Raw genomic sequence first — 57,671 nt, 5'->3', positions numbered from 1 at the left:
ACCGGACCGGTGTTCGACATCGCCGTGTTCCGCGGCGCGTCGACCGGCTACGACGTGCTCTCCCCCGGCGGCTACGGCCTGCTCTCGGTGTTCCTCGTCGAGACGATCGCGACCGCGGTGTTCCTGTTCGTCATCCTCGGCGTCACGAGCGCCGGGCGCGCGGCCGCGAACTTCGCCCCCATCGCGATCGGCCTCACCCTGACGGCGATCGCCCTCGTCGCGATCCCCGTCTCGAACGCCTCGTTCAACCCGGCCCGCTCGATCGCGACCGCGATCTACGGCGGCACCGACGCGATCGGCCAGGTCTGGCTCTCGATCGTCGCCCCGATCCTCGGTGCGATCATCGCCGGCGCCATCTACAAGGCCGTCTTCGACCGCGCTGCGAAGCTCTCGGCGTAGTCGCGCTGCGGTTCCGAATGGCGGATGTCTCCCACGAGGCATCCGCCATTCGCATGCCCGGGCGCCCCGGCGGGCCGCTCAGCCGGCGATGATGCGCGTGGCTCCGGCGTCGAACTCGTCGAGATCGCCCGTGGCACCGGCGCGCGTCGCCCGGCCGCCGAGCACGAGCATGTAGGCGAGGAACCCGCCGAACGCGAGCACGCCGATGCCGATCTTCACCGGCCACGGCCAGGGCGCCGGGGTCACGAAGCCCTCGATGAGGCCAGAGACGAAGAGGAAGAACACGAGCCCGATCGCGACCGTGAAGAGCGCCCGCGCGTCTTCGGCGAGGGCGACGCCCCGTGGGCGGGCGCCCGGCGCGACCCAGGCCCAGAAGATGCGGAGCCCCGCGGCCGCGGCGACGAACACGCAGGTGAGCTCGAGCAGGCCGTGCGGGGTGATGTAGAGGAAGAACGTGTCGGCCTCGTCGTAGGCGAACATGACGGCGGCCGTGACGCCGAGGTTCTGCGCGTTCTGCAGGATCACCGCCGGCACCCAGATGCCGGTGATGCCGAACGCGACGCACTGCGCGGCGATCCACGCGTTGTTCGTCCAGACCGACCCGGCGAACGAGGCCGCCGGGTTCTCGGAGTAGTACGAGACGAACCCCTCGTCGGCGAGCTGCTGCAGGTCGGCCTCGCTGCCGAGCGTCGCGAGCACGCGCGGATCGGCGGCGATCCACCACGCGTAGAGCGCCGCGACCACGACCGTCGCGATCGCGACCGCGAGCGTCAGCCACCGCACCCGGTACAGCGCGGCCGGAAGGTCGACCACCACGAACCTCGTGAACAGCTTCAGGGGGTTCTCGGGTGCGCCCGTGAACCGCAGTCGGGCCTTCGCGAGCCCGACCGAGAGCCGGTCGCCCAGCGCCGTCGAGCCGACCGTGGTCTGCACGAGCGAGAGGTCGGACGCGGCGCCCTGATAGCGCTCGATGAGTTCGTCGGCCTCTGGCCCGGACAGCCGGTTCTCGCGGCCGAGCGCGTCGAGCCGCTGCCATGCGTCATGGCGGGCGGTGGCGAGCGCGTCGAGGTCCATCTGCTTGAATACTAGCCATGGTCGACGCGCCCAACGCCCGCACCGCTGCCGCCCGACACGACGACGAGGGCGTGGTCATCGGCGAGGCCGTCGCGCTCGACCTGCGACCGGCCTCCGCCCTCATCCGCGGGGCCGGAACGATGATCGACGTGCTCGTCTCGATCGTGCTCCTCGTCGGCATGGCGCTCATCGCGACCGGCGCCGGACTCACGGTCGACGGGGCCGCGTTCCGCGCCATCGCGATCGGCGGCGTCGTGATCGTGATCATCGTCGTGCCCACGGCCGTCGAGACCGCGTCGCACGGGCGTTCGCTCGGCAAGCTCGCGCTCGGCCTCCGCGTCGTCCGCGACGACGGCGGGGCCATCGGGTTCCGCCACGCATTCATCCGCGCGCTCACGGGCGTGCTCGAGATCTACCTCACGTTCGGCGGCCTCGCCGTGCTCGTCGGGTTCCTGAACCCGTCGTCCAAGCGCCTCGGCGACCTGCTCGCCGGCACCCACGCCCAGGTCGAGCGGGTGCCCGCCGTGCGTTCGAACCCGTTCGGCGTGCCGGCCGAGCTCGTCGGGTGGGCCTCGATCGCCGACGTCGCACGGCTGCCCGACCCGCTCGCCCGCCGCGTCGCCTCGTACTTCGAGAACGTCGCCCAGCTCGCACCCGCGAGCCGTGCCCGCCTGGCCGCCTCGCTCGCCGCCGAGGTCGCGCCCTACGTCGCACCCATTCCGGATGCCGCACCCGAGCCGTTCCTCGCCGGAGTGGTCGCGCTCCGGCGCGCCCGCGACACGCGTGCGCTCGAGCTCGAGCGGGCCCGCCTGAACGCGCTGGAGCCGGTGCTCACCGCGACGGCGACGGGGTTCCCGCAGCGCTGACCTCCGGCGGGCCGAACCGAGCCGGGCGGATGCCGCGAGCAGCCGCCCGCGGCATCCGCCCGCTCGAATCGGGACCCGGTCGATCAGTACCGGTAGTGGTCGACCTTGTACGGGCCCTCGACCGGGACGCCGATGTAGGCGGCCTGCTCGGGGCTGAGCTCGGTGAGCTGCACGCCGAGCGAGTCGAGGTGCAGGCGTGCGACCTTCTCGTCGAGGTGCTTCGGCAGCACGTAGACGCCGATGGGGTACTCCTCGGGGCGGGTCCAGAGCTCGATCTGCGCGAGCACCTGGTTCGTGAACGAGTTCGACATCACGAACGACGGGTGGCCCGTGGCGTTGCCGAGGTTCATCAGGCGGCCCTCGGAGAGCACGAGGATCGACCGGCCGGTGGGCAGGCGCCACTCGTGCACCTGCGGCTTGATCTCGACCTTCTCGGCACCCTCGAGCGACTCGAGGCCGGCCATGTCGATCTCGTTGTCGAAGTGGCCGACGTTGGAGACGATCGCGAGGTGCTTCATGCCGAGCATGTGCGCGAGGCGCAGCACGTCTTTGTTGCCGGTGCAGGTGACGAAGATGTCGACCTCGCCGACGACGTCTTCGACGCGGGCGACCTGGTAGCCGTCCATCGCGGCCTGCAGGGCGCAGATCGGGTCGACCTCGCTGACGATGACGCGCGCGCCCTGGCCGCGCAGGGCCTCGGCGGCACCCTTGCCGACGTCGCCGTAGCCGACGACGAACGCGACCTTGCCGCCCATGAGCACGTCGGTGGCGCGGTTCAGGCCGTCGGGCAGCGAGTGGCGGATGCCGTACTTGTTGTCGAACTTCGACTTCGTGACCGAGTCGTTGACGTTGATCGCCGGGAAGAGCAGCTCGCCCTTCGAGTGCAGCTCGTAGAGACGGTGCACGCCGGTCGTGGTCTCTTCGGTGACGCCCTTGAGCTCCTCGGCGATGCGGGTCCAGCGGTCGCCGCTCACCGCGAGCGAGCCGCGCAGCGTGTCGAGCACCACGCGGTACTCGTGGCTCGCGTCGGCGGGCGTCTCGGGCACGGCGCCCGCGGCCTCGAACGCGCGACCGTCGTGCACGAGCAGCGTCGCGTCACCGCCGTCGTCGAGGATCAGGTTCGGGCCGATCCAGTCGGCGCCCGCTGCTGCCGCCTCGGCGCTCCAGTCGAAGATGCGGTCGGTGCACCACCAGTACTCCTCAAGCGTCTCGCCCTTCCACGCGAACACGGGAACGCCCTTGGGATCGTCGGGCGTGCCGTCGGGGCCCACCGCGATGGCCGCGGCCGCCTCGTTCTGGGTGGAGAAGATGTTGCAGCTCGCCCAGCGCACCTGCGCGCCGAGGGCGACGAGTGTCTCGATGAGCACCGCGGTCTGGACGGTCATGTGCAGGCTGCCCGCGATGCGCGCGCCGGCGAGCGGCTGCGACGCGCCGAACTCCTCGCGGAGCGACATGAGGCCGGGCATCTCGTTCTCGGCGAGGCGCAGCTGGTGGCGGCCGGCCTCGGCGAGCGAGAGGTCGGCGACCTTGAACGGGAGGGCGGATGTCTCGGCGAGCGTCATGCGTCCATTGTCGCAGGCTCGCGAGGTGTTGCCCGATCGTGTTGTGCGCCGAGGCCCGGCCGCGCGGGTCAGGAGCGGATGAGCGCCAGCACCTCGTCGCGCACGACGGTCATAGTCGCGGCATCCGCACCTTCGACGTTCAGGCGGAGCAGCGGCTCGGTGTTCGACGGGCGCACGTTGAACCACCAGAACGGCTCGTCTTCGGCGGTGGTGCCGAAGACCGTGAGTCCGTCGAGCTCGTCGAAGTCGCCGCGGCCGGTGAACGCCTCGACCACCCGCGTGTAGGCGGACGGCACGTCGTCGACGACCGAGTTGATCTCGCCGGAGAGAGCGTAGGGCGTGAACCGGTCGGCCAGCTCGGAGAGCGGCGCCTGCTGCGCGCCGAACTCGGCGAGCACGTGCATGGCGGCGAGCATGCCGTTGTCGGCGCCCCAGAAGTCGCGGAAGTAGTAGTGGGCCGAGTGCTCGCCGCCGAAGACCGCACCGGTCTCCTTCATGCGGTCCTTGATCAGCGAGTGGCCGACGCGCGTGCGGACCGGGTTCGCCCCGGCCGCCTCGATGGTCTCGGGCACGAATCGCGACGTGATCAGGTTGTGGATCACGTTGACGTCGGACTCGCCGAGGGCTGCGACGCGGGCGATCTCGCGCACCGCGACGATCGCGGCGACCGCCGACGGCGTCACCGCGCCGCCGCGCTCGTCGACCACGAAGCAACGGTCGGCGTCGCCGTCGAACGCGAGGCCCAGGTCGGCGCCGTGCTCGACGACGGCCTTCTGGAGGTCGACGAGGTTCGCGGGCTCGAGGGGGTTCGCCTCGTGGTTCGGGAAGGTGCCGTCGAGCTCGAAATACAGCGGCACGATCTCGAGGGGCAGCTCGGGCAGACCGGCGGCGGTGCCGAGCACCGCGGGCACCGTGAGTCCGCCCATGCCGTTGCCCGCGTCGACGACGATCTTCAGCGGGCGGATGCCGGTCAGGTCGACGAGCGACCGGAGGTAGGCCGCGTAGTCGGCCAGGACGTCGAGGGGCTGCACGGTGCCCGGCGCCGCAACCGGGGTCACTCCCTGCTCGAGGTAGTCGCCCGCGCGATCGCGGATCGCCGCGAGGCCGGTGTCGAGCGAGATGCCCTGAGCGCCGGCGCGCGAGAACTTGATGCCGTTGTACGCGGCGGGGTTATGGCTGGCCGTGAACATGGCCGCGGGAGCGTTCAGGATGCCGGAGGCGTAGTAGCTCTCGTCGGTCGAGCACAGCCCGATGGCGACGACGTCGGCTCCGCGGCTGGTCGCGCCACGGGCGAACGCCTCGGCGAACACCGGCGAGGAATCGCGCATGTCGTGGCCGACCACGACCTTGCCGCCTGCGGCGCCGACCTCGTCGACGAAGGCCGCGGCAAGGGCCTCGACGGACTGCTCGGTGAGGGCGTCGCCCACGATTCCACGGACGTCGTAGGCCTTCACGATCGCGCTGAGTCGCTCGCGGTCGACAGGATTCTCGGCGTTAGTCATGCCGTGGAATCTACCCGACCCGGCGTGACATACCGAACGATCTGCCAGCCGACGGGCGCTGAAGTGCGCTCCGCGTGGGTGGAGCAGAGGTCGTAGCCGTGCGGTTCGGGGGCCACCGACAGGGGGCCGAGCACCGCCATCGAGTCGGCGTAGTCGAAGGTCAGCGTCGCGACCGCCTCGGCGGGGCACGCGGTGCGCGAACAACGTCTCTTCATGGCGAGACCACTGTAGCGATCCAGCCGGACATTACGATGGAGGGCATGCCCCGTTCCCGTCGTGTCGCCACCCCGCGTTCGCCGAGGCGACTCGCTCGCGACCGTCACGGCCGCGGCATGCGGTCGGCCGTCACCGGTCCGCACCTCGAACCGCTGTCGACGAGGCTCGAGGACTTCGACGCGACCGTCGCCGGCACCGCCTCGTACCTTCGGGGGCTCTGGCCCGAACTCGAGGGCGTCGTCTTCGAGGTCACCCAGGCGCCCGCAGAGGCGATCCACGTCGATCACATCGACCGGTGGAAGGTCGCGCACGACGAACGCCGCATCACGTTCCACCGGCTGCCGATCGTGCGGTTCCTGCGCCTGCAGGAGGGCGAGGAGCGCGACGAGAAGCTCCTCATCGAGAGCTGCGTGTTCCGCGCGGTCGCCGAGTTCCTCGACAAGGACCCCTGGGAGCTCGCACCGGGGCGCTACCGCCACCTCTGAGGCATCCCACTCGCCTGCGGGGCCCCGGCGCGCCCCGTGAGCACCCGTGAGCGGCGCTCGAGGCCGGCTCGCTGCCCGGCGGCCCGCTCAGCGAGGGTAGACGCGGATCGGCGAGTCCAGCGGCCCCGGCGGCGCGACCGGGAACGACGCGAGTGCGTCGCCACCGCGATACGTCACCGACGCCGTCAGCCCCTCGACGCCCTCCAGCAGCACGGTGCCGCGCGAGAGCGGCACCGACACCGTGCCCAGCGGCGGCACCGAGACCTCCCGCGTCGATCCCCCGACGGTGACGGATGCCGCGTCCGCACCCTCGGGGCCGGCCGCGAGGTGCAGGGTCGGCGACGGCCCCGACGCGACGGCGACCACGGCGGAATCGAGCAGAGGTAGGGCTGCGGTGAACCAGGCCAGATCGGCCGGCGCCGCGGCATCCGTCGCCTCGTCATCGGAACCGTCGCTCGTGCCGGCCACGGTCGAACGGGCCGCGGCGACGACCGGGCCGTCGGCGTCGATCCGCACCGTGTACGTGCCGGCGGGAAGATCGCCGAGCGGGATGTCGCTGACCTTGCCCGGCTGCAGGTCGACGTCGATCGCATCGCCCGTGCCACCGTCGACGGGCACGATGCCGATCGCGACCTCGACCGCCTCGTCGCCGGGGCTGTACAGGCGCAGGGCGGGGAACGCATCGCCATCGGCGTGGTCCTCGTCGGCGTGCACGCCCGCCGCGCCGTCGATGACGAGACCCGGGATGATCTGCGACGGCGCGGGCGGAGCCGTCGGACCGGTCAGCTCGACGCCCGCGGGCGCGAGCCCCTCGACGACGCTCTGCTCGAGCGACGCGGCGATCGCACCGCCCGTGCTCGTGACGTGCACGACGGGCGATGCGAGGTTCGGGGCGAGCCCGGCGAGCGACAGCACCCGCTGCGTCCGAGGCGGCACGGTGATGCCGATGGCGGACCGCGCCTCGACCGGCCCGGCCTCGCCGACGACGCGCACGTCCACCGTCGCCGCGACCGCGGTGGGGTTCGACAGCAGCACGAGACTGCTGCGCCCGACGGTCGTCGCACCCGCGACGAGCCACGACTCCTCGACGGCCTCGGTGCAGGATGCCGCGGCGAACCCGCCGAGCACGTCCGTGCCGACCGTCTGCGACTGGGCGCCCGCGAGCATGCCGGACTCGACCGCACCGGCGGCCGCGTCGATCACGAGCGGCCCGGAGTCCTCCGCGCCGTCGGGGTTCTCGGCCGAGGCGAGCCAGGACAGCTCGAGGTCGACGTCGTCGGGGTCGCTCGCCGTGACGACCGAGGCCGTGCCGACCGACTCGATCGCCGTCGCTTCGGCGGCGTCCGCGCCGATCGCGAGGACCGGCCCCGGACACACGCGCTGCTGGCTCACCGCTTCGGGCTCGACGACGGTCGACGGCGCCTCCGCCCGCGACGACGGCCACGTGCCGAGTGCGGCGGCTCCGACCAAGCCGACGGCCACCGCGGCGGTCGCGAGTGCGGCGAGCGTCCGCACGCCCGTGCGGAGGATCCTGCTGCGGTCAACGGGCATCGGGGGCCTCCCCTGCGTCGGGTCGGTCGGTGTTCGGCTCGGGATCCTCAGTCGGCGCGGCCTTCTTCGTTCGCGGTGCGCGCTTCGGCTTCGGCTCGGATTGCGGCTCCGGCTCGGGTTCCGGCTCCGGCTCCGGCTCCGGCTCCGGCGAAGTTTCGGGCGCTGGCTCGGGTTCCGGCTCCGGCTCCGGTCCCGGTCCCGGTTCCGGCGCCGTTTCGGGCGCGGGCTCAGTGTCCGGCGCGGTCTCGGATTCGGGTTCGGCGGACGGCTCCTGCTCGGGCTCCGACACCGGGTCGGGTTCGGACCCTGGCTCCGGCTCCGGCTCGATGGGCGTCGGTTCGGCCGCCACGCGCTTGGACGCGCGCACCCGCGGCTCGCGCTTCGTGCGCCGATCGACCTCTCGCCCGGCGCCCGTGGGGATGGACAGCAGCAGGGTCACGAGCAGCACGAGCACCTGCACGCCCGTCACCAGGCCGCCGACCCAGCCGGTGTCGGCCGGGATGCGGGTGGCCGCGGCATCCGGAGCGGCGTCGACGAACCGCCAGAGCGTTCCGAAGTCGGTCTCGCCGACCGGGGTGAGGGCCGCGTTGCCGTCGAGCGCGGTCCGCGCGCGTTCGGCGGTCGCGACGCCGGCAGGTGCGTCGGCCGTCGGCGCCGGCTCGAGGAGCACGAACGACACGCCGAACTCGCGCACCGCGGCATCCGCATCGAACCCGCTGCGACTCGCGAGGTTGCCGGCGATGCTCGCGATCTGGCGTTCGTCCTCGGTCAGCTCGGGCCGGGTCTGGGCGAGCGTCGACTGGTCGTCGAGGGTCTCGCCGAGGCCGTGCACGAGGGTCGCACGCAGGCCCCCGTCGTCGAGCGGCTGCATGCGCAGCGTCGCGACGCGCGGGTCGGCATCGGCCTCGGCGACGACGTACGCCGGTACCGAGCGCTCCGCCGCGGGACCGACGATCGCGGTGCCCGTCGCGAGCGAGCCCAGCGTCGGCATCACGGCGATGACCGCGCAGACGGTGAGCACGGCGACGACGGCTCCGCGCAGTCGGCGAAGGGCGTCGCCGCTCACGACGACGGCGACGATCGCCCCGAGCCAGGCGAGGCTGAGGCCGGCGCCGGACCAGACGGCGACCGACGCGTCGCCCGAGACGGCGACGGCGACGAGCGTCGCGGCGAACGCGGTCGCGAACCCGGCCAGCACGGTGAGCGCCGCCAGCACCACGGTGCGGATGCCGCGCGCGAAGAACGCGCCGAGCGCCATGAGCGCGAGCGGCACGAGCAGCGCCGAGAGCACGATCATCGTGGTGAGCGCGTCGATGCCGGACAGGGCCGGGATCGACGCGACGGCCTCGGGCCACCCGCCCCAGCCTGCCTGGGGCAGGCCGAGCGCGAGCTCCCAGGCCGTCGGCGGCGTGCTCCCGAACGGAAGGCCGGGGTCGGCGAGCAGCCCGAGCGGGTTGCCGCCGACGAACTGCTCGACGACGAGCGGCAGCGCCAGCGCGAGGGCGGGCACGGGCAGCCAGGCGAATCTGACGGCCGCGCGTCCGCTCGTGGCGAGCGCGACGATCCAGGCGAGCAGCAGCGCGGGTGCGAGGCTGGGCGCCGCGGCGATGACGGCGGCGAAGAGGAGCGAGGCGGTCGCGGCCGACGACCACGACCTGGCCGCCCCGAGCATCGCGTAGGCGAGCCAGCCGAGCAGCACGTGCGCGATGACCGCGCCGGGGCGTCCGTCGGCGAGCGCCGCGAGGAACATCGGTGCGAACGTCCAGAGCAGGGCCGCGAGCGCGCGCATCGAACCGCGCTCGGTGAGGCGGGATGCGGCGAACCACGCGCCGAGTGCGGCAGCGGGCAGTGCGAGCAGCCAGACGCCCACGAGCGCGAGCGACGGGGCCCAGAACGCGAACGAGCCGAGCACCGCGAGGATGCCGGCGAACGGATCCGCCGCGCCGACGAATCCGGCGCCGACGTCGCGCCAGCCGTACGCCGCGTTGCGCCAGAGCTCGGTGAGGCCGTCCGAGAGCGGCAGCAGTCCGCCGCCGGCGATGCCGCGGGCACCCAGCAGCCACGAGAAGAGGACGACGGAGGTCACGGCGGACACGAGCAGCACCCAGCCGCCGCCCGTGCCGATGAACTGCACGTCGTCGGTTCGCCCTCTGGCGCGGATCCGACGGGCTTCCGACGCCGCTTCGCGTCGTCGGCGCACCTCGTCGGGCTGGAGGCGCAGCGGGGCGACCGCCGACCACTTGGCCGTCCTCGCGGCGGCGAGCACACGGCGCGACCGCGCGACCTTCATGCCGCCGAACATCGTGCCGAGCGCGGCGGCGAACTCGCCGGGGATCGCCCCGGGGCGCTTGCCGAGCAGGTCGACGATCGACCGCAGGAGCGCGAGCGGGAGGAAGCTCAGCCAGTGCAGTGGCACGGCGGCGGCCGGCGCGTAGGCCAGTCGCCGGTGCAGGGCGGCCGAGCGGGCGAGACGGTCGCTGCGGCGGCGTGCGGATCCGCGATCGCCTTCGCGGGGCCCGGCGATGCCGTCGCGCCCGAACCGCAGTCGCGCGGCCGGCACGACGACCACCCGATGTCCGGCGAGCCTCGCGCGGACGCCGAGGTCGAGGCCGTCGTCGACGACCGGCAGCGCCGGGTCGAAGCCGTCGAGCGCCTGCCACACGTGGTGGCGCACGAGGATGCCGGCGGGGTCGGCGCCGAGCACGTCGCTGCGGTCGTCGTGCTGGCCCTGGTCGAGCTCCTCGGGCACGACGGGCACGGCACGGCCGAGGCGCGTCATGGTGCGGCCGAGGCTCACGAGCCGGTCGGGCTCGTCCCACTGCACGAGCTTGGGGGCGGCCACGGCGACGGTTCGCCCGTTCACGAGCGTCGCGAGCAGCGCCTCGAGCGCCTCGGGCTCCGGCGCCGAGTCCTCGGTCAGGAGCCAGAGCGCCTCGGTATCGCCGGTCGGCACCTCGAGGACGCGTTCGCCGGCGCGCACGGCGTCGCCGAAGGAGAGCGGCTCGTTCGACTCGACGAGGTGCGTCGCCCCCGCGGAGGCGGCGATATCTCGGGCATCGCCCTCGGGTCTGGCGAGCACGATGACGAGTGCGTCAGGCTCGCGGGTCTGCGCACGGACGGCGTCCAACGTGTGCCGAAGACGGTCGCCGCCGTGGCGAGCGACGAGGACGGCGGTGACTCTGGGGAACATCGTGGAAAGCCTAGGCGGCCCTCGGCGAGGCATCCGGAACTCCCCGGGCGCGCCTCGAATCCGTTCCGGCCCCGAAACGGAATGCGCGCCGTCACCCTCGACGGGTGACGGCGCGCATTCGCTCGGAACCGCTCAGACCGCGCGTTTGCGGAGCTTGCGACGTTCGCGTTCGGAGAGTCCACCCCAGATTCCGAAGCGCTCGTCGTTGCCCAACGCGTACTCGAGGCACTGCGCGCGGACTTCGCAGCCCGTGCAGATCTTCTTCGCGTCGCGAGTCGAACCGCCCTTCTCAGGGAAGAACGCCTCCGGATCGGTCTGCGCGCACAGTGCGTCGCTCTGCCATGCCAACGGATTCTCGTCGCCGGCTCCCGGACGAACCCCAGGAACGCCGAGCCGAACCGGATCGATGAACCAATCGTCAGGTACTCCAGAACGATATTCAGGATTGCTCATATCGTCTCCCACCCAGTTGTACCGACCACCCAGAGGGTGTGTCTTGAACAATTACACCGGTGTAGTTCGTGAGAGTCAAGTCGCAGATCGTAAACCCTCGATCGGGCGTCGAGGCTTCGACACGCGATCGACACGCCGAGGACGTCACGAGTTGTGATCTGGCACCTCGGGGTCGCGGATGTCGCGGACGGCCGCTCACCCCTCGGTCGCCGTGCGGCGGGCCTCCCAGGCGCTCGTGACCATATCGGGCAGCGTGTGCCGCATGCGCCAGTCGAGGTCGCGGGCGGCGAGCTCTCCCGAGGCGACGATCCGGGCGGGGTCGCCCGTGCGTCGGGGGCCGACCTCCGGCACGAAGTCGATGCCGGTGGCCGACGCGACGGCGGTCATGATCTCGCCGACGGAGACGCCGTCGCCCGATCCGAGGTTGTAGACGGGCTCGACGGGCTCGCCGGCATCGAGGCACTTGGCGGCCACGACGTGCGCCTCGGCGAGGTCGGCCACGTGGATGTAGTCGCGCACGCACGTGCCGTCGGGGGTCGCGTAGTCGGTGCCGTTGATGCGGGGCGTGCGGCCGTCGAGCAGCGCGTCGAAGACCAGCGGGAACAGGTTGTGCGGGCTCGCGTCGTAGACCTCGGGCGTGCCCGACCCGACCACGTTGAAGTAGCGCAGGCTCGTGTGGCGCAGACCGGTCGCCTTCGCCTGGTCGGCGATGAGCCACTCGCCGATGAGCTTGGACTCGCCGTACGGCGACTCGGGGCGCTTCGCCGTGGACTCGGTGACGAGGTCGACGTCGGGCGTGCCGTACACCGCCGCGCTCGACGAGAACACGATGCGGTCGACCCCCGCGCGCTCCATGGCGGCGAGCAGGGTCGCAGTGCCGGTCACGTTCTGCTCGTACGTGTGCAGCGGTCGCGTGACCGAGACGCCCGCGTACTTGAAGCCGGCGAGGTGCACGACCCCCTGCACGGCGTACTTCGTCATGGTCGCCTCGAGCAGGTCGCCGTCGAGGATCGAACCCTGGACGAGCGGGATGCCGGCGGGGACGAACCCCTCCTTGCCGGAGGAGAGGTCGTCGATCACGACCGCGTCGATGCCCTGCGCATGGAATGCACGTACGACGTGCGATCCGATGTATCCGGCGCCTCCGGTGACGAGCCAGCTCATGTCCTGCCTTTCCGGGCGCGCCCGGGCGGCAGGCCTCAGTCGATGCTAACCGGCGTTCGTCGGGCGACGTCGCGCGCGTCGAGGCGGTGATACCCGTCGCGGGCGGTCGAGAAGAAGGCTCCGGCGACCGCCCAGACGGCCAGGGCGGCGATGGCGAGGATCAGGAGAATGGTCATGGCAGAAAGTCTCGTCGTTGCCATATTCTGCCGAAAGTGGCAGCATGGACAACCACCGATCAGTTCCTGCCATGGAGGCCCCGTGCTCAACACCGTCGCGTGCATCGCGCTCCCCCAGATGGCCCCGTTCGAGTTCGGCGTCGTGTGCGAGGTCTTCGGCATCGACCGATCCGCGCAGGGCGGGCCGACCTTCGACTTCCACGTCGTGGCCGCCGACACCGGCCCGATCTCCACGAAGATGGGCTTCGACGTCGTCGTGCACGAGAACCTCGACGTCGCCTACACGGCCGACCTCGTCGCCGTGCCCGCCTCGGTCATCGGCACGCCTCCCGACGAACGCGTGCTCGACGTCATCCGGCACGCCGTCGAGCGGGGCGCGTGGGTGCTCTCGGTGTGCTCCGGAGCCTTCACCCTCGGCCACGCCGGTGTCCTCGCCGGCCGAAAGGCCACCACGCACTGGATGTACACCGACCTCATGGCCGAGATGTTCCCCGACACCCAGGTCGACCCCGACGTGCTCTTCGTCCAGGACGGCAGGATCGTCACGGGCGCAGGCACCGCGGCCGGCATCGACGCCGCACTGCACATCGTGCGCACCGAACTCGGCGCGAGCGCCGCGAACATCGTGGCCCGCCGCATGGTCGTGCCGCCCCAGCGCGACGGCGGGCAGTCCCAGTTCATCCAGGCGCCCGTTCCGGAGTGCCGCAGCGACTCGTTCGCCACCGTCACCGCGTGGATGCTCGAGCACCTCGACGAGGACCTCACCGTCGACCTGCTCGCACGCAAGGCCCTGATGTCGCCGCGCACCTTCGCGCGTCGGTTCCGAGCCGAGACCGGCACGACGCCCAACGCCTGGCTCAACCGCCAGCGCCTCCTGCGAGCGCAGCAGCTCCTCGAGGAGACGAGCCTCTCGCTCGAGGAGATCGCGCGAGAGACGGGGTTCGGCGCGGCCGCCGTGATGCGGCACCACTTCGTCAAGGTGCTGCAGACGACCCCGACCGCCTACCGGCGCCTGTTCGGCATGCGCGCCGAGTCCCTCGACGAGGGCCTGGTCGCGCACACGGCCTGACCGGTCGGCTCCGCCTCGGCGCCAGGTCGTCGACCTCCTGGCCGATGTCAGTGAGCGCTGCTGCGTGCGTGCTCGAACGCCCGGAGCTCGCGGGGCGCCGCCTGGAACCAGGCCAGGGGCAGCGCCGCATCCTGATCGTCCCAGAACGGAAGCGTGACGTAGGTGCGCCCGTCGACGACGACGAGTTCATGCGCGAGCAGGTCCAGTCCGCCCTGCTCGACGTACGCTCGGGCGCGAGCTTCGTCTCCGGCGATCAGCAGGGCGTACAGGACCTTGGACTCGGCCGGGACGCGGTCCCACACGGCGCGGCGCTCGATCGGCGGCGCGAGCGCGAGGAGACCGGCACGCAGCGCACGGCAGGCCTCGTCGCCCATTCCCGGCAACTGCGCGGCGGCGATCGCCACGTCGTTGGAGAGGAACTGGATGAGGCGTTCTTCGGCGACGTCTGCACCCGCCTCGGCCCTGACGATGGCGAGGGCGGCCGCCGCACTGCCGAACCGATCTGACACCTGCCGCGGAGAGACGGTCTGCTGGGTCATCGACGTGCCCTCGAGCCGGATGCGCCAGGCGACGATCCGACGGCTCGCCACGTCGAATCGCGAGGCCCGCGAGTATGCGGAGGCGCTGACGATCTGATCCTGGAAGTGCCCGCCCTCGGGGAAACGCAAGCCCGCTTCATCCCAGAACCGGCGAACGTAGAGCTTGGTCCACTGCACGGCGTTGACCATGATGTCCGGGAACGCCTGCACCGTGGTGCCGGGGCGGTCGACACGATGCGCCTCGTCGATCCAGAAGGCCGCGGGCGTCCGACGGCCGCCCACGAGCCGGTCGTAGGAACCGACCACGAAGTCCGACCCGGTGGCCCGCAGGCTCGCGATGAGATCGCGGTAGGCGCCGGCGAGCAGGACGTCGTCTCCGTCGAGGAACGTCACGTACTCACCTCGGGCCCGTTCGATGCCGAAGTTCCTCGCGGCGTTCGGATCGGAGACATCGACATCGAACACCTGCACGCGAGAGTCCTTCGACACCCACCGCGCGAGCTTGCTGCGCGTCCGGTCGGTCGATGCGTCGTCGACGACGATGACCTCCACGCGCCAGTAGGACTGGCCCAGGACGGACGCCAGGCACGCGTCGATGTAGCGTTCCACGTTCTTCGTGGGGATCACGACGGAGATCCATCCGTCCGTGCGGCGATCGGGCTCGACGCCGCGGGCGTGCGACCTTCCGCGACCGCCCCTGACGGGGACCAGAAGGCGACCCACGACCGATCGACCGAGGTTGGACGCCCACGCGATCGGGTTGGGTCGATCCACGCTTCGAGACGACACCCGAACACGCTACCCCACGGACCGCGGCGGGCGCTGACTCGAAGCGCGGCGGGCGCTGACTCTAAGATGGTCAGAGTGGCGCAAGAGTTCGAAGTGATCGTTGACGGAGTCCGATGCGTGCGATGGGCCCCGGAACCCTCCGCATCCGGAACCGCGAACCCGATGAACTTCGGCGATCTGCTCGGACCGCTCGTCATGCAGCGCATCCTCGCGGAGCGCGTCGGCCGGCGTGACACGGGCCGCGCTCGACGGGTCCTCAGCGTGGGATCGGTGTTGCACCTGAGCCGGCCAGGCGACGTCGTCTGGGGCACCGGTGTCAACGGCAAGATCGACGACCAGCAGTTCACCCCGTCGCTCGACGTCCGCGCCGTCCGCGGGCCGTACACGCGGGCCGTGCTCGCGGCGCGCGGCATCGCCGCCCCCGCGGTCTACGGCGATCCCGCCCTGCTCATCCCCCACCTCTTCCCGGAGTTCGCCGCGGCTTCGCCGTCGAAGCGCCGGTCCGTGCTCGTCGTGCCGAACCTGCACGAGCTCGATCGATTCACTCACGAGGGCACGCTGAGCCCGCTCACCGACCCCTGGACGATGGTCGAGGAGATCGCGGCGAGCGAGTTCGTCGCGGCGAGTTCACTGCACGCGCTCATCATCGCCGACGCACTCGGGATCCCGTCGAGACCGATCACCGCGGTGGCGGAGAACCCGTTCAAGTACCTCGACCACTACGCCGGCACCGGTCGACCCGACGTCCGTTTCGCGAGCTCCATCGACGAGGCGATCGCGCTCGGGCCGGTACCCGCCGCGGTGTGGGATCCTCACGCGCTCCTCGCTGCGTTCCCCTTCGACGTGTGGACCGGGGACGCGTCGCCCGGGTTCCCGGCCGACGCTCCGACCGCGTACCTCGAACTGGCCGCCGACGCCGCCATGCAGCGCGCAGCCCTCCGAAACGAGGCGGGCACGGATCCCGGCAGCGAGACGCTGGAGGCGCTCGAGCGGCTGGACGCCCTCTCCGCGCAGGACGCCCCCGTCTCCGGACTGACCCGCGAGGAGCTCGATTACGCGGGACTCGCGCGGCCGATCGGCGACGCGACGACGGCCCCGCTGCTCTCCGTCGTGATCCCGGCGCACAACACGAGGCCCTGGATCGGCGAGACGCTCTCGTCGGTCCTCGCGCAGGACCTCGACGGCATGGAGGTCATCGTCGTCGACGACCATTCGACCGACGGCACCCGTGCGGCGCTCGAGGAGATCGCGGCGACCGACTCGCGACTCCGCGTCATCGATTCGGTGACGCGCGGCGGCGGAACGGCGCGCAACATCGGCGCAGACCACGCGCGCGGCCGGTATCTCGTGTTCTGCGACGGCGACGATCTCGTCCCCGAAGGGGCGTACCGCTCGCTCGTCGCCAGCCTCGAGGGCTCGGGGTCCGACATCGCGTTCGGCGACTACGTGAAGTTCTCGCCCACGAGCACGTGGCGCCCCACCGCGAACTGGCCCGCATACGCCGCGCCCAGCCGTGGGATCACGATTCACGACGAGCCGACCCTGATCAACGGGCGCCCCTGCTGGAACAAGGCGTTCCGGCGGTCGTTCTGGGAGGCGTCCGACATCCGCTTCCCGGATGTCCCGCGCTCCAACGACATCGTGCCGATGGTGACCGCGTATCTCGCCGCAGAACGCCTCGACGTCGTCGAGAACGTCGTCTATCTCTACCGCGAGCGCCCCGGCGCGTCGTCGATGACGGCGAAGGCCGCTTCGGCCGAGGCCGTCAAGAGCTACCTGACCCAGGAACTGGCGTGCGCTCGGTTGATCCGCGATCACGCCTCCGACGAGCTTCGCGATCGCTACGCGATGCTCTTCCTCGCCCGCGACGGATGGGTGCACCTCGCGAAGTACTTCCGGTCTGAGGACCGCACCCGAGCGCAGGACGACGAGATCGCCGGCCTCGTCGGCGAGATCGTCGAGGTGCTCGACCTCGGCCCCGACGCCGTGCGCGAACCGAACAAGCGAATGCTCCTGCAGCTCATCGACGGCGGGTGGTACGGCCTCGCGACGACGATCGCGACGCTCTTCAGCGGCGCCGAGACCGACCTCGCGGTGCGACTGCACCACTGGCGTCGCGCTGTCGAGCGACCCGATGGCGAACCCGACCCGTTCGAGCAGGAGTACTTCGCAGATGCGCTCCTCCACGACCTGTCGCGCGCCGTCCTCGAATCGGGCGTCGATGGGGCGGCGGTGCTCGACCTGACCCGAACGCTCGAACGGCGCCACCCCGCTCCCCTGACCGCGATCCCCGAGCTCGCATCCCGACCCCTCGAACCAGAGCTTCTCGAGCGCAGGCTCGCGCGAGCCCGCGAGGTGAACGCGGCGCTCCTCAGCGTGGAGACCGGTTCCGCCCTGACCATTCGGTTCGCCGGGTCGATCTCGGCGTACGCACTCGAGCCCGTGCTGTACGACGAGGCGACCGGCGCAGCGCACCCGATGTCGGCGAGCTCGCAGGGCGACGACGAGAACATGCAGTGGACCGGCACGATCGCCCACTCGGCTCTGCCGAAGCACGTCTTCCTGCGCCCCGCACTCCGCGATGTCGCGACCGGCGAGGTCCTAACGACCCGGTTCGACGCGGTGACTCCCGAGTACGACCGGTTCGACCGGTTCCTCATGACGTTCGACCCTCGCGGCATCCGTCTCGCACGACGGTCGAACTGGCTGAAACGCGCCGCAGCGCGCGTCGGGCGCGCCACGAGCCGAAGGATCCGCCGGCCGAGCGATGCCCGGTCGGACGCCGTCTGACCGCCATCTGCGCCTCGGACTGCCGACACCCGAGACCAGAACGTCATCGACGATCGCCCAGGCGCCTTCGGGGCACCCCCCGGTCGATGTCGACGACCTCCTGCTCAGGAGCTGCTGTGCTCCGGTGGCTCCCCCACCAGCTCCTCGAGGAGGCGACTGTACTGCGCTGAGACGAGCCACGGCGAGATGGATCCGTTGAACCGGTCGAACTCCGGTGTGAGATTCGGACCCACCGGGTCGCGGACCACATCCGACAGCAGACGGGCCATGGATTCGACTGGCGCCTCGGTGTCGAAGAACCGCACCCAGGGCTCCGCCCCGAACTGCTCGACGAGGTGCTCCTCGCGCGGCAGGATCGCCGGAACCTCGAACGCCGCGGACAGGTGGAGGCTGCCCGAGTTCAAGATCGCGGAGTACGGGAACACCGCGACATCGGCCGCGGCGAACCACGTTCCGACGTCGCCATCCGGTACGAACCCGAATCGGGTGATCACGCGGGCTCCGGCGGGCAGAGCCCGTTCGATCTCCTCCTGCGCCTCGGGCTTCGCCGAGCCGGCGAGCAGGAGCGTGGGGGTCGGTTCACCCCGTTCGGCAAGGGTCCGAACGGCCGTGAGCAGCGTGGAGAGGCCCTTGTACGGTCGCATCTGGCCCAGGAAGAGCACCGTCGGCTCATCGGCTCCGACGCCGAGCATACGCCGCGCCTCGGCCTTCGACGGAGGCACCCCGTACACGCCGAGGTAGCTCGGGTGGGGCAGCATCCGGACCCGGTCGGCCGGGAGCTCGCAGATGTCCGCGACGAGTCGCGCCGTCGCGGGGGCCATGACGTGGATCACGTCGACGGATTCCGCGAGCAATCGGTAGAGCGCGATCTCGGCATCGCGGTGGGCGAGTTCGTGGGGCAGCTGGTTGTGCACGGTCCAGATCACGCGGACCCCGCGTTCCTGCGCGTCGCGCAGGAGGATCGTGAACTGGGCGAGCGCCGCCCAGGCGTCGGCATCGGTCTCGCAGCGCTGCAGGATCGGCGAAGTCCAGTGCAGGTGGAGCACGTCGCGGGCGCCCAAGTTCGCTGCGGCGCTCCGCAGGGAGTCGTTCGTGGTCGAGCCCGAGAACTCGAAGCCGCCTGTCCTCGGGGCGAGACTCAGCAGGTTCAGATACGGATTGTCGTCCCACGCGGGGAAGACCAGGACCTTGTGAATCGTGCGCACGAGAACCCATCGTATCCGTCCCTCGTGAGGTCGCGATCGGCCCGGCGTCCGAAACGGCCGGCAGGCCGCAAGCTCAGCGCCCGGTCGTCGCGATCCAGGCGATGCCGTCGCCCGTCACGGTGAGGCCCAGCTCGTCGGGCGTGACGTAGAGCGATGCGCCGCGCGCGACGGATGCCGAGCCCAAGGCGCCCGCGACCACGAGGTCGCCGCCCTCGGCGACCACGATCGCCGGGCCGTCGAGCACGATCGGCGAGCTCGCGGCATCCGTCGTCGTACTGCTCGCCTCGACCCGGTAGAGCACGAAGTCGGGCACATCGGGCCGGAAGACCTCGACGCCCTCGCCCAGGCGCTCCGGCGCGAGCCTCGGCGGCGCGATCGGCGTGAAGTCGAGCACGTCGAGCAGTTCGTCGACGTCGATGTGCTTGGGCGTGAGGCCACCGCGCAGCACGTTGTCGCTCGCGGCCATGAGCTCGATGCCGAGGCCTTCGAGGTAGGCGTGGATGTTGCCAGCCGCCAGGTAGAGCGACTCGCCGCGCACGAGTCGCACGCGGTTCAGCAGCAGCGAGATGACGATGCCCGGGTCGCCGGGGTACGCCTCGGCGAGCACGCCGACGGTCGCGAACGACGGCGCGTACGCCGAGTCGAGGGCGATGGCGGATGCCGAGAGCGCCGTCACGCGTTCGGTCACCCATGAGGCCTCGCCGGTGTCGCCCCCGCGTCCGTCGCGGAGCAGCCACTCGACGGTGTCGCGGAGCGGCTGCTCCGAGGCGAGGTGCTCGGCGAGGAGGTCGAGCGCACCCGGCTGCGGCTCGCCCGCGGCCCCGGCCGCGTCGGCCTCGCGGAGCGCCTCCAGCACGCCGGCCACCTCGTCGAGCGGGCGGAAGCCCGACAGCGCGTCGAAGGTGTCGCTCACGGCGACGATCAGTTCGGGCTTGTGGAACTCGTCCTTGTAATTGCGGTCGTAGGCCGTGAGCTCGATGCCCTCGGCCTCCTCGCGTGCGAAGCCGGCGCGGGCCTGCTCGGGCGTCGGATGCGCCTGCAGCGAGAGCGGCTCGGCCGCGGCGAGCACCTTCAGCAGGAACGGGAGCCGGGCGCCCCGCGCCGCGAGCTCCGGGCCCAGCGCTGCGGCCGGATCGGCCGCGATCCACGCTGCGAGGTCGGTGTACCCGGCCGCCGCATCGCCGCCGCCGCCGATGATGCGGGCCGGCGATCCGGCGTGCGCGCCGAGCCAGAGCTCGGCCTCGGGGGCGCCCGAAGCGGGCACCCCGCGGAATCCGGCGATCGCCGTCGTCGAGCCCCACGCGTAGTCGCGCGGGGTATTGCCGATGGACACAAACATCCCGTGTGGCCCCTTCCGAGAATTCCCTCAAAGCTACCAACGGCCGGATGACGATCGGATCACGGACGTAGGCTCGTGGCATCCGACGACGCATAGGAGCAGTCATGACCTTCGAGCCGCTCGCGAGCGACTTCTACTCGTACGAATCCCTCCTCACCGACCGCGAGAAGCAGGCCATCGCCGAACTTCGCGCGTGGCTCGAGGCCGAGGTCAAGCCGATCGTCGGCGACTACTGGGAGCGGGCCGAGTTCCCCATGCAGATCGTGAAGCCGCTCGCCGAGCACGGCGTGCTCTCGTTCGGCTGGGACGAGACGAAGCCGTTCGAGAACTCGGCCGTCTTCCGCGGGTTCGTGGCCATGGAGCTCGCTCGCGTCGATGCGTCGGTCGCGACGTTCGTGGGCGTGCAGAACGGCCTCGCCACGGGCAGCATCAGCGTGTGCGGCTCCAAGGAGCAGCGCGACGAGTGGATCCCCAAGCTCGCGAGCGGCGAGATCATCGGCGCGTTCGGCCTGACCGAGCCGCTCTCGGGCTCCGACTCGGCGCAGGGCCTGCGAACCACCGCGAAGCGCGACGGCGACACGTGGGTGCTGAACGGCTCGAAGCGCTGGATCGGCAACGCGACGTTCAGCGACATCACGATCATCTGGGCGAAGGACGTCGACGACAACCAGGTCAAGGGTTTCATCGTGCCCACCTCGACGCCCGGCTACACGGCCACGAAGATCCAGGGCAAGATCAGCCTGCGCGCGGTGCAGAACGCCGACATCACGCTCGAGAACGTCGTCGTGCCCGAGTCCAACCGCCTGGCGAACGCGAACTCGTTCCGCGACACCGCGCAGGTGCTGCGACTCACCCGCGCCGAGGTCGCCTGGGCCGCCGTCGGCACGGCGATGGGCGCCTACGAGGCGGCCGTCAAGTACGCCGGCGAGCGCGTGCAGTTCGGCAAGACGATCGGCTCGCACCAGCTCATCCAGGACCTGCTCGTGAAGAGCCTCGGCAACATCACGGCCTCGCTCGGCATGGTCGTGCGCGTCTCCGAGATGCTCGACCGCGGCGAGCAGCGCGACGAGCACTCCGCCCTCGCCAAGGCGTTCACGACGGCGCGCATGCGCGAGACGGTCGCCTGGGCCCGCGAGGCCTGCGGCGGCAACGGCATCACGCTCGAGTACGACGTCGCGCGCTTCTTCGCCGACGCCGAGGCGCTCTACTCCTACGAGGGCACGCGCGAGATGAACACGCTCATCGTCGGCCGCAAGATCACGGGCAGCGCCGCGTTCGTGTGACGCCCGTCAGCTGAACCACGACGGCGATCGGATGCCGCGGGCGAGCGTTCGCCCGCGGCATCCGTCATGCTCGCCCGTCCGCGCGCCGGCGAACCGGCACTCGCCCGCACGCGAGCGGAAGCGCGCTACTCGGTGATGGCGTAGCCCGCGCAGAACGGCTCGCCGAAGAGGCGCTCGTAGTTCGCGTTGAGACTCGGGATGACGGCCTCCCGGTAGTACGGGCGCCAGTTGTGACCCTCGTCCCAGGCGCGCAGCGCGTCGCACCGCACCGCCTCGTCGGGTTCCCATCGGACGGCCATCGCGGTGATGGCGCGGTTCGTGGAGTTGTCGGCGCCGGCGGCGTTCGCGACGGACCAGTTCACCGCCTGCTGGGCCGTGACGAAGGCACCGGCGATCGGGAGGAGGACGATCACGAGCAGCAGGCGGCGCCTCGCGGCGAGCAGCGCGGCGAACACGATCATCACGACGACCACGGCGAGACCGGTGTACGACAGGTAGATGTCGCCCGGGGAGGTGATCTCGGCGATGTACTTCTCGGTGAAGGAGTGCATGGCGAGCATCAGGCCCACGACGAGCAGGAGCACTCCGCCGACCACCCAACCGCGCCTCGCGAAGACGAGCCTCCGTCGGATGTCGGCACGCGCGAGCGCGGCACCGATGCCGAGCACGAGCACGATGACCGCCGTCGTCGCGATCGAGGCGGAACTGAGCGTGATCGCCCCTGCCGGGAAGATCCCGGCATCGCCGCCGCCCGAGACGTACCGTGCGGCCTCGGGCCACGCGGAGGCGGGAACCATGCCCAGCGCGAGGAACGAGAACGGCACGAGTCCTGCAGGACCGAACTCGAGCTCGGTGCCTGGATAGGGCGGGAGGTCGAGCGAGGCGACGTAGACCCGGCCGAGCACGAAGACGAGCAGCGGCGCCAGCGCGCCGACGGCGGCCAACGTCAGGGCATGCCACGGCTTCGCTCCAACACGGATGTCGCGCACCAGCACCCACAGCCAGACCAGCCCGGCGGCCGCCACCGCGGCGACGAACGTCTCGTAGAACATGGTGCCGACGACGGCCACCGCGCCGACGCCCAGGTACCCCGCGAGCGACGGCGGGCGGGACGCGACCCGCAGCGCCAGCGCGAGGAATGCGAACGACAGCGCCCAGGAGGTGAGCCCGATCTCGCTGATGGTGAGCATCGGGTCGTGAGACCAGGGATGCAACTGCATCGTGATCGCGAGCCCGGCCGCGATGCCCGCGAAGACCGGCCCGAACGTCAGCCAGCGGTTCTCGACGCTCATGAACCGCACCCCGATGAGCATGAACGCGGACGCTGCGAGCACGAGGAGCACGAGGAGCACGAACGCGCCGAGGCGGTAGAACCAGTGGATGCTCACGCCGAACTGCGCGGAGACGTCGAACGCGAGGAAATGGTAGGTGAAGGCGAAGAACCGGCCGACCGGGTTGAACCGGTTCGGCTGCCAACCGGTGTTCCACGAATCCTTGAGCACGCCACCGAGCGACCCGTCGAACATGTCGAACGATTTCTGGGCGAGGCGGAAGTCATCGCCGTACACGGGAACCCTGGTCGCAGCGAGCGATGCCGCCGCGAGCAGCGCGAGGCCGAGGACCACCCAGACCGCGTTGCGACGCCATGACATGGTCACGAAGCGCTCTCGGCCTTCGGGGCGTGCTCCTCGAGCCAACCGGTGGCGATATCGCGCAGGATCCGCTCGTTCGAGTACTGCGGATGCCAGCCGAGCTCCTCGGACCGCGAGATGTCGAGCACGTGATCCTGACCGAGCATGAGCGTCTGCTCCCTGGCCAGGAATCGGTAGGCGGTCAGCCACGCGCCGAAGCGGATCGCCCAGTACGGGATCCGGACGCGTCGGACGCGTTCCACGCCGACGACGCTCTGGACGATGTCGATCCACTGGCTGATCGAGAGGGGATCGGGTCCGCCGGCGTTGCGGAAGCCGGTCGCCTCGGTGTCGACCATGACTCGCACGAGTGCGGCGACATCGTCGACGTGGACCATCTGCGTCTTCGCCGTGCAGGCGCCGGGCATGGCTGCGAGTCCCCAGCGCTGCACGGTGAGCACGAACATGCCGAAGAGGCCGGCGCGTCCGGGGCCGCCGATGATGGTCGGCACGAGCACGCCGAACGGGTTGTCCATGCGCTCGACCACCTCGTAGGCTTCGAGCTTCGACCGGGAGTAGACCCCTTCACCGGTGAGCGGATCGGTCGTCGCGTATGTGGCACGATGCCGCTGGGAGTACATCATCGACGTGCCGATGAGCAGGAAGTACCGCACGCGCCCCGAATACCGGTCCGCGAGGTTCTGGGTCGCCGTCACGTTGTTGCGCTCGAACCACCGCTTGCGCACGAACCGCGGGCGGGGCGACGTGACGTACTGCACGGCCGCCGCATGGACGACCGCATCGACGTCGGGCAGGCTCGAGGCGAACGCGGTGTCGGCGAGATCGCCCGCGAGGCGCTGACCGTGGCGGTCGGTCGCGATCACGTCGTGGCCGTTCGCGGCGAGCTGGGCGCAGATGCGGCGCCCGACGAACCCGCTCGCTCCGGTCACGAGCACTCTCACGCGGTCGCTCCGGCTCGGGCCAGGATGAACACGCCGAGCACGATCACGCCGATTCCGACGAGCTTCCAGACGCTGAGCGCCTCACCGAACAGGAAGTACGCCAGGAAGGCGTTCACGATGTAGCCGATCGAGAGCATCGGGTAGGCCACCGAGACCGGAGCCTTCGACAGCACCACGATCCACAGGCCGACACTGACGACGTAGGCGGCGAGTCCGCCGAGGATGAACGGCTGGAAGAGCACGCGGAACACCGTCTGCACGATGCCGTCGGGCGAGACGAGCTGCCCGCCGAGCGCGGTCGTTCCCGCCTTGATCAGCAGCTGGGCCCCTGCGTTCAGCAGGACACCCGTGATCAACATCACCCAGACTCCGAAGGTCAGGGCCATCGGCACACCTCTCTCTGCACAGGATGCGTCCCTCAGAGGGACGCGATCACCACGACGACGGCCGCCAGGGCGACGACCATCAAGCTCACACGGTCACGGGCGGCGAACAGGATGGGATCATCGTCCATCTTCTTCCGACCGGCCAACGACCAGGTGCGCGTGAGCCAGTACAGCACGAGCGGCACCAGCGCCCACATCACGATCGGGTTCTCGTAGAGCCGGGTGACCTGCGGCGAGTCCAGGTAGAGCACGAGCACCAGCGTCGCGACCAGGCCGGCCGAGATGCCCGTCGACAGGAGCACGGGAGCGTCGGCGTTCTCGTACCCTCGCCCCTTCGCGTTCGACTCGTGGTTCACGAGCTCCGCGTAGCGCTTCATGACGGCCAGGCTGAAGAAGAGGAAGATCGAGAAGGCGAGCAGCCAGATCGACGGCGCCACCATGACCGCCGCGCAGCCCGCGACGATCCGCCACGTGTAGAGCACCGCCAGCGTGACCACGTCGGCGATCAGCTTGCGTTTGAGGTACGCGGTGTAGACGGTCGTCACCACGACGTAGACGAGGATGCAGACGAGGAACAGCCACCCCACGATGGCGCTGAGCACCAGGCTGAGGATCGCCAACACGACGGCCACCACGACGGCCTGCGGAATCGGGAGTCGTCCGGCGGCCAGCGGCCTCCGGCGTTTCGTGCGATGCGCACGATCGGTGTCGAGGTCGCGAAGGTCGTTCCAGACGTAGACGGACGACGCGGCGAACCCGAAGGCGAGGAACGCGACGAGCGAGTCGACGATGGCCGTCACGGTCCAGAGGTGCGACGTGACGAGCGGGAGCAGGACGAGGATGTTCTTGATCCACTGGTGGATCCGCAACTGCTTCGCCCACGCCCGTGCCGTGCTCGTCTGCGGCGACTCGAGGTGGGTCGCCGGGATGTCCATGCGGTCGACGGCCGAGCGCACGCGCGGCGGCGCCTCGGCCGTGACGGCGGCGGAAGCGCCGCGCCACACGGCGAGATCCGCGTGGGAATCGCCGACGTACAGCCACGGCTCGCCGTCGAAGTGGTCGTCGATCGCCGCGGCCTTGGCCCCGGAACGCATGTTCGGGCCGCCGAGATCGGTCGCGATGACCGCCTCGAAGAGCCCGAGGTGCTCCGCGACGCCCTCTGCGTAGGGACGCGCCGCCGCGGTCGCGAGGACGATCCTCGCACCGTCGTCCTTCGCCGATCGGAGCCAGGCGACGACGTCGGCGCGGTAGGGCAGGAGTTCGGGATCGAGATCGACCTCGGCGGCGATCGAGGTCTTCAGCGCCGACTTGCCGCGCGAGAGCATGCCGACGGCGCGGAACGGCGCGGCCGGCGAGGACATCAGGTAGCGAAGTCCGGATTCCCAGAGGAGATCGGTGGCGATGAGCGTTCCGTCGAGGTCGACGGCGATGTTCTGCGGTCGTACGGCGGTCCCGGCATCCATTCGGGTGATTTCCTCTCACTCATCGCACGATCAGAAGGGATCTTCGAGAGAATCTGGGAGCCGGGCGAACGGTCGATCGCGTCGCGGCGGATCTCGCGCGACGAACTTGAAAACAATACCCCAAGCCGCGCCCGCGACCCGTGCCGCTCCACGGCCGCATGTACCGGCGCAGGGCGATCGCTGGGGTACAGTGTCGCCGATGATCGGCCACGGCCCAGGATCGTCGCGTTGCCACCAACCGAACCGGAACACGGACGTTGACCGATACGACTGCCCCGCTCGACCCGCCGAACCGCCCGATGACGGGCCGATCGTTCTCGGGCCGATCGTTCGCGAGCCGACCCGATGCGACCCGCTCCGATGCGATCAGTCCGACGGCGAACGCATCGGGCACCGCCGCGAGCCGGCTCGGCATCGAGGTCGCGGCATCCGACCTGCCCCGACGAGATCGCAGCATCGGCATCGACCTCCTCCGGATCGTCACGGTCGCGAGCATCGTCCTGACCCACAACTGGCAGGAGGAGTGGGCGCCCGCGTGGTTCTCCACCTGGCACACCGTCATCTTCTTCGTGCTGACCGGGTATCTCTGGAACGACCATCGCCCGATCGGCGCTGACACTCGGCGTCGCGCCCGCGCGCTCGTGGTGCCCTATCTGTTCTGGCTCCTGATCGTCACCGTGATCTTCCAGACCGCACTGCTGGCGGCGGACGGCGCGATCGACCCCGACTGGCTGCTGCGGGCCGCAGCGGGGGGCTCGTACGCCGGTCGCCCGTACTCCCCGTTCTGGTTCATCACCACGCTGTTCTTCGCGGCCGTGCTGATGCGCGTGCTGCAGAGGATCTCGCCGCCACTCGTCTGGATTGCAGGAGGACTCGGGGTGCTCTGGTGCCTCGTCTCACCGTCGACGATCACCGCGATCCCCGCTGGTCTCGGACTCGCGCTTCCCGCCGTCGCCTTCATCGGCGCCGGGCGCCTGCTTCGCACGCACCGGGCGAGCATCGGCCGGCCCCTCGTCGTGGGTGCAGCCGTCGCGGTCCCGCTCCTGATCGCCGGCGGGTTCGGTGTCGTCGCGCCGCTCGACCTCAAGTACGCCGACCTCGGAGACCCGCTCGTGAGCATGGTCGCCGGCGCACTCATCTCATGCGGGCTCATCCTCGTCGCCGAGTGGACCGACGGCGTCCTTCCCCGGTGGTCCGCGCCGATGATCACCGCCTGGGCGGCCGTGGCGCTGCCGATCATCCTGACCCACACGCTCGTCCTGTGGTTCACCGAGCGCGCCGGAATGGAACCGACCAAGTGGACGTTCCTTCTCGCCTACCTGCTCCCCCTCGCTGTGGGCCTGCTCGTCTCCCGTACGCGGCTCAGGCCCTATCTGATGTGAGTCCGACGAGCGGGACCACCTCGGATCCGCGAGGCTCGACGAACACCCCGTCGGGTCCGACTCCGAGGATCCGTCGCAGGAGCGCCGCTCGGTCCTCGATCGCCCGGTCGAAGTACGCGAGCACTCGGGCGAGCGCCTCGTCGTTCCCGCGCTGGATCGCGTTCGACTTCCACAGGGCGGAGGACTGGGTCTCCTCGATGAGCTGGTAGCCGGAGCGCTCGCGCGGCATCCACACCGGGAATCCGTTCGCGCTCGTCATGACCTTGAGCCAGAGGTCGTCCGCGTACGGCGAGGTCTCGAGGATCGCGGACGAGACGAACGCCTCGGGTGGAAGCGATCCGGGCGGATAGAGCACACCGCCGACCCCGGTCGGAAGGAGCTGGTAGGTCAGCGTTCCGCGGAGATGGTCGACGCCATAGGCCCACCCGTCGTACTCGCGCGGCGTTCCGTCGGGCCGGAAGAGCATCAGGTTCGCGCGGTCGCAGACGATCGAGTGCGGCTGCTCCAGGTGCCCCTCGACGAGGTTCCGAAGCAGCCGTGTGCCGTACACGGCGTCGTCGTCGACCGTCACGATGAGCGCGTCGGGGTGGGCCTGCGCCGCGTAGAAGTACTTCTTGTGCGGGCCGAGGTCCTCGTCGACCCACTCGATGCGGAACACGTCGTCACGGCGGCCGAGCAGGTCTCGCGGCAGGTCGGCCTCTCGTCCGGGGAACTGCGCGACGGAGAGCCAGAGGATGACGGCATCCGCCTCGAGCGTCTGGGCGCGGAGCGAATCGATGCACGCCCCGATCGACGCGATCCGCGCCGGGAACGACGTCAGCGACACGATGACCGGCGCGCCTGCGTTCACGAGCTGCTCGGCCCGCGATCGCGGCTCGTGCCCATCACATCGAGGTGCCGTCTCGCCCGTCGCCCCTGCGGTGATCCGCTGTCGGAACAGCTCGCCCAGCGCTCGACGGTGCGCCTCGCGGCTCGCGTGATGCGCGTAGCGCTCCCTCGAGGCGGCACCCATCTCGACCAGGTCGGAGGGATCGGCATCGATCAGTTCGATGAACGCGTCGCGGAGGGCCTCGACGTCGCCGAGGCCGACGAGCGTGCCGTTTTGCGGTCGAACGAGTCCTGCCGCTCCGGATTCGACGGTCGCGACGAGTGGTCTCGCGAGCATCGCCGCCTCCCGGATGACGGATGAGCACGACTCGTCCGCGGCGGCGGCGACCACGACGTCCGCGTCGGAGAGGAACGCGCTCCGGGAGCGTTCATCGGAACCCAGATCGTGGAACCTGATGTTCGGCTCGTGCTGGATCCGGCCGAAGACGAACGAGGCGAAGCTCGTGCCGCGGTTCGTGAAGGTGCCCGCCAGGTGCAGCTCGGCACGCTGCCGGTACGTCTCCGGCAGTGAGCGGAAGGCGGCGACGGCGACATCGATGCCCGACCGCGGTTCGAGGATTCCGAGGAGCGCGAACCGGAACACGCCGGCCGGCCTGTCGACCGGGTGCAGCGGCTCCGCCGCCCGATCGACGGCCGAGTCCCCGACCACGGCGACCGGGCCGTCGGCGTACTCGGAGATCACGGCTGCCGCGTGGTCGTCGGTGCAGCAGAGGTTCGGGCTGCGCCGGAGTGCGGCGGCCCGGTCGGGATCCGAGCGCAGCAGCTCTGGCAGGTCGTCGGTCGCGCGCACGTTCCAGACGAGCGGAAGTCGCCCCTCGAAGCGCCTGACGAACCCGTCGACCGTCACGGAGTCGCACACGACCAACCGAACGCCCCGAGCGGACAGCTCGGCGACCGTCGGATCGGACAGCTCGGCCGGCTCGACGACGCTCACCGGATACCCCTGTGCGCGGAAGTCGCGCGACAGCGCCCCGGTCCGGGCGGTCCAGACGATCGGCTCGTATCCGAGCGAGACGGCGAGATCGCACTGCCTCAGCAGACCGCGGGCGGCGTCGGTGTCGGCGAGATCGGCGGCGACGAACAGGATGCGATCCCTGTGGGAGCGCGGGGGCCATGGTTCGAGCGAGCGATCGGCTGCGACGGCACGCCCCACCGCCTCGCCCGACAGGTCTCCGAACCGTCCAGGACTCGCGGTGGGCGCGAACAGTGCCGGGCCCGTGTCGTAGGCGAAGTCGCGGTAGACGGCGTCGCGATACCGGTCGCGCCCCATGGCGTTCTTCATCGGGCTGTATGCGACGTACGGCGAGATCGGCCGGCAGACGGCGAACCCGGCCGAGGACGACGTGTATGCGGCCGCGAAATCGAGGACGCCCCGCTGCATCTCGCGGATCTGGTCGACGTTCGGCGGCGTGTTGTTGCCGGTCAGGGCCCGCGGCTCCCCCGATGCGTCGAACCCGTAGCCGGTGACGGTGGCCTCCGGCTCGGCGAACAGGTACTCGATGGGGTATCGCTGGAGGTCGTCGAGCTGCGCCGGATGCGGCCCGCTGGGCACGAGGAGCCTCGTGAGGTCCATGTTGTGCGTCGCCGATTGGAGGTATGCGGTCAGGAGACCGGTCGCGATCGCGTCGGACGTGCCCCTCGAGCGGCTGCTGCACAGCAGCGCGCCGATCACCTCGCGATCCTCGCCGATCTCGTCGTGGACGAACTCGCGGATGACCTGCGCCGTGGTGCCCGCCCAGCCGAGGTCCACGACGAGCACTCGCTGCGCGTCGCCGATGGCGTCCTCGAGCATGCGCTTCGCCGCGGACCGGCTCTGGGCGTTGTGCTCCTCGATCTCGCGCCGGTGGTCCCACAGGAACTTCTCGAGCCGGCGGCGGATCGCGCTCGGCGCGCCGCCCGACGGGAAGAGGAAGCGCTCGATGTCCGCACCCTCGAGGTGCGGGAGCAGGTAGCCGAATCCGGTGTCGGACAGGATCTGGCCGATCGTCCGCGACTCGTCCGAGTCGGCGAGCCACCGGAAGACGGTCCGGTTGAGGTAGTCGCCGAAGTGCCGGCCGAGCGTGATCCCCAACAGGGCCGTGCGCGAGGTGCCGATGTAGGCGCTCTCAACCGAGCCGTTGAATCGCGTGTACACCTGCGAGATCAGGTACGACCCGCGGCCGCAGAAGAGGATCCGGTCGACGCGTCGCTCGCGCGCGAGCCGCTCGAGGAACTCGCTGTACCCGAGCGCGAGGATCCCGCCGACGCGGAACCCGTGTGCGTAGTGGGCGTTCCCGTTCCAGGCTTCCGCTCCCATGACGTTCTCGACGACCGCGCCGTAGAAGCTCCCGGCGAGCGTGTCCATGTCCGCCTCGCGAACGAACGACCGTGCGGTACGGTACCCGACGACATGGACTCCGATCGGTTCCAGGCGTGCGGCCTCCGACACCGAGACCTCGCCGACGTGCGCCGCACGCAGATCGGGCGCGACGAGGTCGAGCAGCGTCTCAGGGGCCGACCTGACGTGTTCGCGCGCAGACGGCCCGCTCACGAGGTCGGCGTCCAGGCGATCGCCGTACCCGTTGCGTTCGAGCAGCCGCCCGACGTTCACGGGGTCCAGTGCCACGTTCCCGGTGAAGACGATCCGCTTCCCCATCGCCTCGAGGTGATCGTAGACGGCGCGGATGTCGGGATTCGGCCTCGTGAGCTCGATCACCGTCGCCTCCTCGACCGCGCGGACGGCCGGGGCGACTCCGTGTCGCGCGGCCAGCTCGGCGTAGACCTCGTCGAGCAACGCCGTGGCGTGCACCCGGTCGGGATCCGAGCTGCGGCGTACCTGCGCCTCGGCGGCACTCCGGATCTCGGCGAACCCCATGAGCCCCAGCTTGGCGCCGACGACCCGGAACACGTCGGCCGGTGTCTCGACGGTCGACTGCAGCACGACTCCGAACAGGTCGAACGAGATCACGTCGAACGACTCGAGTTCTCGGCACAGCTCTTCGATGGAGGGGCGCTCTGGGCGGTCGGGGTCGCGCAAGTACGGCAGCTCGAAGCCGTCCGCGGCCGCTGCCACGACGGGCGGGAGCAGCGTCGTGCTCCGCCGCGCGCCAGGTCGTCCGTTCCCGCGGCCCCGGAGCAGGCTCCGCGACGTCGCGGCCAGTCGGCCGACCACGCTCCGGAACGCGGCCAGGCGAGCGCGTGCTGCGGCACGGTCGACCCGGAGGGCGCGCCGTCGAGGAGTCGACGGTTCCACGGCGCGGTCGTCGGCGACCTGCACCCGCGACGACGGAGTAACGGCTTGCACGGCTCCACGATCTCACATCTTCCGCGGCCTCGGCCCGGGTCGGCATGTCGCCCTCGGCGGTCGGTCCGAGGCGCGGTCGGGTCGGCGCGCTCCGCCTCGACACCGTAGTCTGATGGCCATGACCCGATGGAGGCCATCGAAGTGAGCAACCGGAACATCGCCGTTCCCCTGGCGACCGCCACCGCATCCGTGATCTGGCTCGGAACAGCAGTGGCGCTCTTCGCCATCGGCTCCATCGATGTCGGTGCGCTGCTGGTCCTGATCGGCATGTGGGCGCTCGGATGTCTCGGCCTCGCCATCCTCCGGTACGCCCGGCGCGCGGCGCGGGCCGACGGCCTGCACGACGAGATCGCCGATCTCGCCGGTCGGGTGTCGGCCGACGCGTCGCGGCTGGAGTCCGTGCTGCAGCAGCTCGAGATCGCCGGACAGCGGCAGGACGGACGCATCTACGATGCCGTGGCCGACGTCCACGCGAGCGTGAAGCGGTTCCAGGACGTCCAGCTCCCGGCGCTCCGTCGGCACATCACCAATGCCGGGATCAACGATTCCGAGCAGGTCATGGCGTGGACCGAGCTGCGGGAGGTGCTCGGCGTCACGCAGCCGATGCCACCGCTCCGCGGCTGGGCGGCCTCCCCCGACATCCTTCGCATCGTCGTGAATCGGCTCCTCCGAGACCGACCCGCCCTCGTCGTCGAGTGCGGCAGCGGCACCTCCAGCGTCTGGCTGGGGCTTGCGGTCCGGAAGGTCGGGGGGCGACTCGTCTCCCTCGAGCACGACGCCGAGTTCGCGGCACGTTCCCGGGAGCTCGTCGCGTCGTACGGTCTCGACGACACGGTCGAAGTGCGCCACGCACCGCTCGTGGAGTACCGCCGCACGCCGCAGTCGGAACCCCAGCCGTGGTACGACCTCCGCATGACGGACGACCTGCGCGAGGTCGGCCTCCTCTTCGTCGACGGCCCTCCGGCGGCCACGGCACCCGACGCGAGGTATCCGGCGTTGCCGGCGTTCCTCGACGCGGGGTCGCAGGACCTCGTCGTGATCCTCGACGACGCCGACCGTCCCGACGAACGATCGACGGTCGAGCGCTGGCTCGAGGAGTTCGACGGGTTCTCCGCACGGAGGCCGCCGGCCGAGAAGGGCGCCGTCGTGCTCGAACGGGTCCGAGGCTCGGACCCGGCGTAGTCGGTTCGAACCCGCCGCGATCGGGCGGCCCGATTTCACGCGTCGATGGCCGTAGGCGATACTTCACTGATGGGCGCCACCGCGTTGCGCCATCGATCCGCCCCCACATGAAGACGACTGCATGAGCCTCCCAGTGTCCACCCTCGCCGCGCCGACGGCCGCGCCCGACCAGCGCAAGCCCTCGTTCCGCGCGGACATCCAGGGTCTCCGGGCGTTCGCCGTGGTCGTCGTGATCCTCGACCATCTCTTCCATTGGCCGAGCGGCGGATTCGTCGGCGTCGACGTGTTCTTCGTGATCTCGGGCTTCCTCATCACGTCGCACATCCTGAAGGAGCTCGAGCGCACCGGCCGGCTCTCGCTCTCGGGCTTCTACCGCCGACGGATTCGGCGCATCGCGCCTGCGGCGACGCTCGTCATCGTCGTGACCGTGACGGCATCGGCATTCCTCCTGCCGCGCGGGCGCGCAGTGAGCGTCGCGATCGACGGCGTCTGGGCCTTCTTCTTCGGTGCGAACTGGCGTTCGATGATGGTGGGCACCGACTACTTCCAACTCGGCCAACTGCCCTCGCCCCTCCAGCACTACTGGTCGCTCTCGGTCGAGGAGCAGTTCTACTTCGTCTGGCCGCTCCTCGCGATGATCGTCTTCATGGGCGCGATGCGTCGGTGGCGCACGACCACGGCCGCGCGCGTGGCCATCACGGTGGTCTTCACCCTGCTGGTCGTCGCCTCCTTCGTCTGGGCGGTGGTCGAGACGTCGTCGAATCCCACGGCCGCGTACTTCTCGACGTTCTCCCGCGCGTGGGAGCTCGGAGTCGGATCCCTGCTCGCGGCGATCACCCTTCGGCCCTGGCGGCTTCCGTTCGCGTTCCGCGTCGCGCTGGCGTGGCTCGGCATCGTCGGCCTGCTGACGAGCATCTTCTGGATCGACTCCAGCTCGGTGTTCCCTGCGCCCACTGCAGCGCTTCCGGTGCTCTCGACCGCTGCCGTGATCGCCGCCGGGATGGGCTCGTCGTCGGCGCGGTCCTACGACCGGGCGCTCTGGCCGCTCACCAACCGGGTCAGCACGTATCTCGGCGGCATCTCCTATTCGCTCTACCTCTGGCACTTCCCGGTCATCGTGCTGCTCGCGTCGCTCGTGCCGGTCGACTCCACCCGGTACTTCGTCTTCGCCCTCGTCATCACGGCGATCACCTCGGTCCTGTCGTACCACCTCGTCGAGGAGCCGGTGCGCCGTTCGCGGTGGCTCCTGCCGAAGTCGAAGAGCAGCGTCTCGGGCGGATCCCGACGAGGACCGGCGGTCGTGGCCGCGTCCGCGGTCGCCGTCCTGCTCGTATGCGCGGGCCTCGGCGCAGCCCGTCTGGCGACCCCCGAGCCGACGCCGACGCCTCCGGCCGCCGATGTCGCGTGCTTCGGCGCCACGGCGGCGCCCGGAGCAGCACTCGACTGCGATCGGCCCGACCCGCTGACGATCGACCAGGTCGTGCCGACGCTCGACGATCTCCAGTCCGACACCGCCGGCGGGTACGCCTGCTGGCGCCCCAAGGGCGGCGAGCTGAAGACCTGCACCTACGGTTCGACGGCGCCGAACGCCGTACGCGTCGCCCTCGTCGGAGACAGCCATGCAGCCGCACTGCTTCCGGCGTTCCTCGACCAAGCCGAGGCGCACAACTGGTCGGTCGATACCTTCGTCGGCTTCGGATGCCAGTGGCGCACCCAGGAGCCGGGCAGCGACTGCGACGCGGTCGAACAGCAGACCCAGCAGCGTCTGCTCGACGGCGGGTACGACGTGGTCGTGACCACCGGCGCTCGATGGGCGAACGTTGACGCGTCGACAGAGCAGTTCACGTCGCAATGGTCACCGGTGATCGCGACGGGAACCAAGGTCGTCGTCGTGGAGGCCGTGCCGACCGTGCCCGAGGCGACCTTCGCGTGCATCTCGCGCGTCGGCGTCGACCTCAACGGATGCGTGACCGATGTCGACGAGGCGACCTCGCCGGTCGACGCCCAGCTCGCCGCAGCGAGTGCATCCGGCGCGGCCGTCGTCGACATGACCGACTTCTACTGCGATGAGACGGAGTGCCCCGCCGTGATCGGCAGCGTCATCGTCTACCGCGATGCAGCGGGCCACATCTCCGGAACGTACATGAAGTCGATGGCACCGTATCTCGCCGACCGCATCGAGGCCGCGGTCGGCTGACGCCCTCGCCGAGACGGGGTTCCGACCTCGGCGAGAGCGGGTTCGTGCGTCGGCGCCTCAGCGGCGGCCGAGGCCCCGGTAGTCGAAGCCGACGGACTTCCACGCGTCGGGATCCAGCACGTTCCGCCCGTCGATCACGCGCGGCGAAGCCACGAGCTGCCCGACGCGTTCGGGTGCGAGCGCCCGGTACTCGGCCCACTCCGTCACGAGGACCACGAGATCGGCGCCGCGAAGGGCCTCGTCGAGGTCGGGCTCGTAGGCGAGCTGCGGATGCCGCAGACGAGAGTTCTCGATGCCCTGCGGGTCGGTGGCGACCACGTCCGCCCCGAGCCCGTGCAAGCGCGCGGCGACATCGAGTGCCGGAGAGTCGCGGACGTCGTCGGAATCCGGCTTGAACGTGAGTCCGAGCACCGCGATGCGCTTCTCGAACACGGATCCGCCGAGCAGTTCGACGGCGAGGTCGACGACCCGTTCGCGCCTGCGGAGATTGATCGCGTCGATCTCGCGCAGGAACGCGACGGACTCGGCGCGCCCGAGCTCTTCGGCGCGGGCGCTGAAGGCACGGATGTCCTTCGGCAGGCATCCTCCGCCGAAGCCGATGCCGGCGTTCAGGAACTTCCGCCCGATGCGGGCGTCGTGCCCGATGGCGTCGGCCAGGGTCGTGACGTCGGCGCCAGTCACCTCGGCGATCTCGGCCATGGCGTTGATGAAGCTGATCTTCGTGGCGAGGAACGCGTTGGCCGCGGTCTTCACGAGCTCGGCGGTGGCGAAATCGGTCACGATCCTCGGGGTTCCGGACTCGAGCGCCGCGGCGTACACCTCGTCGAGCACGCCGGTCGCGCGCTCGTCGTCGACACCGTACACGATGCGATCTGGCGTCAGCGTGTCGGCCACGGCGAAGCCCTCGCGGAGGAACTCGGGGTTCCAGGCGAGAAGTGCACCGCTGCCGGACTCGTCGATGCGCGCGGCGATGGCCGCTGCGGTTCCGACGGGCACCGTGCTCTTGCCGACGACGAGGTCGCCGGCGGCGAGGACCGGGATCAGCCCGTCGACGGCCGCGTCGACGAATCGCAGGTCGGCGGAGCCCGAGTCGTGCTGCTGCGGCGTGCCGACGGCGATGAAGTGGACGGTGGCGCCGGCGGCATCCGTGATGTCGGTGGAGAAGCGGAGCCTGCCGGACTCGACGCCGTCGACGAGCAGTTCGGGAAGACCGGGCTCGAAGAACGGCGTGATGCCCGCCGCGAGCTTCGCGATCTTCGCCGGGTCGACATCGATGCCGATGACCTCATGGCCGAGTTTGACCATCGCGGCGGCATGCACGGCGCCGAGGTACCCGCATCCGATGACTGAAACCTTCACATGACTCCTTCTGCCGACGATCGGCCCCGTCCATTCTCACCCACGCGGCGCAGCCCGAGGGACCTCCGCGGCGCTGGCGGACGCCGCCGCCGAGGTCGACGCGAGGCCGTGGATCGTCTCTACTCCGATCGGCCCGATCGACCGAGGCGATCCACGACGAGGTCGTAGAGTTCCGCGATCCGCCGGGAGTCCCGGCGGAGCTCGTCGATCTCGCCGCGAAGCGCCGCGACCTCCGCCTCGAGCTCGGCGACCCTGCCGGCGCCGGCGTCGGCGTTGCTCTCGACCGATTCGTTCTCGTTCGTGGGATCGGACATGGCCGGCTCCTCCTGTCGGGCGCTCGGGGCGCCGTTGCGAATGATGAGGTGCACCGACCGGCGGAGTCCGGCGGAGGTGCGGCGCAGTGCCTTCCGTTCGACTTCGAACTCGAGGCCGAAGGGTCGGATCTCCTCGACGAACCAGTCGAGCGGCAGGTGCCACGTGTCGGGCCGTTCGTGCTCGTAGCGCGGCGAGAGCGTGTCGGGGAACGAGACGACGGCGACGCCGTCTCGACCGAGCACGGCACGCAGCAGTCGGAACGTGTTCGCGCGAGCGTCTCGCGGCAGGTAGGCGAGGACGTCGCCGAGAAGGACGTGCACCGGCCGCTCCGCGCCGGCCTCCTGCTCGATGAGCTCGAGCACCGCATGGGAATCGGCGAGGTTGACGCGCCGCACCTCGAAGGCGCCCGCCGAGCGGGCGGATGCGGCTCGCAGGGCCGTGCGAGCGAAGTCGACCGCGAGCACGCTCCTGCCGGCGCGAGCGAGCTTCGCGGCCGCCGCACCCGACCCGCAGCCGAGATCGAGGATCCGGTCGCCGGGCGCGGAGGCCGCGATCATCCGGCCGGCCTCCCGACCGGCGCGAGCGGACCGCCCGCCGCTCCCGGCGTACCGCTGCTCCCAGAACAGGCGCGTGAAGTCGAGGACGCCGAACCAGTTCTCGAACCTGCGCCGCGTCGGCGGAGGCGTCTCGAACCGGAACGCGGGGTCGGGCGTGGCCCAGGTCGGTCCGTAGCATGCGGCGAGCCACGCCTCGGGGTCGGCGACCGCCGGAAGCATCCGCCCCCCGATCTCCAGGTCCGCGAGCGGTTGCAACTGGTCGACGGCGAGCGGCGCCCGCACGTGGATCGGCTGGTTGTACGCGCCGCCGTGGAAGAAGCCGAGGAAGAGGTCGACGTGCGGCGGCTGCTCGTTCGTCGCACCGCCGATCTCGAGCTGGAGGTGCGCATCGCTGTGCCGCACGACATGGTGCCCGGCGGCCGCCATCTCCCGCTCGAGTCGGTACGACGCGAGCGAGACTTCGGTCGGGGACGCCTCGCCGAGATAGACGAGGAGGTCGACGTCGTCGTCGCGTTCGAGAATCGCGCCGGAGCGCACGGCACCGAGCAGCGTGCCTCCGGTGATGCTCACGTTGTAGCCGAGGCCGTCGAGCTGCGAGATCACGAGTTCGGTCGCATCGAGGAGGAGCTCGTGCAGCGCTCGACTGGATCCGGCGACGAGCGTGCCCCATTTGTCGACGACGGTGCCGGCGGCCACGAGGTCGGCGATCGTGCGTCCGGACGACGCCCGCCCGAGCCGGTAGGGGCCCTCGACGAGCCGTACCCGATCGGTCGCGCTCCGGATGGTCAGCTCACCCGTGCCCCCGAGGTGCGGGCGCACCGCCGACGGCCATTCGAGCCGATGCCGGCCCGATTCGATCGGCGGCAGATAGGACGACCAGAGTCGCCGGCCGTCGATCTCGATGTCGATCGCGACCGGCTCGGGTCCGGACCGAGTCGCAGAGCCCTCGACGATGGTCGGCGACCACGAGAGTTCGCTTCGCGTCACGCGCAACTGCGCCGCGTCGGAGGGGGTCACGCGGCCATCCTGATGCTCGACATTCCTGAGGGGGTATCCGACATTGTATCCACGACCGCCCGGATGCCGCGTGGGAGCCCCCGGCATCCGTCCGGACCATGCCGGCTCGGTCGCCCGAACCTCCGCGGAGTCGTCCACGGCCCCGGTCGACGTAGAATCGTTCGGTTGCGCTTGCGAAGGAGACGACATGAGTTCTGAGATGCGAACGGTCGCGGTGGTCCTCGCGGGCGGCGTCGGCACGCGCGTCGGCCTCGGCATGCCGAAGCAGCTCATCCGGATCGCCGGCAAGGCGATCGTCGAGCACACGCTCGAGGCGCTCCACGAGCACCCCGGCATCGATGAGATCCTGGTCATGATGAACGCGGCGACGGTCCGCGAGCTCGACTACCTCGACGATCCCGAGCGGTTCCCGAAGCTGCGCGCGATCCTCCCCGGCGGCGAGACCCGCAACGAGAGCACGCAGCTCGCGATTGCGGCGCTCGGCACCACCGACGTCAAGGTGCTGTTCCACGACGCGGTGCGGCCCTTCGTCGACGAGCGCATCATCCGCGAGTGCATCGAGGCGCTCGACGAGTTCGAGGCCGTCGACACGGCGATCCCCTCGGCCGACACGATCATCGAGATCGACGCGAACCAGGTCATCACCGGTATCCCCGCCCGATCGACGCTGCGTCGCGGACAGACTCCGCAGGGGTTCCGCCTCTCGACGATCCGCCGCGCGTACGAGCTCGCGGCCGGCGACCCCGCCTTCGCCGCGACCGATGACTGCGGCGTGGTCTTCACGTATCTGCCCGAGGTGCCCATCAAGGTCGTGCTCGGCACGCCCGAGAACATGAAGGTCACCGAACCCCTCGACATCCACATCGCCGACAAGCTCTTCCAGCTGCAGTCGGCGGCGTTGAACACCGGGCAGCTCGACGGGGTAGACCTGCACGGCCGATCCGTCGTGGTGCTCGGCGGTTCGTACGGCATCGGCGCCGCGATCGTCGAGCAGGCCCGCGCCGCCGGCGCCGTGGTGCACTCGTACAGTCGCAGCACGACCGGAACCGACGTGACCTCCCGTGAGCAGGTCGCCGCGGCACTCGCCGCTGCTGCCGCCAACGGTCCGATCGACTACGTCGTGCTGACCGCCGGCGTGCTGACGATCGCCCCGCTCGCCGACACATCCGAAGTCCTGCTGCGGGACACCATCGAGACGAACCTCATCGCTCCCGCGACGGTTGCTCAGGAGGCGCTGGCCTACCTCGAGCCGACGCGCGGGCAGCTCCTGCTCTTCACGTCGAGCTCCTACACGCGCGGGCGGGCGGGCTACAGCGTCTACTCGGCGACCAAGGCGGGCGTCGTGAACCTCACCCAGGCGCTCGCCGACGAATGGGCCGAGCTCGGGGTCCGGGTGAACTGCCTGAACCCGCAGCGCACGAAGACCCCGATGCGCAGCGCGGCGTTCGGCGACGAACCCGCCGAATCGCTCCTCGACCCCGCTGCCGTCGCTCGCACGTCCCTGGGTGTGCTCGTCGCCGACATGACGGGCCAGATCGTCGACGTCCGGGTCACCGGGCCGTATGTCTCCGCCGGCTGAGACGACCTCGAATCGACGATCTCCCACGCGATAGCCTTGACCCCATGAGCCTCGCCCGCCGCCCAGCCCTCGCCGGCGCGTACGCGACGTTCGTGCTGTTCACCGCCTTCGCGGGGCAGTTCTGGCGCAACCTGCTCGGCTGGTGGGGGTTCGGCGCCGCCGTCGCGATCGTCGTCGTCGGCGGCATCCTGCTCATCGCGCACGTGCGCCCCCGGTGGATCTGGCGCCGCACTCCGAAGTCGACGCTCGCGTTCCTGCTGCTGGCCGTGCTGTCGCTGGCGTGGTCGTTCTATCCGGGCGCCACGGCGCTCGGGCTCGCGATCCTGTTCGTCACGACGTTCGCCGCGGTCGCGCTCGTGCTCTGCCTGCCGTGGTCGCGCATCATCGCGTCGCTCGCGTCGGCGATCAAGTGGATCCTCGCGCTCTCGATCACGTTCGAGCTGTGGGTCGCCGTGTTCGTGCGCGAACCCCTGCTGCCGAACTTCCCCGACTTCGAGGTCACGGGCGAGAAGCTGCCCATGGCGTTCTACTGGTCGCGCGGCCTGCTGCTGCACGGCGGCCCCATCGAGGGCATCGTCGCGAGTCGCAACCTGCTCGGCATGGTCTCGCTGCTCGGGCTCATCGTGTTCGGCTGCCTGCTCGCGGCCGGCAGCATGCGACGGGCGCCCGGCATCTCGTGGCTCGTCGTGTCGGGCCTCGTGTTCGCGCTCACGCGATCGTCGACGATCATCCTCGTCGCCGCGCTCGTCGCGGTCGTGCTCGTGTTCGCGATGTGGACGCGCCGGGTCGGAGCCGGGCACCGCCGAAAGGTCTACTGGACCGCAGCCGGCGTCGTCGCGGCATCCGTCGCCCTGCTGCTCGTGTCGTGGAACCTGCTGCTGCAGCTCTTCGGCAAGGGCGAAGACCTGACGGGCCGTACCGACATCTGGGCGAGCGTCATCGACCTGGCCCAGCAGCGACCGATCGCCGGCTGGGGATACGTCGGCTACTGGGTGCCGTGGGTCGAGCCGTTCAAGGAACTCGCGGTGCGCAAGGGCGTAACCTACCTGCAGGCACACAACGCCTGGCTCGACATCTGGATGCAGCTCGGCGTCCTCGGCCTCATCGCGTTCGTCGCGATCGTCATCGGCGCGCTGTGGCGCTCGTGGTTCCTCGCGGTCGATCAGCCTCGGGATGCCGCGGGCCGCCCGCTCCCCTACTCCGCGGCGTCGCTGCTGCCGCTCCTCGTGCTCTTCGCACTGCTGGGGCAGAGCCTCGCCGAGAGCCGCCTGCTCATCGAGATCGGATGGCTCCTGCTCATCGCGATCGCGTGGGCCACGAAGCGCCGCCAGTGGACGAACGACCCGCTTCCCGCCGAGCCACGGCCCGCACGCTCGCACGCCGTGGCGTTGGCCGAGCCGCCCGCACCCGCACCGCCCTCGGCACCGCCCGCGCCCGCACCGCCCGGCCCCTCGGCGTCGCCCGCATGACCGCGGCGCCCACGTTCCCGAAGGCGCTGCGCGAGTTCGCCGGCTCGGCCCGCTTCGCCCAGGCTCTCTCGCTCGCGGCCATCGGCGTCGGCCTGTCCACCCACCTGATCCGCAGCCTCATCGGCTGGCCCGGGCTCGTCGCGATGATCGCCGGCATCCTGGCACTCTGCGCCGTCTCGCTCGTCGCCAGGTGGCGGGCGGTCGAGTGGTACGGCATCCTTCCGCTGACCATCCTCGTGTTCGTCGGATGGTGCGCGGCCTCGGTGCTCTGGAGCACGACGCCGACCGCGAGCGCCCTGCGGGTGACCTACCTCGTCGGCTTCGCCTTCATCGGCGTCTACGTGGCGCTCATGCGCGACACGATCCAGATCGTCCGCGCCTTCGGCGAGGTCACGAGGGCGCTCCTCGGGGTCTCGCTCGCGCTCGAGGTGTTCTCGGGCATCCTGCTCGACCTGCCGATCGCGTTCCTCGGCATCCGCGGCGATATCACGGCCCTCGGCCCCATCCAGGGCATCTTTGGGTCGAGGAACCTGCTCGGCTTCATCGCCGTCGTGGGCCTGCTGACGTTCATCGTCGAGTGGCGCACGCACCTCCTCTCCCGCGCCGGCGCGATCGCGTCGATCGCACTCGCCTCGGTGTGCATCGTGTTCTCCGGGTCGCCGACCGCATGGATCGCACTCGCGGTCGCACTCGTCGCGCTCGCGGCGATCTACGGTCTCCGACGAGCCGCCCCCGCAACGAGATGGCGCTGGCAGATCGCACTGCTCGTCGCCGTGATCGCCGTGATCATCACCGCGTGGCTCCTGCGGATCCGCATCATCGAGCTCCTCGACGCGCGCGCGGAGTTCGACGTGCGGCTCGATGTCTGGCGCGAGGCATCCCGCTACCTCGCCCTGAATCCGCTCCAGGGCTGGGGCTGGGTCGGCGCCTGGCCCGACTCGTCTCCGTACCTCTGGATCGAGGCCGCCACCGGCCGTCAGCACACGTCGGCGCTCAGTGCCTACGTCGACGTCTACTTCCAGGTCGGCGTCATCGGCGTGCTGCTCTTCGCCGCCCTCATCGGCGTCGCCCTCGTGCGCGCCTGGCTGCTCGCCACCGGCCGCCGCAGCGTCGTGTACCTGTGGCCCGCGCTCATGCTCGTGACGATCGCCGTGACCTCGTTCGCCGAGAGTTTCGCGATCACCGAGGGCGGATGGATGCTGCTCGTCGTCTGCGCGGTCAAGGCCGCACGGGACATGAGTTGGCGCGACGCGCTGGCGAGCTCACGGGTGAGCTGAACGATCACGCGCGCCGGCCCCGCCAGAGGAACGCCTCCGGCGATGCAGCCCGCTCGAAGGGGCGGCGGGTCCGCCGATCGGCGAACCCCCGCCGCCCTGAAACGGGTTGCTACTTGGCGTTCATCGCGTCGACGGCTTCGGCGATCGGGCCGTCGAAGATCTTCTTGCCCTTGTTGATCACGATGCCGCGCTCGCAGAGCTCCTGCACCATGGCCATGTTGTGGCTGACGATGAGCATCGTCTTGCCGGCCTGCGCGAGCTCGTGGATCTTCTCCGTGCACTTCTTGCGGAACGGGGCGTCGCCGACGGAGAGGATCTCATCGACGAGCAGCACGTCGAGTTCGACGTGGATCGCGACCGAGAACGCCAGGCGCAGGAACATGCCCGACGAGTAGTGCTTGACCTCCTGGTCGATGAATTCGCCGATCTCGGAGAACTCGACGATCCGATCGAATCGCTCATCGATCTCCGCCTTGTTCATGCCGAGGATCGCGGCATTCAGGTAGACGTTCTCGCGCCCCGAGAGGTCGGGGTGGAATCCCGCTCCGACCTCGATCAGGCCGGCCACCCGGCCGCGGGTGAGCACCCGACCGGCGTCGGGCTCGAGCACGCCGGAGACGAGCTTGAGCAGGGTCGACTTGCCGGATCCGTTGAACCCGAGCAGCGCGACGCTCTCTCCTTCGCCGACGGTGAAGGCCACGCCGTCGAGGGCGTTGTAGGGCGTCGAACCGACCTGCTTGCGCTTGAGGCGCGAGATGAACGCCTCCTTCATGGAGTGCGTATGCCGGATCTGGAACGTCTTGCGAACGTTCTCGACGATGATGCTCGGACGCTTCTGGGTGGTGGTGATCTCGCTCATAGGTCTTGTGCGAAGCTCCGTTCGAACCGGCGGAAGACGATCTGCCCGATCACGACCAGCACCGCGCAGATGCCGAGCGAGACGAAGATGTTCCCGACGATTCCCGGGGAGAGCGTCTCAGCCGCCCCGCTCGTGGTCGGCAGCCAGAACGCGTAGTGGAAGAGTTCGACGGCCGTCGTGAGGGGGTTCAGCATGTAGACGGTGAACGCCCACCCCTTCAGCGCCTGCTCGACCATGGCGATCGTGTAGAGCACGGGCGACGCCCAGGTCGAGAGCATGCGGATGATCTCGACGAAGTTCTGCGCGTCGCGATACCGGACGTTGAGCGCGCCGAAGAGCAGCCCGAGTCCGAGGCTCATCATGAGCACGATGACCAGCCCGATGGCGAACGCCGCGAGCGAGAGGAACGTCGGGGCCCATCCCACGAGGATGCACGCGAGGAGGAGGATCGCGACCTGCGGAAGGAAGTGGATCAGGGCGATGATGATCGTCGAGATCGGGAACAGCTCACGCGGCAGGTAGATCTTGCGGACGAGCGCGCGATTGTCGACGATCGAGCTGGTCGCGTTGCCGAACGCCTCGTTGAAGAGGTTGATCGCGACGACACCTGCGAAGAGGTAGATCGCGAAGTTCTCGACGTCTCGGTGGAACTGGAGCACCACGCCCATGACGAAGTAGTAGATGAGGAACTGCGCGGCCGGCTTGACGTACGACCAGGTCCACCCCAGCACGGAGTTGCGGTAGCGCGTCGCGGTGCCCTTGCGGATCAGGAGCCGAAGCAGGTAGCCGTGATTGAACACGTCCAGAATGCCGCGCCCGCGCCCGGGCGTCTGGAACCCTGTCAGGTCGACAGATGTCATGAACTCGCGATCTTTCGAATATCGAAGGGCCCCGGATCGTCCGAAGCCCCTCGGCATACTAGCCGAGAAAGCTTAGCGCGTTCGGCGTCAGCTACCCGGCCAGCAGCCGCGAAATCGTGCGCGTGTCCATCGGGAGGACGGTCGCCCCGACGGGCACCGCAGAGGCCGGGATCGCGGTGAGTTCGCCGGCCTTCGGCAGGTACAGGGCGCCGGTCTTGGCGTCCTTCAGCACGAGATCCCTTCGGATCAGGCCGCCGCCGATCTTCAGCGTCTTGAGCGAGGCGTCGGTGAGCTCGGTCACGGTGAAGCCGGTGACGAGTCCCGGCGCGACCGGGTTCAGCACGCCTGCCGACGCCACGTAGGTCTGGCCGCCTCCTCGCAGGAAGACCTCGAGCGGCGTCGGGTCGGCTGCGATGAGTGCCGGTTCGGCGGGGTGGACGACCGCGTAGCGCGCCGTGAGACCGAGGTCGACGGCGACGCCCCAGTTCGGCAGGGTGTGCTTCGCCGCACCGTCGACGAAGACGGCCTTCGGCGCGTTCGAGCCCTGGATCAGACTTCCCGAGGCGGGCGCAGGCCCGCGCACGGGGAGCCTGGACATCGAATCGGCTGCGATCCCCAGAGGGGACGCGGCGACGCCGCCGTTCGCCTCGGTCATCGCGACTGCCGAGATGGGCGCGAACCCGCCCGCCACGGAGACCTGGATCGCGGAGCCCGACTTGAGGAAGAGCGGTCCGTCGAGACGGTTCCCAGCTCTCACCGGGATCCGGTCGCAGATCGAGCCGTTCATCGACGTGAACCGGTTGCCCGCGAGCGCGACCGTGCCGACCCACTGGCGCTGTCCGCCAGTGACGGCGTACACGTTCGTCGGCCCGCACTTCGCGAACGTGCCGAGCGGGACGGCCGCGTCGACGTATCCGTCGCGACGCGCGACCGGCAGTTCGGTCGCAACCCGCGGCAGGCCGTACTCATCGGCGAGCGACCACCGCGGAACGTACACGAGGTCCCAGCCGTTGACGAGGTAGACACGACTCGTCCCGGCGAAGGAGACGAACGCCCCGATCGCGAGCGCCGGGTCGCCCTTCGCGATCTTGCCGAGCGTGCCGGGTGAGACCGTGACGATCGTCGGCCAGGCACCGCCGTTCTGCGCGGTGAGCTGATCCGGGGAGACGACGTGGCGGAGCTTCCCGTTCCGCACGACGCTCACCTCCGACCCGCCGGTCGCCTGCATGAAGAGCTGGCCCGACACCGTCGACGCCGATTTCTTCAGCAACCGGCAGTTCTCGTTCGACAGCGGGGAGACAGGCAGTCCGCCCGCGCCGCCGTTGAGCCGGACGAAGGATCCGCTCGAGGCCGCATACACGGTCGAGCCGCAGGAGACGGCGAGGCCGACGTCGGCGACCCTCGTGTATCCGCCGATGACGACGTCGTCGACCGCCACGGCGGTCTTCGCGAGGCCGTACTCCGGCGCGTACGTCCAGTCGCGAAGGCGTTGGAGGCGATCGCGGCCGTCGACGTAGTAGACCCGGCCGGTGGTCTTCGAGGTGATGAACGAGTGGGGCGGGGCGAGGGTGCGCCCCTGCTTGTAGCCGGCGAGCAGCGCAGGCGAGATCCGCGCCATGTACGGCGCCGTCCCGCCGTTGAAGGCGGTCGGTGCCGCGCCGATCAGCTTCGACGCCGTCGGCCGCTCGAGCATGCGCGAGATGCCGTCGGGGCCGGTGCCGAACTTCGTCATCGCTGCGCCGGCCTTGAACCGGGCGAAGAGCGCGCCGGAGACGTCGAGATATCCGGACGCGCTGCAGACCGATCCCCACGCGGCCACGAGTTCGCAGGTCTGGAACCAGTGCGTCGCGCCTCCTTGGAGCAGCGCGATCCGCCCCGACTGGGCGTTGCGGAGGAAGACCGTCGCGTTGCGCCCCTTCGGGATGCTGTCGAGGAAGGACTGGCTGAGGATCCGGATCCCGCCGAGCCCCGTCGCGAACTCGCTCAGGTCCGCCGGAGTCGTGATGTAGTGCTTCGTCCCGCCCGAGATCAGGTAGACCATCGATCCGCCGTCGGCTCTGGCGATCATGTCGTCGAGCTTCTGCGTGCTTCCGAACCAGTCGGTGAAGATGCGCCAGAAGTTCCGGTTGCCGTACGACGAGCATCCGTCGCCCGTGCCGTAGAGGTTGGCGAGCGCCGCGGAATTCGGGCGGTAGGGCGTGTAGAGGTAGAGCCCCGCGGTCGCCTGGTTCTGGATGTACACGCTCGAGGTCCCGCATCCGGCGTTCGGATGCCAGTAGATGGTGTTCCAGCGCCCGGCGGCGTAGGCACGGTCGGGCCGCGCCTGGTACTTCTTGAACTGCCAGGAGGCGTTGTACACCTGGTTGAAGAACCCGTAGTAGTTGGCGTCGCAGTCGGCCGTGTCGGGACATCCGTAGCCCGTCGCCGAACGGTACTGGCGCGCGGTGGGCCAGGTGTCGCTCACGAGGCCCTGCTCCTTCTCGAGCAGCACGATCAGCACGCGGGGGTTGATGCCGCACGCCTTGCCGACGCGCACGATGATCGACGCGGCGGTCTCGTTCGTGGTTGCGGCGGTTGCGGAGCAGCCCTCGGATCGGGCGGGCTGCGCGGCGGTGCTCTGGCGGTAGCTCTTCAGGCAGGTGTACCCGGCCCGACACGTCGGAACCCTGGCGTTGAGGAACGACTGCACGGCGGCGACCGTCATCGTGCTGCTGTCGTAGAAGACGCCGTCGCTCATGATGTTGCCCGGGTCGAACCCCGAGGCGACGGCCGCGTCGGCCGGTTGCGTGCCGGTGCCGGTCAGGCTCGGCATGGCCGTCAGCAGGCCCGCGATCAGGCCCACCGAAGCGATGATGCTCGCGAGACGACGCCACCCCATGTCACAACCCCCGTTGTCGCTGCCGCACCCCCCGATCAGGCGGCAGTACCTGACATGCTACGGCCGGATGCCGCTCAGAGCGAGGAATGACCCCCGCAGCGCGCCACGGATAGACTGTGCGGGGCCCATGCGGACCGACGGCGTTCACGAGGTCGCCGGCGCGCATGCAGGCCCCGATCCCCCGCCCCAGACCGATTCCGGAGCACCGACATCATGCAAGGCAACGTCCTGATCACCGGCGGCGCCGGCTTCATCGGAAGCCGCCTCGCGCGGCGCTTCGTCGACGAGGGCTACCGGGTGACCGTGCTCGACAGCCTCATCCCGCAGGTCCACGGCGACGACCCCGACACGACGTCGCCGCTGCTCGCGTCGATCCGCGACATCGCGACCGTGATCCGCGGCACCGTGACGAACGCCGACGACGTGGCGCGCGCGATCGCCGACCAGGACATCATCGTGCACCTGGCCGCCGAGACCGGCACGGGCCAGTCGATGTACGAGATCGACCGGTACGTCGAGGCGAACGTGGGCGGCACCGCGAAGATCCTCGACGCGCTGGCGAACGGCCCGCACCACGTGCGACGCATCGTGATCGCCTCGTCGCGTTCGATCTACGGAGAGGGCGCCTACCGCACCCCCGCGGGCGAGCTCGTCTACCCGTCGCACCGCGACGACGCCGCGATGGCCGCCGGCGACTTCGACGTGCACCAGCCCGGCGTCGACGGCCCGCTCGAGCTCGTCGCCACGACCGAGGCCGCGACGATCCACCCGTCGTCGGTGTACGGCATCACCAAGCACGTCCAGGAGTCGCTCATCATGACGGTGGCCCCGACGATCGACATCGAGCCGGTCGCGCTGCGCTACCAGAACGTCTACGGGCCCGGGCAGTCGCTCAAGAACCCGTACACGGGCATCCTCTCGATCTTCTCGACCCTGATCCGCCAGGGAAAGTCGATCAACATCTTCGAAGACGGCGAGGAGAGCCGCGACTTCGTGTTCATCGACGACATCGTGAACGCCACCTACCTGGCCTCGACGGTTCCGGATGCCGCGGCGCGCGTCATCAACGTCGGCAGCGGGGTCGCGACCACCGTCTCCGAGGTCGTCGCGGCGCTCTTCGACGCGTTCGGCACCGAGGTGCCGACCACGATCTCGGGCAACTACCGCCTCGGAGACATCCGCCACAACTACGCCGACACGACCCTGCTCGCCGAGGTGCTGGGCATCGAGTCGACGGTCGACTTCCGCGACGGCGTGCGTCAGTTCGTCGAGTGGGTGCTCACCGAACCCGTCGAGGGCGACAACTACCAGCGTTCGCTCGACGAGATGGCCGCCAGGAACCTCCTGAAGTGAGCGCTCCACGACTGCTCACGGGCGGCCCGTTCCCCGCGAGGGCCAACAGCCTGAACATGTTCCGGCTGATCCTGGCCGTCCTCGTGCTCTTCGCCCATGCGTGGTTCACGGCGGGCGAGGGCGGCGGGCCGAGCATCCAGGGCGAGAGCCTGGGCGGGTGGGCGGTCGCGGGCTTCTTCGTGGTCAGCGGGTTCCTCATCACGACGAGCCGGTTCACGAACACGGCCGGCGACTTCCTGGTGCACCGCATCGCGCGCATCTTCCCGGCGTTCATCGTCTGCCTGATCGTGATGGCGCTCGTGTTCGCGCCGATCGCGGCACTGGTCGAACGCGGGACCCTCGCGGGGTTCTTCAGCACGCCGACGACGCCCCTGAACTTCATCTGGGCCAACTCCGGACTGAAGATGGTGCACTACGACATCGCCGGCACGCTCTCGACGGTGCCCTACCCGAACGCGTGGAACGGTTCGCTCTGGACCCTGTACTACGAGTTCCTCTGCTACCTGACGATCTGGCTCCTGGGCTCGCTCGCCGTGGTGCGGCGCTCCCCCGTCATCGTCACCGCGGTCTTCGCGCTCAGCGTCGTCGCGTACGCGAACATCGACCTGGCCCGACGCCTCGGCCTCAACGAGGACTTCGCGCTGCTGATGCGCCTGCTGCCGTTCTTCATGGGCGGCTCGATCGTCTACTACGTGATCCGCCGCTTCGGCGTGAGCGCGACCGTCGGCATCGCCTCGCTCGTGATCATGGTCGTGCTCATCGCCCTGATCCCGCGGTGGGGCGGCCAGCTCTCGGCGCCGTTCATGGCCTACGGCCTGCTGTACCTCTCGACGGTGATCCCGCAGCCGAAGTTCATCGCGAAGAACGACATCTCCTACGGCTTCTACATCTACGCGTGGCCGATGCAGCAGCTCCTCATGCTGCCGGCGCTCGCCCAGTACGGCATGGCGGTCTACATCGGCGCCACCGTGGTGCTCACGGCGATCTTCGCGGCCGCGAGCTGGTTCCTCGTCGAGCGGCCGGTCATGCGCATCGCCCGCGGGCGTCGGCCTGTGAAGCCCGCCCCGGTCGGCGTCGCGGCCTGACGGAGGCGTCGGGGCGTCGTCGTCGGCGCTCTGCCCCCCGCCTGGCGTGCGGCGTCGGCCGCCCCTGAGCATCGGGCGCCGAAACCGTTCAGGCCCGCCGCCTCCGCCTGGCTTCGGCGCGAAGCCGCACGAGCAGCCAGCGCGAACCGAGGGCCGCGCGGATGCCGCGGGGCTTGGGCGTCGACGCGTTCGACTCGTGCACCCGGCGCAACAGGGTCGGCGCCTCGACGTGCACGATCGAGCGGGCCTCGTTCGCGGCCAGCGCGATCCAGAGGTCGTGCGACTCGGTGAGGATCTCGGGGAACGGCGTGACGAGCGCGAGCGCGTCGCGGCGCAACCCCATGGTGCAGCCGAAGTAGGGGGCGTCGCCGAGCATGATCCGCAGCACGTTGCGGCGGTGCTCGGCGGACTGCTCGGCCGTGAGCCGCCACGGGCGCCCGGTGACGGGCGACGGCAGGGGCTCTTCGGTGCCGAGCACCACGAGGTTGGAGGCGACGACGAGCGCGCCCGAGCGGTCGAGCGCGTCGAGCATCGCGTCGAGCCGGCCGGGCGTCCAGAGGTCGTCCTGGTCGGCGAGCAGCAGCACGTCGCCGGTGGCCGCGCCGAGCGCGGCCTCGAAGGTGCGGACGTACCCGCGGTTCGCTGCCGCCCGGGTGAGGCGGATGCGCGGGTCGCCGACGGCCTCGACGACCGCCGCCGTGTCGTCAGTGCTCGCGTCGTCGACGATCACGACCTCGTCGGTCGCTGCCAGCTGGGCGAGGATCGAGTCGAGCTGCTCGCGCACGTAGGCTGCGCCGTTGTACGTCGCCATGCACACGCTCACCCGTGGTCTCGGATGCTCCACGTCGAACCTGCTCCCGGTGAATCGTGTCGGATCGAGCGACATAGACTGTCGGTCGATGAGATCTGTCCTCTTGAGGTTAGCCGGATTCACGGGAGCGCCGATCCTGTCGGCGCTCGCCCCGTTCCTGCTCCTGCCGATCATCTCCCGCGTCACCGGCCCCGGCGGCTGGGCCGACTTCTCGGCCGGGCAGTCCATCGGCATCCTCGGCATGGTCGTCGTCTTCTTCGGCTGGGGCGTGGTGGGTCCGGTCCGCATCGCGCGCACCACCGATTCCGCCGGGCGCGCGCAGATCCTCCGCGAGAGCCTCGTCTCGCGGGCCATCACGACCGTCGTCGCGATCCCGCTCGTCATCGTCGCGACCGCGCTCGTGACCGGTGGCGACTTCAAGCTCGAGTCGATCGCGATGGCCGTCGCGATGACCCTCGCCGGCCTCTCCCCCTCGTGGTTCTGCATCGGGGCGGCCCGCCCGATCGACCTCATGCTCTACGACGCGGGCCCGAAGCTGTTGGCCGCCCTCGCCGCGATGCCGGTGCTGCTCCTCGGCGGACCGGTGATCTTCTACCCGATCGTGCTCGCGGTGGTCACGGTCGCCGCGGCCGCCGCGCACGCGGTCCGCAACCTCCGCGGGGCGTCCGGGCCGCGCGTGGGCCTCGGCCGCGGCTTCCGCGTGCTCCGCGAACTCCTCCCGACCGCGGCGATCGACGCCGCAGGCAACGCGTACGGCACCACGCCCGTGCCGATCGCGACGGCGGGCCTGCCGCCCGCGCAGGCGAGCTCGTTCGCCTCGGCCGACCGGCTCTACCGGGTGGGCGTGCTGGCCGTCATCGCGCTCGGCAACGCGTTCCAGGCGTGGGTGCTCGAGCCCGACGCGACGAGCCCCGTGCGACGTCATCGGGCCGCGATCTTCGCCCATCTCGGCCTCGGCGTGTTCGGCGCGGTCGGGCTCGCCGTGCTCGGCCCGTGGGCCTCCGGCTTCATCTTCGGCGCCGACGTGGCCGCGAACGGGCTGACCTGCGTGCTCTTCGGCGTCGCGTTCTTCGCCATCTCGAGCGCGACCCCGTTCATCCGGAACATCCTGATCCCCCACGGCCGCTACCGGTTCGTGCTCGCCACGACCCTCACCGCGTCGGTCGTCGGCGTGACGATCATGACGATCGGTTCGGTCAACGGCTACGAGGCCGTCGTCGCGGCCGGTGTGGCCGCCGCCGAGCTGACCTCGCTGCTGATCCTGGTCGTGCCGGGTCTGCGCCTGATCGGCACGCCCGCACCGCATCCGGTGACGGTGCAGACGGCCGAGGTCGAGGGCTCGCCGAGCAGCTGGTGACCCCGACCGGTCGTGGTCGGTGCGGCGGTCAGCCCTCGACGAGCGGGGCGTCGTCGAGCCGCTGCACCCGGGGCGTCGCCCAGCGGATGCCCGCGGCATCCTGCATCGAGGCCTCCGAGGCGCGGCCCATGCGTCCGGCGCGCGCGTCGGAGATGGCCGCGCGGTAGAGCCGCCAGAGCGCGCGTCGCGGGCGCGCGAGGGTCGCCGCGACGACGAAGTGCAGCACCTCGACGAGCGTGTCCCGCGCGATCCAGGCCCGCTGCGTGCGGCGGAACTCGCGGTTCACGACGATGCGGTTGCGCACGCGGTAGTAGTACCGGAACGGCGTGCTGAGCGTGACGTCCTTCGGCCCGAGCCCGAAGGTGACGAGCCGCAACCAGGTGGGCCGCTCGTAGGCGGCGCCGAGCGAGTGCGGCAGCCGAACGCCGGGTGCGGCGACGCCGACGAGGCCGGCCGACGTGCAGCGCAGTTCGAACTCGGTGTCGACGAGGTCGATGAACAGGTCTGCGCGCAGGGTTCCGACGGCCTCGAAGGTCGTCACGGGCACGAGCATGCCCGACTGGATCGAGTGGCGCGTGAGCAGGGTGCCGTCCTCGGCCCGGGAGGCGACCTGGCTCACCGAGGCGAACATCTCGGGCACCGCGAACGCCGCGGCGTGGCCGCGTTCGGTCGCCTGTTCGAGGGCCGCGAGCAGTTCGGCGACGGATGCCGCGGGCAGGCGCGAATCCTGATCGAGCGTGAGCACGTGGCCGGCGCCGAGCGAGCGGGCGTGCTCGATGCCCGCGTTCAGGGCCGCGGCGATTCCGGAGTTCTCGGGCAACCGCAGCACGGTCGCACCGGCCGCTTCGATCGTGGCGAGCACGTCATCGGCCGAACTGCCGCTGCCGTCGTCGACGACGATCACCGAGTCGACGTTCCCGTGCAGCTCCGCGATGCCGGCGAGCAGGTCTGGTTCGGGCCGGAACGCCGAGATCACCACGTGGATGCCGGCGTCGCGCGGCGAGCCGATCACCGGGATCGGTCCTCGTCACGCCCTCGCGAGCCCTCCGCAACCTCGTCGGACGACGGAAGCTCGACGCGTTCTGCGCGCCCGGCGCCCTCGAGGGCATCGAGGCGGGCCGAGAGCCGCTCGACCTCGGTGTTCAGCAGCGCCGTCTCTTCGGCGACGCGCCGGATCTCGTCTTCGGCCTGCGAGATCTCCCACGACAGGTGCAGGCTCACGCCGAGCAGCAGCACGATCGCCAGGGAGAAGAGCAGGTTCGACGGCACCTGGACCCCGAGCGCGAGGGTGAGGCCCTCGAGCAGCTGCGGGAAGATGCCGAGCACGAGCACGACGAGGCCGATCACGATCCAGAAGAACGCGTACTTCTCGCGCAGCTTGCGGGTGAGGAGCATGTACACGACGATGCTCACGAGGACGAGCGCGAGGGCGATGCCCAAGAAGACGATCACGCGGTCTGACCTCCCGTGGTCTTGCCGGGTCGCATCAGCGCGAGGCCCAGCGCGAAGATCGACCGGAACAGGTAGATGCTCGCCCCGATGGGGTTCTGGCTCGGGTTGCCGTGCATGCGCTGGCGCATCGCGACCGGGACCTGGGTGACCGAGAGCCCGGAGTGCACCGCGGCGACGAGCGAGTCGAGCGTGTCGCCGAGGTACTCGGCCGGGTAGTAGCGCACGTACTGATCGATGGCTCGACGGTTGGCCGCTCGGAATCCCGAGGTCACGTCGGTGAGTCGCGTGCCCGCGACCCTCGACATCACGCCGGCGAGGAAGAGCATCGCCCAGCGCCGCGGGCCCTTGACCGAGTAGTCGCCCTTGTCGGCGAACCTGGCGCCGATCGAGATGTCCGACTCGCGGAGTCCGTCGAGCACGCGGCCGATCTCGGCGGGATCGTGCTGCCCGTCGGCGTCGACCTGGATCGCCGCGTCGTAGTCGTGCCGCTGCGCGTAGGTGAAGCCGGCGCGCATGGCACCGCCGACACCGAGGTTGAACGGCAGCGCGATCACGGTCGCGCCGGCCTCGCGTGCAACTGCGGCGGTGCGATCAGTCGATCCGTCGTCGATGACGACGACGTCGAGGCCGGTGGTGCGGTCGAGGATCTCGCGCACGGTGTTGCCGACGTTGGCCTGCTCGTTCCACGCCGGGACGATGACCAGTACACGCCCGAGCGAGTCAATCATGATGGGGTCGAGCATATCAACGGCGCCCGGCTCATCCTGTGCACTGCCGGTCATTCGAGTCCTCCGCACGCCGTGATCTCGTACAGGCGGGCATCGCCGATCTCTCGCACGAGTCGCACCGAGTCGGAGGTCGCGAGGTCGTCGAAGCCCGTGAAGACGTGCTCGCCGCCGTGTACCTCGCGCGAGCCGAAGTCGAGCACGAACCCGACGTTCTCGGCGTCGAGCGCTGCGCAGAGGGCTGCGCCGGCATCGGCCTCGTCGAGTTCGTCGTTGATGATCTCGATGTCGTCGGAGATGTCCATGAGCGTGTGCGGCATGAGCACGCGCCGGTCGCTGATGGCGTACGCGAGTCCGGCGCCCGTCCACGGGCTTCCGGCGATCGCGACATCCTCCGGTACGAGGGCGGGCAGCTCTTCGAGCAGCCTGAGCTCGTCGGAGCTGATGAGCGCCGACTTCGGCGTGATGCGGTAGGACTTGCTCGCACCGTCGACGGCACCCGCAATGCTGCGGCCCTGCATCGAGAGACCGAGCAGCACGATCGCCAGCGCGGCGACGACGACGCGCAGCACCCGGCCGCGGCTCGCGACGAGGCGGTCGTAGACGCGGGACTCGGTGAGCTTCTGCCAGAGGCCCGCGACGCCGATCGCCGCGAGCGGAACCACGGCGATGACGACCAGCGCCGCGAGGCGGGGCGTGTTGTTGTACCAGGACGCCGTGATGAGGTTGCGGATCGTGGCGCTCGAGACGCCGGCGACGATGATGTACAGCGTGCCGGCGACCGCGAGCAGCGACATCGCGATCCAGTCGGCCGAGCGTCGGCGGATCGCGGCGAACACGACGCCCGTGATCATCGCGATCGCGACGACCTCGGCGATCGGCGTGTGGTACATCGAGACCGTGATGACCTCGCCGAGGGCCTGCCCGGCGAGTCCGATCGCCGGCCAGAGGGTCGCCTCGAGCGGGGGCCGCAGCACTCGGATCGCGACGAACCCGATCAGCAGATAGGCGGCGAAGCCGGCGACGGCGATGATCCTGCTGCGCGCGGCGGCGCCCGACCTGAGCAGGCGGATCAGCGCGATCACGGCGATCGGCAGCGAGAACGCCAGCCAGGCCATGAACGCGCCGGGGTGCGTGAGCGCGAGAGCGGGGAGCGCACCGGCGAGCGCGACCGCCGACCACACGGGATCGAGGCCGGTCGAGTCGCGCCCGAGCCGGAAGAGGGCGACCGTCGCGGCGACCGCCGCCGGCACGAGCGCGACTCCCGCCTGGTAGGGGTAGAGCACGCCGTAGTCGACGAGGAGGTACGGGAACGCCGGGATCGAAGCGGCGGCGAGACCCGCGCTGATGGCGACGGCCGGCTTCGAACCGCCGAGCACCCGCGCGAGCAGGACGATGCCGAGCGGCCAGGCGACCGCCGAGAAGACGATCCACGTGGTGTTCACCGCGACCGGGATCGTGACCCCGGTCAACTGCACCACGAGGGTCGCGACATCGTGCCAGCCGACGGGATAGAACCAGAGCCCCGCCGAGGTCATCGCACCGACATCGAGCGGCGAACCGCTGCCGGTGTCGAGGATAAAGCGCACCGCGTTCAGGTGGTAGATGTTGTCGAAGGTCTGGGAGATGCCTCCGGGTTCGCCGATGATCTGCACCGACCTGACCGCGATCATGGCGGCAGCGAGCAGCACGCCGACGGCGAAGGCCCACGAGCCGGCGGTGCGCGCGCCTGCGGTCACCGATCCGGATGCCGCGGCATCGGCGGAGGCGTCGACCGCACGGGCTCGGCGGGTCACCGTCAGCCACCGCGCACCCCAGAGCGCCGCGGCGAGCACCACCGTGAACAGCACGGCGGGGATCCACGACCAGGTGAGCCCGATGAACGGCGCGACGAGTGCGGCCAAGGCGATAGCCGTCACCGAGAACGGTGCGGAGAGCCCCCACATCCACACGCCGCGGAGCCCGACCGCTCGGGCGAGGAGCAATCCGGGGAGCACCACGATCGCCGCAGCGACGGTCGACGCCCACGCAAGATCGAGCCACGTCATCTCAGGTCGCATCCCTTCACACGCTTCCGGAGATCGGCGGCGTCGGTGTTCAAGGATACCGTCAGCCCCGTGAGCCTCGCCTCCACGCGACCGTCGACGTCCGGATGCCGCTGCGCAGGCCTCGGTGCGCGGTCGGGACGCCTGCCGGGCCATGGGACGATTGACGGGTGACTCTCGACATCATGATGCCGTTCTACGGTCGCATCGACCACTTCAAGCTCGCGGTCCAGAGCGTGCTGGCGCAGACCGATCCCGACTGGCGACTCGTCATCGTCGACGACGTCTACCCCGACCTCAGCGCCGGCGAATGGGCCTCCGCGATCGACGACCCGCGCGTCACCTACCTCCGCAACGAGGTGAACCTGCGCCCGAGCCGCAACTACCGCAAGTGCGTCGGGCTCATGCAGAACCCGTTTGCGGTGATCATGGGCTGCGACGACATCATGCTGCCCGGCTACGTCGCCCGTGTGAACTCGCTCGCCGCCCGGTTCCCGAGTGCGGCCGTGATCCAGCCCGGGGTCGAGGTCATCGACTCCGACGGTGCGCTGCACCGCCCCCTCGCCGACCGCGTCAAGGCGATGTACGAGCCGCGAGGCTCCGGCATCCGGGTCATCGAGGGCGAGACGATGGCCAAGAGCCTACTGCGTGGCAACTGGACCTACTTCCCTTCGCTCGCCTGGAACGTCGAGCGCCTCCGCAAGCACGAGTTCCGCACCGACCTCGACGTCGTGCAGGACCTCGCGATGCTCCTCGAACTCGCGAAGGACGGCGGATCGCTCGTCGTCGATGACGACGTGGTGTTCCAGTACCGCCGTCACTCCGAGAGCGTCTCGGCCGTGACCGCGCCCGACGGATCCAAGTTCGCACAGGAGCGCGTGGTGTTCGGCGAGGCCGCGCGCGATCTCTCGGCGCTCGGCTGGAATCACGCCGCACGTGCTGCGCGCCTGCACCTCACCTCTCGCCTCCACGCCGCGGCCGACCTCCCGAAGGCCGTGCTCGCAAAGGACGCCAAGGGGTTTCGCTCGCTCGCCCGCCACGCGTTCGGCGGCACGAAGGCCGACTGACCGGGCACCGGGCTCTGGTCGATCCGCGAACGGCCGCCCGCGGCATCCGGAACCGGATCGGGCCGGTCGCCCTTCAGAAGGACGACCGGCCCGGGCCGTGATCGAGGTCGGTCGGGTCAGCCGACGTCACCGCGGAGCGAGCGCGACCAGGTCTCGGCCGACGTGATCGCCGGCAGCTGCTCGCGGTACTGCTTGGACAGGGCGTCCCACTCGCGACGCGTGCGCAGGTTCAGCCGCACCGCGTCGAGCGCCATCTTGCGGAAGTGGCGGGGGTTGCGGATGTGCCAGGTCGCACCGGACCCCTCGGCGTTGCTGATGAGCACGCTGTCGTACTTGCTGACCTCGAACCAGCGGGCGTCCTGATACGGCAGGTGGGCTTCGGGGTGGAGCGCGGCGTCGGGTCGAGGGCGGCGCGTCGTGTGACGCCAGACGGTCTTCGCCAACCACGACACGAAGCGGATGCCGCGAGGCCCCGGGTTCGGTCGGCCGGTCGCGATCTCGGGCACGTCGCGCGCCGCGAACTTCGGCATCTCGGCCGTGTCGCGCAGGAGTTTGGACTCGGGGAACCCGGCGCCCAGCG

The 57,671-nt window shown here is 70.3% G+C and carries 44 protein-coding genes (2 of these 44 running past the window's edge); 16 read left to right on the top strand and 28 right to left on the bottom strand.

What is annotated here, in order from left to right; genetic code table 11:
* A protein-coding gene (locus tag GQR16_RS09405) for an aquaporin (protein WP_157414880.1) crosses the window boundary here: on the top strand, positions 1-399 show its 3' portion. It extends 384 nt beyond the left edge of the window; only the last 399 of its 783 coding nucleotides appear in the window; its start codon lies off the left edge, out of view; its stop codon occupies positions 397-399.
* A 78-nt stretch (positions 400-477) separates the two neighbouring features.
* Here the strand turns inward: GQR16_RS09405 and GQR16_RS09400 are convergent, their stop codons facing one another.
* Positions 478-1,473: a stage II sporulation protein M gene (locus GQR16_RS09400; protein WP_157414879.1), complete on the bottom strand. Its 996-nt coding sequence runs from the start codon at positions 1,471-1,473 to the stop codon at positions 478-480.
* A 17-nt stretch (positions 1,474-1,490) separates the two neighbouring features.
* Here GQR16_RS09400 and GQR16_RS09395 point away from each other — a divergent pair, with 17 nt between their 5' ends.
* Positions 1,491-2,339: an RDD family protein gene (locus GQR16_RS09395; protein WP_157414878.1), complete on the top strand. Its 849-nt coding sequence runs from the start codon at positions 1,491-1,493 to the stop codon at positions 2,337-2,339.
* An 83-nt stretch (positions 2,340-2,422) separates the two neighbouring features.
* Here GQR16_RS09395 and ahcY read toward each other — a convergent pair whose 3' ends face one another.
* From ahcY to GQR16_RS09380, 3 genes are all read right to left on the bottom strand, one after another.
* Positions 2,423-3,901, bottom strand: coding sequence for an adenosylhomocysteinase (gene ahcY, locus GQR16_RS09390; protein ID WP_157414877.1), 1,479 nt, complete (start codon positions 3,899-3,901; stop codon positions 2,423-2,425).
* Between the two features lie 68 nt (positions 3,902-3,969).
* Positions 3,970-5,403 carry a phosphomannomutase/phosphoglucomutase gene (locus GQR16_RS09385; protein WP_157414876.1) on the bottom strand — a complete coding sequence of 478 codons (1,434 nt, stop codon included), beginning with the start codon at positions 5,401-5,403 and terminating at the stop codon, positions 3,970-3,972.
* On the bottom strand, positions 5,400-5,618 hold the full coding sequence (locus GQR16_RS09380) for a DUF3499 family protein (protein WP_157414875.1): 219 nt from the start codon (positions 5,616-5,618) through the stop codon (positions 5,400-5,402). Before GQR16_RS09380 ends, GQR16_RS09385 begins: the two co-directional genes overlap by 4 nt.
* A gap of 45 nt (positions 5,619-5,663) precedes the next feature.
* Between GQR16_RS09380 and GQR16_RS09375 the strand changes: the two genes are divergently transcribed.
* On the top strand, positions 5,664-6,104 hold the full coding sequence (locus tag GQR16_RS09375; RefSeq protein ID WP_055859648.1) for a hypothetical protein: 441 nt from the start codon (positions 5,664-5,666) through the stop codon (positions 6,102-6,104).
* Between the two features lie 87 nt (positions 6,105-6,191).
* Here GQR16_RS09375 and GQR16_RS09370 read toward each other — a convergent pair whose 3' ends face one another.
* From GQR16_RS09370 to GQR16_RS19585, 5 genes are all read right to left on the bottom strand, one after another.
* Entirely contained in the window at positions 6,192-7,655 is a 1,464-nt protein-coding gene (locus GQR16_RS09370) for a DUF5719 family protein (protein ID WP_157414874.1), read from the bottom strand.
* Positions 7,645-10,845, bottom strand: coding sequence for a glycosyltransferase (locus GQR16_RS09365; protein ID WP_170298452.1), 3,201 nt, complete (start codon positions 10,843-10,845; stop codon positions 7,645-7,647). Before GQR16_RS09365 ends, GQR16_RS09370 begins: the two co-directional genes overlap by 11 nt.
* A 132-nt stretch (positions 10,846-10,977) precedes the next feature.
* Positions 10,978-11,298, bottom strand: a complete 321-nt coding sequence (locus tag GQR16_RS09360) for a WhiB family transcriptional regulator (protein ID WP_074401056.1) — start codon at positions 11,296-11,298, stop codon at positions 10,978-10,980.
* Between the two features lie 195 nt (positions 11,299-11,493).
* Positions 11,494-12,462, bottom strand: coding sequence for a UDP-glucose 4-epimerase GalE (galE, locus tag GQR16_RS09355; RefSeq protein ID WP_157414872.1), 969 nt, complete (start codon positions 12,460-12,462; stop codon positions 11,494-11,496).
* A 35-nt stretch (positions 12,463-12,497) separates the two neighbouring features.
* Entirely contained in the window at positions 12,498-12,638 is a 141-nt protein-coding gene (locus GQR16_RS19585) for a hypothetical protein (protein WP_170298440.1), read from the bottom strand.
* Between the two features lie 82 nt (positions 12,639-12,720).
* Here GQR16_RS19585 and GQR16_RS09350 point away from each other — a divergent pair, with 82 nt between their 5' ends.
* Entirely contained in the window at positions 12,721-13,707 is a 987-nt protein-coding gene (locus GQR16_RS09350) for a GlxA family transcriptional regulator (protein ID WP_157414871.1), read from the top strand.
* 47 nt (positions 13,708-13,754) lie between these two features.
* On the opposite strand, the gene GQR16_RS09345 is transcribed toward GQR16_RS09350, so the two are convergent.
* The gene (locus GQR16_RS09345) at positions 13,755-14,873 is read right to left on the bottom strand and encodes a glycosyltransferase family 2 protein (protein WP_170298451.1); all 1,119 of its coding nucleotides are present in this window, start codon (positions 14,871-14,873) and stop codon (positions 13,755-13,757) included.
* Between the two features lie 279 nt (positions 14,874-15,152).
* On the opposite strand from GQR16_RS09345, the gene GQR16_RS09340 reads away from it, so the two are divergent.
* Positions 15,153-17,825, top strand: coding sequence for a glycosyltransferase (locus GQR16_RS09340; protein ID WP_170298450.1), 2,673 nt, complete (start codon positions 15,153-15,155; stop codon positions 17,823-17,825).
* Positions 17,826-17,929: 104 nt separating this feature from the next.
* Here the strand turns inward: GQR16_RS09340 and GQR16_RS09335 are convergent, their stop codons facing one another.
* Both GQR16_RS09335 and manA read right to left on the bottom strand, forming a co-directional pair.
* Positions 17,930-19,030 carry a glycosyltransferase gene (locus tag GQR16_RS09335; protein ID WP_157414868.1) on the bottom strand — a complete coding sequence of 367 codons (1,101 nt, stop codon included), beginning with the start codon at positions 19,028-19,030 and terminating at the stop codon, positions 17,930-17,932.
* Positions 19,031-19,103: 73 nt separating this feature from the next.
* Complete coding sequence (manA, locus tag GQR16_RS09330; protein WP_157414867.1) at positions 19,104-20,369, bottom strand: mannose-6-phosphate isomerase, class I; 1,266 nt, start codon at positions 20,367-20,369, stop codon at positions 19,104-19,106.
* A 104-nt stretch (positions 20,370-20,473) separates the two neighbouring features.
* Here manA and GQR16_RS09325 point away from each other — a divergent pair, with 104 nt between their 5' ends.
* Positions 20,474-21,652: an acyl-CoA dehydrogenase family protein gene (locus GQR16_RS09325; protein WP_157414866.1), complete on the top strand. Its 1,179-nt coding sequence runs from the start codon at positions 20,474-20,476 to the stop codon at positions 21,650-21,652.
* A 125-nt stretch (positions 21,653-21,777) separates the two neighbouring features.
* Here GQR16_RS09325 and GQR16_RS09320 read toward each other — a convergent pair whose 3' ends face one another.
* From GQR16_RS09320 to GQR16_RS09305, 4 genes are read right to left on the bottom strand one after another with little or no spacing between them, the layout of a single operon-like run.
* The gene (locus GQR16_RS09320; protein ID WP_170298449.1) at positions 21,778-23,304 is read right to left on the bottom strand and encodes a hypothetical protein; all 1,527 of its coding nucleotides are present in this window, start codon (positions 23,302-23,304) and stop codon (positions 21,778-21,780) included.
* 2 nt (positions 23,305-23,306) lie between these two features.
* Complete coding sequence (locus GQR16_RS09315; protein WP_170298448.1) at positions 23,307-24,245, bottom strand: NAD-dependent epimerase/dehydratase family protein; 939 nt, start codon at positions 24,243-24,245, stop codon at positions 23,307-23,309.
* Complete coding sequence (locus GQR16_RS09310; protein ID WP_157414863.1) at positions 24,242-24,631, bottom strand: DMT family transporter; 390 nt, start codon at positions 24,629-24,631, stop codon at positions 24,242-24,244. Before GQR16_RS09310 ends, GQR16_RS09315 begins: the two co-directional genes overlap by 4 nt.
* A gap of 32 nt (positions 24,632-24,663) precedes the next feature.
* Entirely contained in the window at positions 24,664-26,094 is a 1,431-nt protein-coding gene (locus GQR16_RS09305; RefSeq protein WP_157414862.1) for a UbiA family prenyltransferase, read from the bottom strand.
* A 299-nt stretch (positions 26,095-26,393) separates the two neighbouring features.
* On the opposite strand from GQR16_RS09305, the gene GQR16_RS09300 reads away from it, so the two are divergent.
* Positions 26,394-27,476 carry an acyltransferase family protein gene (locus tag GQR16_RS09300; protein ID WP_157414861.1) on the top strand — a complete coding sequence of 361 codons (1,083 nt, stop codon included), beginning with the start codon at positions 26,394-26,396 and terminating at the stop codon, positions 27,474-27,476.
* Here the strand turns inward: GQR16_RS09300 and GQR16_RS09295 are convergent.
* The gene (locus GQR16_RS09295) at positions 27,457-31,416 is read right to left on the bottom strand and encodes a glycosyltransferase (protein WP_157414860.1); all 3,960 of its coding nucleotides are present in this window, start codon (positions 31,414-31,416) and stop codon (positions 27,457-27,459) included. The two genes, GQR16_RS09300 and GQR16_RS09295, sit on opposite strands and share 20 nt — an antisense overlap.
* Before the next feature lie 372 nt (positions 31,417-31,788).
* Here GQR16_RS09295 and GQR16_RS09290 point away from each other — a divergent pair, with 372 nt between their 5' ends.
* Positions 31,789-32,829: a class I SAM-dependent methyltransferase gene (locus GQR16_RS09290; RefSeq protein ID WP_170298447.1), complete on the top strand. Its 1,041-nt coding sequence runs from the start codon at positions 31,789-31,791 to the stop codon at positions 32,827-32,829.
* Positions 32,830-32,950: 121 nt separating this feature from the next.
* Positions 32,951-35,026 carry an acyltransferase family protein gene (locus GQR16_RS09285; RefSeq protein WP_157414858.1) on the top strand — a complete coding sequence of 692 codons (2,076 nt, stop codon included), beginning with the start codon at positions 32,951-32,953 and terminating at the stop codon, positions 35,024-35,026.
* Between the two features lie 57 nt (positions 35,027-35,083).
* Here the strand turns inward: GQR16_RS09285 and GQR16_RS09280 are convergent, their stop codons facing one another.
* Positions 35,084-36,385: a UDP-glucose dehydrogenase family protein gene (locus GQR16_RS09280; protein ID WP_157414857.1), complete on the bottom strand. Its 1,302-nt coding sequence runs from the start codon at positions 36,383-36,385 to the stop codon at positions 35,084-35,086.
* A 119-nt stretch (positions 36,386-36,504) separates the two neighbouring features.
* Positions 36,505-38,274: a methyltransferase domain-containing protein gene (locus GQR16_RS09275; protein WP_170298446.1), complete on the bottom strand. Its 1,770-nt coding sequence runs from the start codon at positions 38,272-38,274 to the stop codon at positions 36,505-36,507.
* Between the two features lie 187 nt (positions 38,275-38,461).
* Here GQR16_RS09275 and GQR16_RS09270 point away from each other — a divergent pair, with 187 nt between their 5' ends.
* The 3 genes from GQR16_RS09270 to GQR16_RS09260 are packed head-to-tail and all read left to right on the top strand — an operon-like array spanning position 38,462 to position 42,599.
* Positions 38,462-39,853 (top strand): bifunctional cytidylyltransferase/SDR family oxidoreductase, encoded by a 1,392-nt coding sequence (locus GQR16_RS09270; protein ID WP_246200679.1) that lies wholly within the window; start codon positions 38,462-38,464, stop codon positions 39,851-39,853.
* Positions 39,854-39,897: 44 nt separating this feature from the next.
* Positions 39,898-41,322, top strand: coding sequence for an O-antigen ligase family protein (locus tag GQR16_RS09265; protein ID WP_157414855.1), 1,425 nt, complete (start codon positions 39,898-39,900; stop codon positions 41,320-41,322).
* Complete coding sequence (locus GQR16_RS09260) at positions 41,319-42,599, top strand: O-antigen ligase family protein (protein WP_157414854.1); 1,281 nt, start codon at positions 41,319-41,321, stop codon at positions 42,597-42,599. Before GQR16_RS09265 ends, GQR16_RS09260 begins: the two co-directional genes overlap by 4 nt.
* Positions 42,600-42,708: 109 nt before the next feature.
* Here GQR16_RS09260 and GQR16_RS09255 read toward each other — a convergent pair whose 3' ends face one another.
* From GQR16_RS09255 to GQR16_RS09245, 3 genes are all read right to left on the bottom strand, one after another.
* Positions 42,709-43,458, bottom strand: a complete 750-nt coding sequence (locus GQR16_RS09255) for an ABC transporter ATP-binding protein (protein ID WP_157414853.1) — start codon at positions 43,456-43,458, stop codon at positions 42,709-42,711.
* Positions 43,455-44,318, bottom strand: a complete 864-nt coding sequence (locus tag GQR16_RS09250) for an ABC transporter permease (RefSeq protein ID WP_157414852.1) — start codon at positions 44,316-44,318, stop codon at positions 43,455-43,457. The genes GQR16_RS09255 and GQR16_RS09250 overlap by 4 nt, the downstream gene beginning before the upstream one ends.
* Positions 44,319-44,409: 91 nt before the next feature.
* A complete protein-coding gene (locus GQR16_RS09245) occupies positions 44,410-47,196 on the bottom strand; it encodes a hypothetical protein (protein ID WP_157414851.1) in 2,787 nt (928 codons plus the stop codon).
* A 213-nt stretch (positions 47,197-47,409) separates the two neighbouring features.
* On the opposite strand from GQR16_RS09245, the gene GQR16_RS09240 reads away from it, so the two are divergent.
* Positions 47,410-48,549, top strand: a complete 1,140-nt coding sequence (locus GQR16_RS09240) for an NAD-dependent epimerase/dehydratase family protein (protein ID WP_157414850.1) — start codon at positions 47,410-47,412, stop codon at positions 48,547-48,549.
* Positions 48,546-49,634 carry an acyltransferase family protein gene (locus GQR16_RS09235; protein WP_157414849.1) on the top strand — a complete coding sequence of 363 codons (1,089 nt, stop codon included), beginning with the start codon at positions 48,546-48,548 and terminating at the stop codon, positions 49,632-49,634. The genes GQR16_RS09240 and GQR16_RS09235 overlap by 4 nt, the downstream gene beginning before the upstream one ends.
* 88 nt (positions 49,635-49,722) lie before the next feature.
* On the opposite strand, the gene GQR16_RS09230 is transcribed toward GQR16_RS09235, so the two are convergent.
* Positions 49,723-50,520 carry a glycosyltransferase gene (locus tag GQR16_RS09230; RefSeq protein WP_157414848.1) on the bottom strand — a complete coding sequence of 266 codons (798 nt, stop codon included), beginning with the start codon at positions 50,518-50,520 and terminating at the stop codon, positions 49,723-49,725.
* A gap of 13 nt (positions 50,521-50,533) precedes the next feature.
* Between GQR16_RS09230 and GQR16_RS09225 the strand changes: the two genes are divergently transcribed.
* A complete protein-coding gene (locus GQR16_RS09225; RefSeq protein ID WP_157414847.1) occupies positions 50,534-51,802 on the top strand; it encodes a lipopolysaccharide biosynthesis protein in 1,269 nt (422 codons plus the stop codon).
* Positions 51,803-51,830: 28 nt separating this feature from the next.
* Here GQR16_RS09225 and GQR16_RS09220 read toward each other — a convergent pair whose 3' ends face one another.
* The 4 genes from GQR16_RS09220 to GQR16_RS09205 are packed head-to-tail and all read right to left on the bottom strand — an operon-like array spanning position 51,831 to position 56,027.
* Positions 51,831-52,814 (bottom strand): glycosyltransferase, encoded by a 984-nt coding sequence (locus GQR16_RS09220; RefSeq protein WP_157414846.1) that lies wholly within the window; start codon positions 52,812-52,814, stop codon positions 51,831-51,833.
* Entirely contained in the window at positions 52,811-53,254 is a 444-nt protein-coding gene (locus tag GQR16_RS09215; RefSeq protein WP_157414845.1) for a DUF2304 domain-containing protein, read from the bottom strand. The genes GQR16_RS09220 and GQR16_RS09215 overlap by 4 nt, the downstream gene beginning before the upstream one ends.
* Complete coding sequence (locus tag GQR16_RS09210) at positions 53,251-53,982, bottom strand: glycosyltransferase family 2 protein (RefSeq protein ID WP_157414844.1); 732 nt, start codon at positions 53,980-53,982, stop codon at positions 53,251-53,253. The genes GQR16_RS09215 and GQR16_RS09210 overlap by 4 nt, the downstream gene beginning before the upstream one ends.
* A gap of 50 nt (positions 53,983-54,032) precedes the next feature.
* Positions 54,033-56,027 carry a DUF6541 family protein gene (locus GQR16_RS09205; protein ID WP_157414843.1) on the bottom strand — a complete coding sequence of 665 codons (1,995 nt, stop codon included), beginning with the start codon at positions 56,025-56,027 and terminating at the stop codon, positions 54,033-54,035.
* Between the two features lie 167 nt (positions 56,028-56,194).
* Between GQR16_RS09205 and GQR16_RS09200 the strand changes: the two genes are divergently transcribed.
* Entirely contained in the window at positions 56,195-57,091 is an 897-nt protein-coding gene (locus GQR16_RS09200; RefSeq protein ID WP_157414842.1) for a glycosyltransferase family 2 protein, read from the top strand.
* 116 nt (positions 57,092-57,207) lie between these two features.
* On the opposite strand, the gene GQR16_RS09195 is transcribed toward GQR16_RS09200, so the two are convergent.
* A protein-coding gene (locus GQR16_RS09195; RefSeq protein WP_157414841.1) for a glycosyltransferase crosses the window boundary here: on the bottom strand, positions 57,208-57,671 show its 3' portion. 1,519 nt of this gene lie beyond the right edge of the window; the window shows 464 of its 1,983 coding nt (coding positions 1,520-1,983); its start codon lies off the right edge, out of view; it ends in the stop codon at positions 57,208-57,210.

The sequence above is a fragment of the Agromyces allii genome (genome assembly GCF_009749385.1).
In the GTDB taxonomy this organism is placed as follows: Bacteria; Actinomycetota; Actinomycetes; order Actinomycetales; family Microbacteriaceae; genus Agromyces; species Agromyces allii.
This window is presented reverse-complemented; position numbering and strand designations above follow the sequence as displayed.

Excerpts from the sequence above, each read along its gene's own strand:
- GQR16_RS09260 (WP_157414854.1), top strand. The coding sequence starts at position 41,319 with ATGACCGCGGCGCCCACGTTCCCGAAGGCGCTGCGCGAGTTCGCCGGC.
- GQR16_RS09370 (WP_157414874.1), bottom strand. The coding sequence starts at position 7,655 with ATGCCCGTTGACCGCAGCAGGATCCTCCGCACGGGCGTGCGGACGCTC.
- GQR16_RS09305 (WP_157414862.1), bottom strand. The coding sequence starts at position 26,094 with ATGGATGCCGGGACCGCCGTACGACCGCAGAACATCGCCGTCGACCTC.
- GQR16_RS09365 (WP_170298452.1), bottom strand. The coding sequence starts at position 10,845 with ATGTTCCCCAGAGTCACCGCCGTCCTCGTCGCTCGCCACGGCGGCGAC.
- GQR16_RS09285 (WP_157414858.1), top strand. The coding sequence starts at position 32,951 with ATGAGCCTCCCAGTGTCCACCCTCGCCGCGCCGACGGCCGCGCCCGAC.
- GQR16_RS09240 (WP_157414850.1), top strand. The coding sequence starts at position 47,410 with ATGCAAGGCAACGTCCTGATCACCGGCGGCGCCGGCTTCATCGGAAGC.
- GQR16_RS09400 (WP_157414879.1), bottom strand. The coding sequence starts at position 1,473 with ATGGACCTCGACGCGCTCGCCACCGCCCGCCATGACGCATGGCAGCGG.
- GQR16_RS09205 (WP_157414843.1), bottom strand. The coding sequence starts at position 56,027 with ATGACGTGGCTCGATCTTGCGTGGGCGTCGACCGTCGCTGCGGCGATC.
- GQR16_RS09265 (WP_157414855.1), top strand. The coding sequence starts at position 39,898 with ATGAGCCTCGCCCGCCGCCCAGCCCTCGCCGGCGCGTACGCGACGTTC.
- GQR16_RS09245 (WP_157414851.1), bottom strand. The coding sequence starts at position 47,196 with ATGGGGTGGCGTCGTCTCGCGAGCATCATCGCTTCGGTGGGCCTGATC.
- GQR16_RS09255 (WP_157414853.1), bottom strand. The coding sequence starts at position 43,458 with ATGAGCGAGATCACCACCACCCAGAAGCGTCCGAGCATCATCGTCGAG.
- GQR16_RS09325 (WP_157414866.1), top strand. The coding sequence starts at position 20,474 with ATGACCTTCGAGCCGCTCGCGAGCGACTTCTACTCGTACGAATCCCTC.
- GQR16_RS09360 (WP_074401056.1), bottom strand. The coding sequence starts at position 11,298 with ATGAGCAATCCTGAATATCGTTCTGGAGTACCTGACGATTGGTTCATC.
- GQR16_RS09225 (WP_157414847.1), top strand. The coding sequence starts at position 50,534 with ATGAGATCTGTCCTCTTGAGGTTAGCCGGATTCACGGGAGCGCCGATC.
- manA (WP_157414867.1), bottom strand. The coding sequence starts at position 20,369 with ATGTTTGTGTCCATCGGCAATACCCCGCGCGACTACGCGTGGGGCTCG.
- GQR16_RS09310 (WP_157414863.1), bottom strand. The coding sequence starts at position 24,631 with ATGGCCCTGACCTTCGGAGTCTGGGTGATGTTGATCACGGGTGTCCTG.
- GQR16_RS09380 (WP_157414875.1), bottom strand. The coding sequence starts at position 5,618 with ATGAAGAGACGTTGTTCGCGCACCGCGTGCCCCGCCGAGGCGGTCGCG.
- GQR16_RS09210 (WP_157414844.1), bottom strand. The coding sequence starts at position 53,982 with ATGATTGACTCGCTCGGGCGTGTACTGGTCATCGTCCCGGCGTGGAAC.
- GQR16_RS09385 (WP_157414876.1), bottom strand. The coding sequence starts at position 5,403 with ATGACTAACGCCGAGAATCCTGTCGACCGCGAGCGACTCAGCGCGATC.
- GQR16_RS09375 (WP_055859648.1), top strand. The coding sequence starts at position 5,664 with ATGCCCCGTTCCCGTCGTGTCGCCACCCCGCGTTCGCCGAGGCGACTC.
- GQR16_RS09250 (WP_157414852.1), bottom strand. The coding sequence starts at position 44,318 with ATGACATCTGTCGACCTGACAGGGTTCCAGACGCCCGGGCGCGGGCGC.
- galE (WP_157414872.1), bottom strand. The coding sequence starts at position 12,462 with ATGAGCTGGCTCGTCACCGGAGGCGCCGGATACATCGGATCGCACGTC.
- GQR16_RS09300 (WP_157414861.1), top strand. The coding sequence starts at position 26,394 with ATGACGGGCCGATCGTTCTCGGGCCGATCGTTCGCGAGCCGACCCGAT.
- ahcY (WP_157414877.1), bottom strand. The coding sequence starts at position 3,901 with ATGACGCTCGCCGAGACATCCGCCCTCCCGTTCAAGGTCGCCGACCTC.
- GQR16_RS09270 (WP_246200679.1), top strand. The coding sequence starts at position 38,462 with ATGAGTTCTGAGATGCGAACGGTCGCGGTGGTCCTCGCGGGCGGCGTC.
- GQR16_RS09395 (WP_157414878.1), top strand. The coding sequence starts at position 1,491 with ATGGTCGACGCGCCCAACGCCCGCACCGCTGCCGCCCGACACGACGAC.
- GQR16_RS09320 (WP_170298449.1), bottom strand. The coding sequence starts at position 23,304 with ATGTCATGGCGTCGCAACGCGGTCTGGGTGGTCCTCGGCCTCGCGCTG.
- GQR16_RS09230 (WP_157414848.1), bottom strand. The coding sequence starts at position 50,520 with ATGTCGCTCGATCCGACACGATTCACCGGGAGCAGGTTCGACGTGGAG.
- GQR16_RS19585 (WP_170298440.1), bottom strand. The coding sequence starts at position 12,638 with ATGACCATTCTCCTGATCCTCGCCATCGCCGCCCTGGCCGTCTGGGCG.